Source organism: Clostridium sp. BNL1100, assembly GCF_000244875.1.
Lineage (GTDB): Bacteria > Bacillota > Clostridia > Acetivibrionales > DSM-1351 > Ruminiclostridium.
On the sequence record NC_016791.1, the window covers coordinates 3,997,440 to 4,055,110 of the forward strand.

A 57,671-nucleotide genomic window follows, 5' to 3' on the forward strand; every position below is an offset into this window, starting at 1 on the left:
AATTCATCAATGCTGGCGGCAGTATTGCCGGTGGTGAGTAGCTCATTGCTCATATACGACAGCACGTTGAACAGAAGGGCATTGCGCAGATTTTTACTGGTCTGCAGAAGCCCCTTGACGCCGAAGGTCACGAACTCACTGTTTTTTATATTGGTGTGCCCGTTAAAGAATTTAGACTCCGCGCCCTTGCACAGGGAATGGAGCCCAAGGCAGATTTCCCGCAGGGTATCTGCGGTATAGAGCTGGCGGCGGCTTTCATCAAATTCTTTGTACTCCGACTCAATCAGCTCATACAGGTCGGACAGGATGGGATAATCTTCTGGTTTTAAACGGTCAAAATTACTATGATCGGTAATTCCCCATTTTTCGTAGAGCTTACCCAGCATGATCTCGATGGTGTCAATCTCACGGTCGGTAAAATCCTTGTAGGTTCTAAAAAAATCCTTGAGAAAGGAAATGTGCTGGCTAAGCTTGCTGCAGATACGGAAGGTCTGAGGTGCATCCTTGTCCTCCGGGCTGCCGTTTTCATCCCATGTCTTGGGTTCCAGCACATTGATGATGTATTCGCCCGTCATCAGATCGATGAAGCATCCACCCAGATTATTGGTGAGATCCTCAAACTCCATTTCCGGATCAAGGCAGATGATATTCATGCCGGATTCCCGCAGATTGGTAAGGATGAGTTTCAATAAGTAGCTCTTGCCCTGGCCGGAGTTGCCTAAAATCAAAATATTGGCATTGGTCTTGTCATCGGCACGTCGATTAAAATCTACTAAGATGTTGCTGCCGAATTTATCCCTGCCCAGATAAAAACCGTTGGGATCGGTTTTGCCGCTGTAGTTAAAAGGATACAGATTGGCAACGGAGCTGGCGGGCAGCACCCGTTCAAACTGGTCGGAAAACACATTCCAGCCACTTGGCATGACCGATAAAAAGCCCTGCTGCTGGCGGAGCAGAAGCCGGTCAACATTTAGCTTGCTTCGCACCAGCTCAGTCAGCACTTCCGTCTGCAAGAGCCCCAGCTGGTTAAGGTCATGAGCGGACAGTTCAATATATACCGCCGCGTGGAGGAGAGGCTCTTTGCTCCGGTGCATCTGTGCAACGATAGCGGTCACATCCTGGAGATTCGATTCTGCCGTGACGGTTTGCTGCAGATCCTGAGTACTGCTTCTTTGCATACGGTTTTTGTTGGCAGCATTTGATATGATTTTGCGTTCTTCAACAGGGGACACATGCCGGGTGTAGATGTGGAGGGTGACACTGTCTTTTTCACCAAGGTGCCGGAGGATGGCCTGTTCCTCCGTAGCGGTAGGGTACTCACGGAGCGCCCAAACGGACCGGAATGTATTTCCGCAAATGAAATAGTCCGTAAAAAATTTGATCGCGGACGGGGCAATCATGTCCAAAAATTCCTGAATACGGACATCCTCTGTTTGAGATGCCCGCTGTGCTTTATTCTTATATGCCATAGGGGTCACTTCCTTTTTTTATATGATGAAGGCAGCCCGGCCTGTTTCGTTCTGCTGAAAGGCTGGGGCTTTTTAGAACACTTTAGGTGTCTGGATGAGCTGTACTCACTCATTCAGGATCATCCAGCGCTCTCCGTCAAAGTCCTCAAATTTCTCCGTGGTGACGTTCTGCTCGAAATAAATCGCCAGCAGACGCCTGATATCCTCCTTGTCGGCGCGCTTTGTGGAAAAACCTTGATCCCGAAGTGTCTTTTCAATGCGGCTTAAATAGGAAAGCGCTTCGTTCTCTTTCTCGTTTCGGAGCCGTATGACTACAAGGAATTCTCGTGCCGTCGCCATCTGTACCTGTATCCGGTCAAGGTGGGTCTGGTCATGCTCCAACAGCCTGTGAACAGCCGGATTGTTCTCCTGTTCCATGCGGCTTTTAAGAAACTCTTTGTTATCCTCGAAGTTTTCCCGGCTGTTCGAACACAGGAATTCCAGCTCCGCCACACCTTTAAGGACGGTCATCAAGGCGTAGATCCGAGCCGATATGCTGGCCTCGGATAAAACGGAAATGTTCGTAGGCTTGATGATGAAATACACCAGTTCATCGCCGCGGAAGGTTTCCAGACTATGGTCGGTGACCGCCTTGGTATTAATAAGCTGGCGGGTATACTGCTTTTGTTTCACATTTTTCTTTTCTGCTTTGCTCATTGTTCGCTGTACCCCCATTCATAGGTCTGCTGCTTTGTAAGGAAAAAGGCGCAGGCGTATCGGATAAAATCAAGGATGCTGGTATCGTCAAAACGGATGGTCAAAAAAGCATAGAGGGCTGTGATGACGATGGGCGGCAGAAACTTAAGCTGCGCTATCGCAAACACAGAAAGCAAAAGGCCAACGCCGATGATACCGATGTCGCGCAGCTGCCACAGCCATAGCACTGCCTTGGATTTCAGGTTGTCGGGGTAGATGTAGGTATACATTCGGATTCCTCCCATTCTTGTTTAAATTTTCGTAAAAAATAAGCGATCCCCCGAAGTACATGCTCAACACAGGGGATCGCAACGCTGTTGCCGAGGGCTTTGTATCTTGCGCTGTCTGAAGCGCCGGGGATGTCCGTCCAGTAATCGGGGAAGCCCTGGAGACGCTCGCATTCCAGCGGCGTCAATCGCCTGATCAGCTTGCCGATGCGGACAGGATGCACATTATTGAGGGAATATCCTCCATCCGTCTTGGATTGGAGTGTTCCGCTTAAGTTTCCGTTTTCCGTCCCATTGCGGCAATCCAGACCAGCAACATCCGTTTCACACACAAGGTCGGTGGCGTCTTTATACTGTCTTGCACTCTGGGTGCTGACCACGTTATTGGAAGCATACTCATCGCTCCGCTGCTGGGAAAATACGCAATGCCGATCCGCGGTGTTCAAGGTGTAGCTGATGTCCGGCTGAAACCCCATACCGTTGCCGCCGTTGTGATCCTGCCTGTCAATGATATTGCCGGCAATGCAGTACGTTTCGGCAGGTGACGATTCTTCCCCGGAATCCGCAAGAAACACAGACGGCTGGGAAATGAGCGGCACGTTATTGCCGCCGGTACCGTATCTGGCAGACATGGTTGGGGCTACTTCATGTGGGCCGGTATAGCGCGAGTCAATACCATGATTTTCAAACAATTCTGGATCGTTGCCCAAAACTAGTGGAGGGTGGCCATCCATTCGTGCCCGAAGTGTTCCAGTAACATTGTGACTTACGTCCATTACACTTCCGCCCTGATCGTTCAGGCAAAGAACAGACTCAGATACAAATGTTTGCATCTGCATATTGCAAGTTGCTAACAGCGCACCCGAAATTCCATGTAAATCAATTATTTCATCCCGCTGATTGATATGAAATGTAGTAATATCTGCGGAATCCACTATAAAGGTCTGTTGCTTCATACCGGGCTGGGCTTGTATCGCTCCAGCAACATTATTAAGATCGCGCACCTCATCCCGCTGATTGCACGCAAAGGCAACGGATGTGTTGCTTTCTACCTGCGTACTGAACACAGCATGGGAATGCGCCGCCTGTAAAGTAAAGGCCGGGTCGCCGTTCTCTCCGATGCCCAGCCCGGTGCCTTCGCCCATCCGCTTGTGCCGCATGGCAATCTGTGTGTTGATGGGGATGGTGATTTGCTTGTTTTTTTCTGCCGATACATACCCATGACCGCCGCCTTCCCCTCCATACAGGGAGGGCCAAACGCCATCCTCCTCATAAATCCTGCGGCTCTGCACATCCCACGGGGTCAGGGATTCTCCGCTTGTTCCTCCGGAATTGGCTGGATTTCCGCCTGGATCTCCAGCGCCTGTTTCAGAACAGAAGGCAGCTCCTTGCCGCGTTTCTTCGCCCGGCGCAGAATCCCCAAACAGGCGGTCTTGCTCAAATAGTATTTGGGGTGCGGTGCGGCCTCCAAAATCTGCGACAAGGAAGATACGCTTGCGCCTTTGTGGGACGGACCAGTATTGAGCATCGTATATTCTCCAAGCAACGGAGAATTGAGGTCCCAATATGGCCCCAGCAGATTGCCATACCCCTCCCGTAGGTCGAGGTACAGATACGGTACTGTCAGCAATTCGGCAGGTTTCTTCCAGTACCGCCCGGAAGTCCTCTCCGTCTGCGCTGGAGAAAGCTCCGGGTACATTTTCCCAGACCATATATCGAGGTCGAACAGCGTCAGCTGTCCTTCCGTTTGCTTTGTCATAGGCTCTCATCTCCTTCACAATGCGGATTTGCTCCATGAACAGCCCAGATCGTTCACCCTGAAGTCCGGCACGTTTGCCGGCTACGCTAAGATCCTGGCATGGCGAGCCCCCGCAGACTGCGTCCACAGGGGACAACTCCGAGCCTTTTAGTTTTGTAATGTCACCCACATGGAGCATATCCGGAAGCCTTATCTTCGTGACTTCAATGGGAAACGGTTCAATTTCGCTGGCCCATACAGGAGTAAACCCCTGCCGGACGCCTGCCAGCGGAAAACCGCCGATCCCGTCAAACAGACTTCCGAGGGTCAGCGATAAAGTCACAGCTGCAGTTTCATGCCGGGGGAAGGCGCTTCCTCCAGCTCGATTTCTCTTTCCTTGGGAAAATAGGACACATTAGGTGTACGAATGTCCTGCATCAGTCTTTTTGCTTCCGTGGCCGCTTCCCCATAGGTGTCAAAGGTTACGGGTTCGCCATCCTGCTTGAGCCATGCTTCTGCGGAGCCGCAGACTGAGGCGGCACTCCGGCGGGCCAAGATACCGTATTGCTTCATATAAGTTCCTCCTTGTATTTGTTGGGTTGATATGTTTCGAATGGGGATGCCGAGCCGTTTTGCTTCCGCGATTTCACAGCGCATGCCGGAGCTGATATGCCCGCCGCAGATCCACAGTTCTTCGCACGAAGCCAGTACCCGCAGCCCCATCCGGATTCCGGTTTCTCTTTCTGAGGGTATTGCATCATTCAGGAGCAGAGGGTACAGAAGATGGACGGCCACAGGTGCACAGTCCTGCTCCATGGCATAGCGGCAGGCGTCTTTGGCAAACCGGATATTGCTTTCGATATCTCCGGCGTAAGGGGAACAGATATAAACCAGCTTCACTTTGCAGCCACCGCCTTTACGACCGTCCGGGTCATGTTGACTGCGGTTTGTGCCGTATATACCGCACTCATGAGGTTGGCTTTGGTGCTGGTATCCAGACCGAAGGCTCCCGCGATGCGGGGGATCTCTCCAGCGGACAGCATCAGCCCAAGCCCCAGCAAGGCATGGTCTTTGACCACCATGAGTCCCGCAGTGAGAATGGTCGCCTGCAGAAACGCCGTCAGGCACAGACCAATGATCTGCTTACACCAGCTGACAAAACCGTCAAGATAACCGCGTGGTACAGAAAACATATATAGGCTGCCCACGGAAATTTGAATGAGCAGAATACCGCCGCGCTTTAAATTAGCGAAAAACACCTTGATGATTGCATAGCCCATGAGGATCAGGATAAAGAGCATCATGATGGGGCTGGTAACGGTCCCTATGCCACCGAAAACACCAGCGCTTCCGGCACTTTCAAGACTTCCCGCCGCGCTCAGATCGCTGATGATATTACTTGCGAGGGTGTCGATACCGGAGCCAAAGCCGGTGATTCCCGCTGTCAGGCTGCTCTGCAGGGAAATGGACAGCTTGTACAGCTCCACAGGCACGGTGGAAAACAGGCCCACTGCCAGAAAGCCCTTGAGGGCATTGAGGGCGGCATCTTTGACGCTGCCCCGGCCGGACTGGTATTCGATTGCACATTCGAAAACGGATACCACCAGACCGGTGACATAGAGCGCCCACGCCAGATAAACAAAAAACAGGACGATGGATTGTACCCAGCTCATCTCGAACAGATCGGCGCCCATATTGCCCATTTCGCCAAAGAAATTAGCGAGGAAACCGATGATCTGGCCGTAGATCCAGTCGATGATCTGGCCCAGCACCGTATCGGCTACAAAGTCCCATATAAACATTTTGGGTTCACCTCTTTCTAAAAAAATAAGGCGCACCTTTGGAAGGTACGCCTTGAACTTGAAAAAAAGGCTCTCGTAAATAAACGAGAACCTTGAGTCATGGTTTTAGCTATTTAATTTTAGAGTTACCAGCTTAGTTTCAGAGCATCCTCTGTTCTGTACCTTCGCTGGCAGTCTGCGTCATTTCTAGATCTTCATCCAGCTTAAGCAGAGCTTGGTTAAGTACAGTCATGCTCTTAGACAGTTGTGCAGGTGAAAGGATATCACTTTGTGAAAATACATAAATCTCCTGCATTCTAATAAATGCCGCAGTCAGTTCAGTATCTATGCCAACTGCTTGAAACAGCTTAAAGTCAGAAAACGGTTTTTCCGCAAGATCACTGCCGATCCTTTCCCTTTCTTCTTTGCGCTTGTAGGCAAGCATTTTTACCAGTTCATCTGGTGCAGAGAGCAGCGACTGTATTCTGTCCTGCTCCATCATCGTGGTAAGATCGTAAAGATGCTTTGCGGTATCAAACAACATATGTCGTTGGTAGTAAAACTCCGCAGCCAATACTTTGTCTGCAAAAATTCTCTCCAGTTTAATGGTGTTAATGGTAAATGGCTTGACCTCATAATTTTCGTCAAGGACCAGGCGCTGCTCTGAGGTTGCTTCCGAATAGAGAAGAGGCGAAATTTCAAGGGATTCAACAGGTTCGCTGATCGTGAAGGATGTCGCCTCAACTTTCACATAACCGAACCGTTGAAGTGCATCATCAGCGTCGACAGCGGTGACGGGATTATATTCATATACGCTGGTAATGCTGCCCCTTTGGTTGCTTTCTCTCGCTTTGTCCGATGTCCTCGAAAGAGTATGATAGCCGTTCGCCGCAACTTCCAAGCGCTTTTTTCCTTGACTTTTAGAGCAGTCCTGGATTTCAACTGTGAGATCAATATCTTCGGAAAAGCGCTTCATACGGCCTATTGCTTTATACAGGGCGGTGCCTCCCTTAAAGTATGCGGGAAGCGTGCCCTGCCTTTCTGCCAGTTCCCATAGAAGCAGTGTCAGATAATAGTCTTTTTCTACGATGTCACTTCGAATTCCTGTTCTCCTGCTAACATCGGAGAGCAGGGCTTCAAACGCATCTCTATCTTGATGTAACTTCATTTTTCACCTCCATGAGTAAGTCTATAATCGGCAATAAAATTTTCGATGTGTAATGCCTGCGAGCTGTGAAGATCAGTGTAAGTCCGTCTAGTTGCTGCTTCTGTGCATATTGCACCAGCAACTGCTCCGGCTTTTCCGCATCAATGTGAGCATTTGGCAGTTCACTTAACATATCGATAAACTGCAAATATTTCCAGTTCTCATCTGTCACAACCGCAGACGGCTTTCTTACCTTGATATGGCAGCCTTCGGGCAGCTTTGCTCCATAACGGTCTGTAGTGATTTCGATATCACGGGGAATCAAGGTTGTCAGTCCCAGCTTATTAAACAGGAACGCCCCGGATTCATATCCTATTTTCGCGCCATTCTGTACCGTTAATGTTTTTATCACCACTTCATCAATGCTGGGCGTAACTTTCCCAAAGACGGTTTGCTTCACATGGCAGTATACTCCTTTTTGCAGTCTTTCAATTTCACCTTTGTCTGCCATCCGTTTCAGCTTGACATTGGTTAAGGTTTTGGCCTTATCGTATGGAAGTGCATACTTCACCGCCAACTGCTCAGCTATGTCCTCGGTTTGGATTGCTGACTCATAAGGCATATTTCTGACAGTGTCGGAAATGTGTTCTCCATATCCGATTTGTTCCATATTCTCACCTCCACAAGTGATATTATAATCATGATTTTCGTTTAATATTCTTGCCATTATAATATCACTTTATGCATTGAAAGTCAATTGGTTACGCTAATTACGTGCTAAGTATCTGACAGTTGATCCTTACTTCATATTAAACTCCATATCATCGTGCATTTCCTCAACATTGTATTTCTCACACAGACAAGGTAACATTTGGGGCAAATTATTAATACTCCAGTCAGGGTCAATGTCTGGCCTGATTCTAATTTCCGCCATGATCTCCGCAGTAGTTTCTTCACTCAGCGATTGTTGCTCGGTTGCGTTGTAGATGTCGTACACTTGAGATAATGCTCTGAGGTAGGCGGCAGCAATGCGTTGCTCATTACTCACTCCCTTTTTAGGGTGGCATTCATAAAAGTCATTCAGCGTGGCCGAATTTCCCGTAAGCCAAGAACTATAATCCAGTAGGAAAGAATTTAAGCCTTTGCTTTCCATCGCCATTTGGACCGCATAACAGTCATGCGCAACATATCCATATGACTCAAAGTCTGCTGTACCTATTGGAAAGTCATGTTCGGCCAGCGTATCAGGGTCGTTTAGAGCGTCCATGTGGACTTCTCTTCCTCTCGATATCAACCAAGAGCGAAAGTCAATAAAACCATCATCTGTGCTGTGAGACTGCGTTGCGGCGCAGGCCGCCCATAAATCGTTTCGGTAGGCTAAATCCATATACACCTTTTTTATATTGTGCCAATCTATAATATCCTTTGACGAAAACGCCAAGAGTTTTTTCTCGGTCACTTTCAAGATAGTAGATTGATTGTTTTGATCTGTCTCTGAATTAACCTCGTCTATAATTCTCCAAAAAGTATCTTTGTTCATTTGTCCTTACCTCCTTCATCTCACATAAGGGGATATGCTAATTTGAGCAGGCCAAATCCATTAACAAGAAGCCGGCCTGCTCTCTTTTTTACATTCCAAGTATCTGCCAGTCCATCCTTGGATAAGGACGGTGAACGGATTTTTACCTTCATACGAAGTCCTCCTTGTTATCGTTCAATAAGTATTAGAATATCGCATTGTGGTTGACAAAGGATAAGGTAGTGCATATAATGGTCTAGTAATCTCTTTGCACTGCATTACATCCGATTGTGGATGCGAGATCAACAGTACAAACTGAGCAGGCGATGAACCTTTTAACGGAGGTCATGGGGCCGGGCCACCCAACGAGTGGCAACAGATTGCAATTTATGCACATCTGCGGGACAGTAGTATGTTCCATAGGTGTGCTATTTTTATACCCAAATGGAACAACGACCCCGAAAAATGGAGTGCCATAGAGCTATCGAACGAATGCCGAAAGGCTAAACGGAGGTAACTTTTATGACAAGCAACAAACCAAACATGGCAGGCCTTACCGCTGCCGAAGCACACAAGCTACAGGAGAAGTACGGTAAGAATGAACTGACGCAGGGTAAAAAGCAGAACTTTTTCTCTAAGGCTCTGCACATCATCTGTGAGCCGATGTTTCTGCTGCTCATCGTAGCGGCAATCATCTATTTCATTCTCGGTGAGCCGAGAGACGGAGCAATCATGCTGGTGTTTGTCATCTGCATCATCAGTATTGACATCATTCAAGAGTGGAAAACCGACAAAACACTCAATGCCCTCAAAGACCTGTCTGCGCCACATATCACCGTCATCCGTGACTGCAAGGAGCAGACCATTGCCAGTGCTGATCTTGTTCCCGGTGACCTGATGATGATCTACGAGGGCATCAAAATCCCCGCCGACGGCATTGTGGTAAAGTGCAGCGACCTCTGTGTGGATGAATCCTCCCTAACTGGCGAAGCAGAGGGCGTTTGGAAACTCCCCACCGAGAACGCCGAGCCGACCACCGATTATTGGCGTCGAGACTATTGTTACGCAGGCACCTTGGTCACACAAGGCACGGCAACCGTTTGTGTGGATAAAATTGGTGCCGTCACTGAATACGGTAAAATCGGTGCAAATGTGACCGCCGCACCTGATGAGGATACACCTCTGCAAAAGCAAACTGGTAGCCTTGTTAAGCTATGTGCGGGGATTGCCGCAGTCCTGTTCGCCCTGGTGGGTTTATTCACATGGTTCAATATTCCGGACCATGCCATAGGCGACCGACTGATTGAAAGCATTCTTTCCGGCATTACCCTTGCGATGGCGATGATACCCGAGGAATTTCCGGTTATTCTTACCGTGTTCCTTTCTATGGGCGCATGGCGGCTTGCCAAAAAGCAATCTTTGGTGCGTAAGCTTCCTTCCGTGGAAACATTGGGTGCGGTATCAGTACTTTGCGTAGACAAAACCGGCACCATTACCATGAATCAAATGACAGTGCAAGATGTATGGGCACTGGATGGAGATAACCATACATTGTGTGAAACCATGGGACTCGGCTGCGAAACAGATGCCTACGACCCCATGGAAAAAGCGATGCTTTCCCACTGCGACAATCTTGGCATCTCCAAGGAACATCTTTTCAGCGGAGAGCTGGTCAGCGAATACGCGTTCACCAACGAGCTGAAAATGATGGGTCATGTCTGGCGCAGAAACGGAGAGCTTGTCATTGCAGCAAAAGGCTCTCCCGAACGGATTTTGACTATCTGCAACATGAGCAATGAAAAAAGAAAAATCGCTGAACGTAAAATCATGGAAATGTCCAAGGAAGGCCTTCGCGTCATTGCAGTAGCCACCGCGAAACCCCAAAGTGAAGCAGAAATACCTGCTCAAATCACCGACTGCACATTGACACTCTGCGGCCTGATCGGTCTTGCAGACCCTCCTCGTGAAAGCGTAAAAGCCGATATTGCCGTTTGCAACAAGGCCGGTATTCGTGTGGTGATGATTACGGGCGACAATGGTATCACCGCTTCCTCGATTGCCAAGAAAATTGGTATGCCAAACAGCGATCATATCATCACTGGCGATATGTTAAGCGAAATGAGTGATGAGGAGCTTCGTGAAGAGGTGAAAGATGTTTCAATCTTCTCGCGTGTTGTACCGGAACACAAAATGCGGATTGTTAAGGCATTTAAGGAAAACGGCGAGATTGTTGCCATGACAGGTGATGGTGTGAATGATGCCTCTGCACTGAAATACGCCGATATTGGCATTGCCATGGGAAAGCGCGGCAGCGAGGTTTCTCGTGAAGCCGCCGACCTGATTTTGATGGACGATAACTTTACAACCATTGTAGAGACGGTGAAGGACGGAAGACGTATTTATGACAACATCCGCAAAGCGGTTGGCTACGTGTTCACTATCCACATCCCGATTGCATTTGCATCCTTGCTTGCCCCTATGCTTGGCATCGCGCCCACTGCGCTCTTGCTACTGCCGTTGCACGTTGTGCTGCTGGAACTATTAATTGACCCGACCTGCTCCATTGTGCTGGAGCGACAGCCTGCTGAAATGGATATTATGGAGCGCAAGCCGCGCGATCCGAAAGAGAAGCTGCTCACTGCAACCATTCTTTTCAAAAGCGTTCTGCAAGGACTGGTTATTTTCGCCGCATCCTTTGGTGCTTATTATACGATACTTGATGGCAATGCAGCAGGCGCACCCACAGCTCGTGCAATGGGGCTTACCATTATCATGCTTTCCAATCTGTTCTTAGTACAGGTGAACAGCTCCGACCACGATTTAGCAGCGCAGTCGATAAAACGCCTTGTGAAAGATAAGGTGATGTGGGCGGTGAACTTTGGAACACTTGCAATGCTGGGGGTCATTCTATATTCTCCATTGAATGCGTTTCTGAAGCTGGCTCCGCTGTCTGCTCCTATGTTTTTTACTGCTGTGGGCATTGCGGCTGTGGCGGTATTCTGGTATGAAATCGTGAAGCTGATAAAAAAGCTGCGCAAAAAATAACTGTAGCTCTCCTAAATGCACTTCACGGTACAGTCTAATTTCATCCTGTGCCGTGAAGTGCACGTGAGAAAGGAACTTTTTGTGATCTGCAAACAACTGCATTCTTTTTCGCTCTTTCGCTCCAAAAGGTACTTAACTGAACAATACGGTGAGGCATTTTTCCCTCCAGCTATGAGTTTGGCCCGCCGTACATCGCTTGGTTGTAAGCCTTAAGGCAAATCAGCACCAAGTAGCTTTCTTTAAGGCTACTCGGTGCTTTTCTACTACATCCCCAAAATGCCCCAGATGTATAGTGGACAAGTCAGGGCAAACACAAGACAGGCGAACAAAATAGCAGGCGCGGCCCATTCAAACTGGCCATGCTTCCTGTAATCGAAATACGCCATCGCCAATTTTGCAAAGAAAAACACCGCCAGGATCAGATCGATTGCCGGGAAGACAACCTTATTAACGACGGTCTTGATCTGATCAGAAGCATCGTTCCAGGTGCCTTCGATCGCTCCGGCCACGTCACCGCTCGGCGCGGCATAAGCGGTTGTGCTGAACACACAGACCAGCATGAGCACTACGCAAAGGATAGGCAGGATTCGTTTGAATTTCATAAAGATTAACCACCTTTCATATTTCATATTTGATTTTTGCAAAGAAAAAGACCGCAAAGCTATGCCCTGCGATCCTGTTTCTTTTTCTGTTGTTTACGGCTTTACCGGCGCGATATGCCAGTCATCCCAAAGGCTTCCACGAATGGTCACCGAGTCGGTAAGGTTCATACTGAGCATACCAGTTGGCGTCCAACAATCGATCAGCCATGTGTATGGCGTATAGCTTCCATCAGGGAACCAGATCGGGGTGAACTGCGTTCTGCGCTTATAAGTTGAGTATTTATTGGACGCAAATTCGAATTTGGAGTTATAACCGGTCTGTGTGCGTTTCAGCAGTCGCCAGTATGTTTTGTACTGAAATTCAGGAAAATAGGTAACCGCAGTTTGTGCATCGGTCACTGCTGATGACTGATTGGTGCTGACATTGGCGGTTGTATATTGATTTACGCCATACCCTGATTTCATGGTTTTTCCGTATGCGGTTGGGTTTTTGTCATCCGGCACGATACTCATGGATGCGGAAAGACTGGCATGGTAAGCGTCCCAATCGAACTCCCACCAGCCCTTGTCCACCCATTCGCCGTCATCCTCCCAGCTGCCTCCGCCTTCTCCGTCGCCGTGCCAGTTCCAGTCGCTTTCCCAAACCCAATATTCATGCCACCATGGACGCCAGATTCCCCAGGAGGACGATGTTGTCTGTGCCTTATTGGGAACGGCCGGCGCGGTATAGCTGTCGTTACGGTCATCCGCAACGGGGTTGGGCGGATCGTTGCCGGAGAGATCTACGATTTTAGCGGTGATGGTACCACTGCCGGCAGAGCCGCCTCCTGATACCGCCACCTGAATGGTCATAGTCTGCGGTGTGGAAGGTGTCCGCCACCGTACCCACACAAGCTGGCGGTCACCCTCCGGATAATACACTCCGCTTACGGTATAGGTTTGACCGCCGATAGTGAAGCGCACCGTCACCGGGTGATCGGGATCGGCCTGACCGCCGCGAACTGTGACTGAGGTGATAACCTCAGTATTAACCCGGTACTCATAATTATAAGTTGTAACTTCAGGCGGATCGGCCAGTGTTTCATTGAACCGGACAATTCCAATGCCGAGAGCTGCGATGATATCTGCGTTGGAAGCCGGGGATGTCCGGGAACCCGACCATGCAGGATAGCCGAGGTCGGGTGTTTCGAGGAACATTGCAAGAGGTAAGTTTTTATGGCTGAGAGACACCATCTTGCTGCGCAGCCCTCCACCCAACTGCTGGTCGTAAAGTGCCGCTTCGGTAGCGGTCATTGCCATCTTGATGCCCTGGAATGTCATGTATGCGATGGGCTCCAGCAGAAGCTTATACTCGCCGTTGATTAGTATATCGTAGTTCATGCCGGTAACATCGGCAATACGCATTAAAACATATTCCGAGCAGAAATATCGCTTAATTTCCTCAATGCTGGCTTGCCCGCTGTCGGAGCTTATAATTCGTGGAAGAGGTATTTCAACTTTTATACACGAATATGTTGACGTAGATGGTGTAATAGAGCTTCCATTTGTATATGCTATCTTTGATACTTTTCCGAAATGTACGGCTACCGCGGGCGTTTTATTGGTGAAGTCAATGGGAGTGGTGACTGCTGTTCTGTCACTTCCCCGAATAACAGTTATCCTGACACCCTCATTCCCGGAATTCCAATAGTTTTCGCTTGTACCACTGCCCATTCCGCCGCCACCGTGGTCTATGTTGCCATCCCCCTCAGCGTAGGCTTTAATAGGCAAAACTAAAGAAATCAGCAGTACTAATGCGAAAAAAATGCTGAGTTGTCGTTTCATTTAAACCCTCCTTGAACAACAAAAAGCACCGAAAACTCGGTGCTTTTAGCTTATTAAAGAACTATCTTCAGTCCATATCTCCAACCTGTTTATTGATATCACCTTCACCACCTACTGTTTTTTGATCAACAGCCCCACCTTCATCGTCTATCCAGCCAAATCCGGGGACATAAATCTTGCCATCTTTTTTCTCACCACCTGAAGGTTCCTTGGGTTCAGTTTTTACCGTATCCTCCGGCTTATATTCGGGTGCTTTGCTTGTATCTTTTGTAGAAGTTTCCGGCTTGGGTGTAGGTTTTTCTGTAGGAGCTGCAGGCTTGGTAGGCTCTGCCTGCAGGCTTTGATCCTTACCGCTGGAATCAGCTGTATCCGTGCCTGCGGTCACGACCGGTGTTGCAGTTGGATCAATAGGTGAAACGCTTACCTCCGGTTTCGTTGTCGGCGCTGCGGCGGATGTCGGGGGTTCCGCACTGGGGTTGACTACCCCCGACATGGTCGGAGAGGGCTGGATTGGCACATCTACCGGCTTTTCTGTCTTGAATTGCGAGGATATGGCTATGACAAGGACTACGCATACCACACCGAGTCCGGTTAGGGTGAGCCTCTTTTTTGTTTTGTCTGTCAGTTTCATTCAAACTACCTCCTTTTGTGTAAAAGGTTAATGTGTTTTTTCAATGACACACCATACTACAAGTTTTTTCAGAAGTCCAGGAAAATCCGAAAATTGTTAAAACAAGGGCATATATTTGGCCTGTACTTTGAGGTTGATCTGCATTGGGGGGAGCAATTTACCCCCGAACCGAACCGGAACCTCCAGCCGAATTACCGCATCGGCTAGAAAGCCATCATTATTGTCGGGGCTGCCGGGTGCCAGCGGCATATTCTGCAAGTCCACCGACAGCCTGGAGAGCTTGAATTCTACCACATCTCCGGCGTATTTCACATGATAGCCGCCTGCATAACGCAGCCCCAGCAGTTCGTCCAGAAGTCCGTAAATGTCACTATAGTCCAGACTTTCTTCAAAATCATCCGCCGATGGCTGATAAGCACCGCTGTATCCTTCTCGCACTCCGTGATAAACATCATCATAACTGTCGTTCACTGTCGAAATGACAGCGGATTGTACTGCGTCCCGAACACCCTGTGCAATAATAACCAGCCGAATGTATTCGGATATGCCGCAGAAAATGATGACCAGCGCAAGGGCAACCGCAATTATGAGCGGAAAAGATGTTCCTTTTTTATCTTTCAGTATAACACATAATTTTCCATTTGTCATTTCCAGTATACCTCACTTTTTCCGCTGGCACGAGCCTGGAGAGTGACAGGAAAACTCCCGAATCCTCCGAACAGACCGATATCCGCCTGTGTAGTCACCGTCACTGTAAATTCCTCGTTGAGTTGGATTTTGCCGGATTTCGACCATGAGATGTCAGGATTCAGGCCGGTCTTTTCCGTGAGTACCTGTGCCCGCAGTGTCGTTTCGCTGCCCACACGCCCAGCAATTTCGGCTTCCCGGCAGAGCTCCGTGGCATAGGTATCCAGCTTATTTTTGGTGACGAACACCGGCAAAACACTAACCGCCACGGCGATGACCAGCATCACGCACAGCACCAGTACCGCCACATCGATATAACCCTCGCCCCGTTTGGAGTGCAGCCGTTTCAACATAGGCGTACCCCCTCGTTAAGAGTTGGCGGCTGATATGCTTCATCTATCGCATAATCACCCTCTCCCAACCCCTTGTCCACGATGTTCCAGAGGACGTGCCCCATTTCTTCGCTGTGCGCCACATTCTGTTCATCCAACCAGTAATTACTTACCAACTCCAGCGGATTTTCAAAGCGGATCAGGTATTCTGCGTAATCCGGACTGCATGCTTCCATCAGTTCCTCGTACACCAGCTTCACCGCGGCGATTTCCGCAGCCTGCCCGATCAGATCGGATACAGGTTTGTTCTGGAGCTGCTGGATGTAGGAGCGGTAGTTCGCTTCCATCTTTTCCTGCAGCTTTTTTTCTAATTTTTTTCGATCCATATCCATGAGATTTCCTCCTTTCTAAAACATGTTGCCGAGGGAACTGACTATCTCCATAGCAATGATGGCAAGGTAAGTAAAGAGAAAGCACATCAGCATGACAAAGGAAAACACCCGGATCTTCGGCGGGATCTTCTGCGCCTGTCCTTTCAGCCGCTGCAGTTCCAGTGCCTTGAAATCATGTGTCAGCATCTGAAAGTATACGGCGCTGTCATCGCCTCTAAGGACACCGATGAGTCCTCTCACCACATCGGAAAGCATGGGAGAATTCAGTCTTGCCTCGCACCGGGTCAGCGCCGCCTCATAACTGGAGGAGCGCATGTCGGCCGTCAGCACGTCCAGCTCATGGGCAAAGGCGGAGCCAGCGTTCTTCTTATAGGCTTCGATCATTGCCAGCACATCCCGGCTGGCCTTGAGAGTTTGCTCAATCGTTGCCACAAACCGGGGCAGCTCGCTTTCTACCTGCTCCCGTTTTTCCCGGAGCTGCTCGTCGGCTCTTTTGCTTTCCTTGAAATAGGTCAGCAAAGCCAGAATGACTAACACTGGTGAGAGCAAAGGAAGCAGCACCAGGCTTGGGATCACGCCCAGCAGGATGGCGCCGGCCTTGACAATGGCATAGGCCGAGTACACCTCCGGCGTCATGGGAATTCCCGCTGCCTTGAGGATATTTGTCATCCGGCTTTTCTTGTACTCGTCCATTCGGATATATTTTGAAAGCTTCACGGCGCCTGACATCAACCAGGCTTCCACGGTTTTTGCGGCTTTCTTATCCTCTTTTCCAGCAGACAGCATGGCTTTGGCAGCGCCTATGGCCGGCAGCTTCAGTACCTCCGCCAGAATAAAAAACAGCCCTGCCGCAAACAAAGCCGTAAACAAAAATAGTAGAGATTGCAAATAGTTTCACCTCCTGAAAAGTTTAATAATAAAACGACCACATCCATGCAGCGGTTATGATATCTCCGATTTTGTCGATAGCCGCGGCTATCGTTTGTACTCAATGGGTCGGGTCAGCTTAATGACGAATGCCATACTGATGAAAATGGCCGCCCCGCACACCGCAAGAATGATCTGTCCCACTGCTGTATACATCAGGGTATGATACCAGTCCCGGTTGAGCATGTACATGACAGGGATATTGCCGATGACCAGGATTGCCATGATGATGAATTCCTTGCGTGGTTCGGATACCAGAAATTCCAGTTCCGCGTTGACAATACGCATATCACTCAGCTTACTGACAATCGGCGTCAGCGTGGTTTTCAGGCTGCGGTCGTACAGGCAGGCACAAATCGCGTCGATCCACTCATGAAAGACCTCGTTTTGGATCTTCGGTTTCATGGCATGGAGCGCGGTTTCCACATCTGGATCAATCAGTTTTGTCTGCGCCAGAAATTCCGTGAACACATTCCGCACGGGCGGATTCAGGTACTGTGCGCTTTCTTCCACTGCCGTCAGGATATCCTCATTTCGCAGGTACGCCGTGGTGATGATGGAGAGCGCCGTTTCCAGTTCCGCCGCTACGCTCTTTTTGTAATGCGTCGCCGTCAGCCGGATGATCCAGAAGGGCAGAAACATAAGCCCCACCGCAAGCACCGGCACGAGGAACACATTGCCCAGAAGGATGGCGAGGCTTGCGCCCACCGCAAACAGTAAAAGTGAGGCGGCGCAGACCATGGAGAATCGCTTGCTTCGGCCGGTGATTTTTAGAATTTCCTGCACCTCTGTAACTTCACGGCGCAGGTAGCCGGTCTTTTTCCGGTGGGTCGTTTCATTGATCTCCGCCTTGATGCTCTTGTTTTTCCGGGTCAGAAAACCGAACAACCCATCGGTAAACTCCAACGGTGTGATCCCAAACAGTAAAAAGGCGCCGATAATCATACCGACACAGGCGAAAAGTAAAACAGTGGTCATACCGCGGCACCTCCCATCGAAATAATTCGTTTCAGGGTGTCCTGCGGCATGCCGTTTTCGAGAAAACGCCTCTGCAGTCCGGGTGAGATTCCCTGTACCACACCATGCTCGCCGTTGATGATGAATTTGCCGTCCTCCATACGGTTCTCGGCAATCTGATACCTAAACAGCGGGCGAAAGTTTCTTGTGCCGTCCGGCAGGATCTCGCACTCCATGATTTCCATAACCCGGCGCGCTTTGTTTTCGAGCTGCTTGCAGAACACCACAATGGGATACGCTTCCGTTACATAGGCCATGAGGGTTTCGTCGGACATGTCGACGGCGCGCTTGCAAAGAGATACCATTCTGCGGTAGGTGGCTTCACAGCTGTTGGAGTGGATGGTGGTCAGAACTGCCACGCCAGTGCGGGCAGCTTCCTGCGCCGCGTTTGCTTCCGCGCCGCGCATCTCTCCAACAACCAGTATGTCGGGGTTAAAACGCAGGGACATATCCAGCAGGGTGGTCTGGTCGATCCGCTGCCGCTCGTTTTCACTGTCGCGGGTCAGGGTATGGATGACGCTGTTGCAGACTCTGCCGTCCTTCCGGCGCACCAATGCCAGCTCACGAGAGCCGTTCTCAATCGTGAAGATTCGTTTTCCATCGGGGATAGTGGTTAAAAGCCAGCCTGCCAGCGTGGTTTTCCCAGAGCTGGTGGCTCCAGCTACACAGGTGGAAACGCCATAACGCAGGCATTCCGCCAGAAAGCCCAGCATCGGCTCGGTTGCGGTTCCTCCCAGGATAAAATCCTCCTTTTGCATCGACTGCGGATTGACAATACGGATACTTGCCGCTACTCCCACATCCTCGTCCACCACCGGCGCTTTTAATACCGCGATACGGATGTTCTTGGAGAGATGCCCCAACACGGTGGGGCTGGCGTTGTCAAGCACCATGCCGGAAACATGCAGCATACGCCGCACCACATTAACGGCATGCTCGGGCGAGTCAAAGTGTTCGTCCAGCTTTTTGGTGACGCCGCTGCTGTACTGCACCTCCACGTCATCCCACCCGTTCACATCGATTTCCTCGATGCCGCTTCCGAAGATGTACTTGGTGAGGAATGAAAACTCCGCCATTTCGGTGTAGAGAGCGTCCACCAGCTGCGGCTGTGTCATGCCGGAGACTGCAATGCGGTTATCCTGAATGTATTTGGTGATATACCGTTTGATCTGTGCCTTCATCTCTCCTGCGCCGCTGTCTGTAATCAGTCCTGCGTAATGCGAGGATATATACTCCTGCACCTCCCGCAGCACGGAGCCGAACTCGCGCGCTCCCGAAGATGAAAAAAACAGGCTCTGATTGCCTGCCATGCTCACTGTACGGGATTTTTCAGTTGTCTCTGAGGGCACCGGCACCGGCTGCTGTCCCATATCTCCGTGTTTTTTTCGACTCATACATTAAACACCTCCTTTGCAATTTTGGCGATCTCCGCACGAAAGCCGCGGCTGTCCTTGAGTGCCAGATCCTTAAACAAATCCCCGCAGAGCGCAAGGTTCTCCAGCTCGTCCGAATGCGGGATTTTGAACGCCACATTGCCCAGCACCTGCTCGATGTGCTCGCCCGCCTGGTTTGATTTTACGTTAGAGGCCACCTTGTACTGCTTCTCCGAATCCCATTTTTGATCCTTGAGGAGTGGCAGTTGGCTGGACAGGTAGCTTATGGACTTGAGATCGCAGTTTACCAGTCTCAGCACCGTATCAGCCTCCAGCAGGGAAACCGCCGACAAGATATCGTGGGCGATGGCGCTGCCACAGTCAATGATGATGTATGGGGCGATGTCCCGCAGATGGTCGATCAGCTCTGTCGCAAGTTCCTGGGTATAAGGCGGGTAAGTAAACACATTTTCGCCCTTGAGCATGCCGATGACCGTCAGATAGCTTATCTTCTTGTGGGTGATGCAGTTCTGCCTGATGAGCATATCCGTCACATGGGTGGCGGCAAGGATGCTGCCCAGGGATCGTTCGCACTCAAGATCACCGGGTGGGCAGATGCAGGGCAGCATAGGCGCAGTCATGTCGCAAAGCAGCAGTGCCACATTCTTTTTCTGATCCGCCAGATGCTTGGCAAGGCGCACACTGACCGTGGTCTTGCCGCTGCCGGGGCTGCCCCATACCGCCAGTACCTGTACATCCTGCTCTGGTTCCTCGTTTGGAGGTTCTGTTTTACCGCGGGTAAAAATACTTCCTTTTATAAAGTTCATCACATTACTCACCTCCGGCTTCCGGTGCAATGTTTTCGGGTTCTGCTGAAGCTTCCGGGGCGGCTTGCTGCTCTGTTTGCCCGGTTCTCTGCTCCGCGGGAGTCGGGTACAGCGTTTCGATTACCTTGTCCTGCAGTTCGGTAAATTGGGCGGCATTCTCTTTGCTTCCGCGAAAGATAAGGGAAAGATGGAGTTTGCCGTCCGTTTCCAGTTCCGCGAGGATTTTTGCTTGCTCCGGGGAAACCAGCAGGGTGACCGTGGCGGGAAGCTGCTTTTCGGTTTCATCCTGCGTATTCTCGGAAGGCTCTTTAGAATTGGTGTCATAACCAGTGCTGGCGGTCACGCCGATGACCTCCACATAAGTAAGTTCCGGGGGGATTACGGTGGAGCCCTGCTTCTTGTAGTCCGGGGCGATGACCGACACGATATCCCCTGAAACCAGCTTACCGGACAGTCCCTGCGCGAAGCTTTTGATGCTGACGGAAATGGCCTGCTTGTCACCGTTTAAGCTGTAGAGATAGGCATTTTCAGCGGCTGGGACATCGGATATCTTTTCTGGAAGGATGTAATCGCCGGAAAACAGATCCGCTGACGCATACTTGCCGACCACAGTTTCACTCTGCCGGATCACGTCCTCCGGCAGGTTATAGCCGCCGACCTCCACGGTCTGCACCATATCCTTTGTGATCTGAGCGCCGGACTTGACGTCCTTGACCACCCGGACAATGTTTGTTTTCTGCGATACACTTTGGTTGAACAGGGGAGTGATCGCAAAGCAGATGAGTAAAGAAAGCACGATGCAGAGTACGCCCAGCATTGTGCGGTTTTTCAGAAAACCCATAGAGTGTTCCTCCTTATATAATAATAAAATAGGCTGCAAGGCAGCCAAGCGTTAAAAAAGGCGCGAGGGGGTATGCTTTTTGCACAGCCCTCCCGCGCAGCTTTTGGATAATGGCATAAACTGCATGGCAGATCAACAGGGCCGTAAGCCCTATGATCATGGCAGCCATGCTTTTGTGAAAGCCCAGCACCAGCCCGGCCGCCGCCATGAGCTTGATATCCCCGCCGCCCATGCCGCCCCAAATCAGGGCGGCGATTAGAAACGGCGTGGCGGCAAAGACACCGAACAGTTTTTCCGGCTCAAAAGCCAGAAACCCGACCAGGGCAATGCATAGGCAGAGGGTGTCTGGAATGATCCGTTTTCGGATATCCCAGAGACAGGCTGCCGCCAGAAGGACAGTGAAAAAACCGCCCTGCAAGAGGAGCAGCACATCAGCCCCCATAGTTGAACATTTCAATAATGCGCTGTTTCAGGGTCGGCAGGATCGTTTCACCGAACAGAGCATACAGCCCGGCAAGGACAAGGGCGCCGATGACAACAGCCATCAGGATTTTGATTGCGGTGTCCACGAAGCCTTCACCGTGCTGGGAACGAAGCAGGGACTGTGCCATAAGGATCTTGCCTGTGATTTGGTTTTTTACCTTGGATACGAATTTTTTCATTGAGATTACCTCCATTTTAATTTATTGTTTGGTTGTTAAAGAGAAAAATGGTGGGGCTTAAAGTCCCGCCATCTGCATGCCGGAATGCTGCTCCGGCGCTTGATCAAAAGGGGGCGCGTCAGCCGCCTTTGGCTGGTCTTGACTCTGGCTTTGGGTGAGCGCCTGATGGTAGGCATCGATCACTGCGTTATTCAGCTGTTCCCTGAATTCCTTGGTAACCGGGAAGCAGATGTCCTTGTACTCGTTGCCCGCGCGGTAGCTGGGCATAGCAACGAATAATCCTTTGGAGCTGTCCACCACCCTCACATTGCGGATGGCGAAGCAGTCGTTCAGGTTAATGGATGCATAGGCCCGGATGTTACCCTCTGGGCGGATGGAACCGATTTTGACGTCTACCTTCATGGGCATGGGCTGCCCGGCTGCGGTCTGTGCAGATTCCTGCGGGGTCTTGGCTGCGGCTTGCGGTTTACTCATGGTGTTTCCTCCTTTATTTTTGGGGTTAAAAAAACAGCCCTCCGGCTGTTGGGGTACCTGTTCACAGGTTCATCTGCGGGCCTTGCAGCTGCTCCTGTTCGGACGCCTGAAATGAAATCTCCCGGAATCCAAAGCGGTCGACATAGTGGAAGGAGCTGCCGGATTCATCGTACAATTCCACCACATCCGACATGGAGAGGCTGTGCCCCTCATAGCCGGACGGGTGGTCAAGGTTGAATTTGGCGTACAGTTCTTCCAGATCATTGGTTTCCACTTCGCCGTCATAAATCACCAGGTAATTGTCCGGGTCGGGTTCCCCGAACTCTTTTTGCAGCTCGTCATACCCGATGAATTTCATCATGACGTCTGTGTCGGGTTTCAGCTGCCAGACACGGCAGTTTTTAAGTACCTGCGCATTGCCCTCCTGGTCGATGCTGCCTTCCGCCAGCCGTGCAAAGGTACCGTTTTTCCATTCCACGTCCAATCCTTTCTTTTCTGAAAGATAGGACTTCATCTCATCGGTCTGGAACATGGGGTCGACAATGGCCCTGCCTTTTTCGATATAGCCAGCGGTATTGCCATAGTAAAGAATACGGTTATTTTTGATCTGAATACTGTTCACGAAGCTTCCTCCTTTCCCGGTAAAACTGCCGTTACCCGTTACTGAAAATAGAATGCGACGGAGTACGTGATGTTGCTTTTGTTGTACATGCAATCATGGTTTGTGTAGTAATAAAACTCCAATTGGCTGTAGAGTCCGGGCGACAGGCTGCGGCTGAAGGTGATGCCGTTGGTCGTTGTGCCGTAATCCAGCTGATCCCATTGGCCCGTCAATATGTTATAGCCGCGGACACGACCAAAGTCCTGTCCTGAGTGCCCGGAAACAGGCGGAACCGTAAAGGTGTAATTGGTTATGGTCGCACCCGCAATGCCCTGTTCCAGGATTACTGACTCTGGCCCGGTGAGCGTCATGCCGCCGCCTCGATTGGGGTCGGCAACGAAGAACACAATAGCTGTCCATGGAGATTCAGCGCCGGTAGAGTCCACTGCCTTCACGCGAACCACATTTTTGCCCAATGGATAGGCAGTGCTGGTTTGTGCCGGACGGCCTTCCCAAATATAAGTGATGGCATCTCCATCGGGGTCGGTGCTTGCGGCTGTGATGGTAATAGCTACGCCTGGTGCAATGCTGTTGCCGTCAGGAGTACGGGTGATGACAGGGGTCGATGGAGCGGAATTGGAAACGGTAAAGGTGATATCCGTCCAGTCGGAGTACAGCCCCCAGGCGTCTTTTGCCCTGACCTTCACTGTATGGGCACCCACAGCATAGTAGCTGTCGGAGGTGTTGCCGGAGTATTCCAAGGTCACAGTGTCACCGTCCGGATCGGTGGCATAGGCTGAGAAGTTCACCAACAGTTTGCCAGCCTTCGCGGTTCGGGTTACCGATGCGCTTCCGGTTGGTTTATTCGGTGCGTTGTTGGTGATGGTGATGTTCTGCGAATAGGTGAAAGTTCTTCCGGTGCTGTCGGTAGTGCTGGCAGTTAGGACATAGCTTCCGGTACTTTGGATAGCAATGGTCCCACCGCTGCCCGTGAGGCTTCCAGTGTAGCCAGCCGCACTTCCGCCCTTGGTCAGCGACCAATTAAGAGTCCTGCCCTCCAGTCCGGAGGTTCCCGGCAGAGAAACGTAAAAGCCGGAGCCGATATGTGCGGAGGAAGGAACGGTAAACGGGAAGCTGGCAATGGGCTTGACCAGTCCTGCATTAGAGGTGAAAGTGAATCTGCGCCCATTGGTATCAGTGACCACTGCCTGCAGCTTCACGGAAACGGTTTTATCCGTATGGAACCACAGAGTGCCACCGCTGATTCCGAGGGAGCCGGTTGCATATTCCGTGTAGGGCTTTGCCTCGCCACCATCCACTGAAAGGAGCCAGTCAGCGGCTGCTCCGCTCAGCTCAGTACCGGAGGCAGTGACCGCCATGGACTCACCGCTGTAGGTCAGCGATGGTACGCCAATGCTCATGGTTGGAATGGGGTACACCGTGAAGCTCTGACTTCTGGCAAAGGTTCGGCCGGTCGGGTCTGTCAGAGTGAGGATCAGTTCATACTGTCCTTTCGAGGGGAAGGTCAGACTGCCCCCTGCTTTGGTCAGGGTCCCGGAGGCATAAGCAGTATAAGGCTTCGCGCTACCGTTTCCCTGAATGACCGACCAGTCCGCGGTAAGGCTCTCCAAGTCCGTGCCGCTGACACCGACCGTTGCGGCTTCTCCGGCATACCATGTCTGCTGGACGCTGAGTGAAACAGACGGGATGGGATAAACCATGAAGCTCTGGCTTCTGGTAAAGGTTCGGCCCGTAGGGTCCGTCATAGTGAGGATAAGCTCGTACTGTCCCTTCGACGGGAAGGTCAGGCTGCCGCCCTCTTTGGTCAGGGTACCGGAGGCATAGGCAGAATAAGGCTTTGCGCTACTGCTTCCCTGAATGACCGTCCAGTCCGCAGTGAGGTTCTCCAGATCCGTGCCACTGACACTAACGGTTCCGACTTCTCCGGCGTGCCAGGTCTGCTGGACGTTGAGTGAAATTGAAGGAATGGGATAGACCGTAATACTCCGGCTCCTGATAAAGGTTCGGCCGGTGGGGTCTGTCATGGTGAGAATTAGCTCGTATTGTCCCTTCGCTGGGAAAGTCAGGCTGCCGCCTGTTTTCGTCAGAGTGCCGGAAGTGTAGATGTCATACGGTTGTGCGCCGCCGTCACCCTGGATGATTGTCCAGTCCGCGGTGAGATTCTCCAAGTCCGTGCCGCTGACACTGACGGTTCCGGCTTCTCCGGCATGCCAGGTCTGCTGGACGCTGAGTGAAATTGACGGGATCGGATAGACCGTAGTGGATGCACTATAGGAGAACACTCTGCCCAACGCATCCGTCATGGAGGCCGTTAGGATATAGCTCCCGACATCTTTAAACTGTATTTTACCGCCGTAGGCATTCAGGCTTCCTTCCAAAGCATCGGAAGTTTCCACAGACTCTCCGTCTTTGGTAAGCGACCATTCCACCGGCAGCACGTTGTTTTTACCGCGGGTCCGAAGGTCAACGGTACGGTCGGTATGGGTCGATTCGGGAAGCTCGAAAGAAATGTTCAGCACCGGCAGGACTTCGATCTTGCCGCCGTTTTCGAACAGGAATACTCTCCCTATTTCATCGGTGATTCTCGCAATCAACTCATAGGCACCAGCATGCTTGAATCGGATAGAACCGCCGCTGTTATCCAGAGTTCCATCGACATAAGTCGCAAAATCCTGGAATCCAAAGCCGTTCTCTAACAGCCATTCCACTTTTAAACCGTCTAATTCCAAGGTTTCTGGAATCACGGAGACGAGGGTGTCGGTATGGGCGGTTTCCGGTAGCTTGTAGGTGATGCCGGGAACGGGATATACCTTGATCGGCGTAGTATAGCTGTAGTTTCTTCCCGCGGGGTCAGTAAAGGCGGCTTTCAGCACATATTCGCCCTTTTCTTTGAAACGGACGGTGCTGTCCGTGTCGGTGAGTTTCCCCTCCATGTAATCGGCAACGGGAACGGATTCTCCATTTCTGGTCAGCGACCATTGGATTTCCGCTGTTCCAAGATTCTGGAATGATGCCTCTACCTGAACACTCGTATCGGTATGGGTGATCTCAGGCAGATAAAATCCAACGGAGCCTACCAGATAGACGGTGATAGTCCCGGAGGTTTCAAAGGTTCTGCCGGTTTCATCGGTGAGCGTTCCCGTGAGCATATACACGCCCTTATCCCTGAAACGGATCTTGCCGCCGTCATTGGTCAAAGCACCTTCCAGCTCATCGGCAAGTTCTTTTGCAGCTTCACCGTTTTTGGTCAGGCTCCAGTCAACCGTCAGTCCGTCTGCTTCCGTCAGATTTGTTGAAACATCCAGTGTTGTATCTGTATGGGAAGCGGCTGGAAGTTCAAAGGCAATTCCGGCTACCGGATAGACTTTGGTGCTTTCCGTATGAGTAAAGACACGGCCGGTTTCGTCGGTGATAGATGCTGTCAGCATATATTCGCCCTTGCTCCTGAACACAAAGGTGCCACCTTCATTCCCAAGTTTACCTTCCAGGATGTCGGCTGGCTGCACGGCTTCTCCATCCTTCTCAGTAATCCACACGATGTCGTGCCCATAGAGCTTTTCCAGCTGAAAGGCAAGTATGGTCGATTTGTCCGTGTGCGTCGTTTCCGGCAGATCAAAGCTCAGATCAATTATCGGATAGACCGTGATCTGTTTGGACAGTACGGTTTCTTTTCCTCTGGAGTTCTTTGCTGTGGCGGTCAGGGTATACTGTCCGTCCTCCTTGAACCCAATGGTACCGCCCTCCAATCCGAGGGTACCGCTGATAGCATCTTCCAGTGCCACAGGCTGCTGGGAGCCGTCCACGGCGGCTTTGGTTAACGACCAGGTGAAGTTGCTCATGTATTTCCACACAGGCATTACTTGAATTTCCGTGTCGGTATGGGCGGTCGCAGGAAGTTCAAATCGCACCTGTGCGTCCGGGTAATAATGTGAGCCTCCTCCCGAACTACCCCCGGAACCATTGCCCGGATTATCCGGCGTAGGTGTCGGAGTATGCAGAGCCGGATTTGTCGGAGCAGGTGTCGGCTGAGCTGGATTTACCGGCGTGGGTGTTGGCTGAGCCGGATTTACGGGAGTTGTCGTCGGCTGGTCCGAAGTACCGGGGGCTGGTGAAGGAGATACCTGAGTTGGCGTGGACTTTTGCGGCTTGACCTTATCGATCAGATCGTCAGCTTCACCCTTTGTCACAGGATCATTCGGATGGATCTTATTATCATCTGTGTCCCCGATGATACCGTCCTCACGGCCAATGATGAGATATCCTTTGTCCCCATCTTTGATCGCGTCCTGATCCTCATAGCCGCTGTGTCCCTGGGTGTTTTTCGCTTCCTCATCCTTTCCGCTGATCCGCACGAGCATCTTGATGATCTCGGCGCGGGTGATGGGGTCATCCGGAAAGAAGCCGTCCGGATAGTCGAGGGGGTCAATAATGCCGGCATCGATTAGGGCTTCAATGCTTGCCTCCGACCAGTGACCGTTAATGTCAGGAAAGCTGGGCGGGTCTTTCTCTGCGTTTGCAGTATTCAGCGGGATATCCCGCACCATAATGGCGGCGAACTCGCCGCGGGTGATGATCTCATCCTTCTGGATGAAATTTTCCGGATGCAGGCGGTATGCCGTATAGATCCCGCCGCAGACCAGAAGTAGGAGAACAAGGGCGAGAATGCCAATGCGTTTTCCTTTTTGTTTCATGGGTTTTCAGTCCTTTCTTTTTTGATTTTGACTATGACAAAGCCGGAATCAGCAATCTGATCCCGGCCTTAAGTCCTGATTGGTTTCATAGCTTCAGTTCCATGCCTCCGCTTTGCTCCTGCTCCCTGCGGTACGATTCCATGGCCTCCTGTGTCGGGTAGATAAGCTTTCCGTCCACCATCTCAAAAATGCAGAAGTCCTCCCGGTCGCAGACCATGATCTTGTGCTGGTAGTCCTTCTGCATGTCAATGTAGTCCTTGACCTCCTGCGCACTGCACAGCCAGACACCGGTGGTGTAGCGTCCGTCCGGCAGATAACAATAGCCGCTGTATTGCGGCTCATGGTTTTTCAAATCCAGCGCTCCCACGGGACGAATCTGTGACAGCTGGAGTCTGGCCTGATCGGACAGGATCTCCGGCTTTGCAATACCGAACACGTCACTCCGGTTCCAGCGGATTTTTTCTCCTTCCGCCAGGGAAACGGTAAAGATTGAGCGGCTGATGGGATTAGGATTGCTGCCGTTTCCTCCGGTGCAAAAGTACAGCTGGTGTTTTGCCTCCCGGCAGTCCTCCGGCAGTGCGGAAGGATGCAGGACAATGACCTTTCCGCTGATGGGCATGTCATATCCGGTCTGTAAGCAGTCCTCCTGAGAAAATAATGTTTTTTCACTCATGACGCTGCCCCTTTCTCTGCTCGATGAGTTCCAGCAGCCGTGCAGCGATGGCGATCTGTGTGCCCTCCGGCATCTCACGGATAGCGGCATGGACAAAGGCTTCCACCGCCTCCGGCGATTGATCACCCACCTCGATGAGATCCACTTTTTTGATGCTGATAGTTCCCTGGCTGATGCCCAGCCTGACAATATCACCATAGTCCATGCCAGAGGAGGATCGGAGTTCTTTGGGGATCAGGACACGCCCCTTGCCGTCTACGATTTTGTAAATAGGCTTTGCTTTCATACGAAGTAACCCTCCTTTTTCATAACCTCCCGAACGGTGTCGGAGTGGATGCCCAGGTTGTCAAACAGCCCGTGCAGTTCATCCGGCAGACGATCCAGCGGGTCGGCGGGTCGGATCTTGATTTCTCTGTCCCCGCAGATGATGTCCAGATCGCTATCCAAAGGGATATTCGCATCTTCCAGCAGGGAATAAGGCAGGGTCAGATCATCTTCCTCTTCCGGTTCTTCCTCCTCATCCATCTCCTGTGCGTTGTGAATGGTGATATCCAAGGGTTCTGTCATAATAAGAATCATTGGGTACGGATAGTTTTCTTCCTCCGAAACCGTGAGGGTGACGTACACCTCGTCACCGGGCTTTAACCCGGCTGCGCTTACGGTTTCCTCCGAAAAAATAAGGTAGCCTTTGTTGTCTACAGCAGATTTCATTTCAATCATTTTCATAGGGATTTCCTCCTTTAAGTTAGCCCCTCAGTGGGGTCATCGTTGTTTGCCGAAAACAGGTCGGCGTCAAAGAGATTCATTTGGGACGGCATGTCCCGCAGACGCTCGCCGGTATCGTAATTTGAAATCAGGACTTCGGCGTATTCACAGCCGTTGTCGTAACGCTGCGCCAAGTTATTGAGGCGGCTGACTGACTCGATGCAAAAGCCCTGATACAGCTCCCGGATAAATTCGCAGTCGTTGTAGCTGACCAGCCATTTTCCCTGACAAGCTGCAAGGGTATCCCGCAGCCTTGTATGATCTTCCTTTTTAAATTCCACGGCGTAGTGTCCTTCCGTCTGGTAATAGGGAGGGTCGCAGTAGATGAAGGCGTTCTCCCGGCTGTATTGCTTGATCAAATCCTCAAAATCCTTGTTTTCAATGATGGTATCCTTGAGCCTCCGGCTGCCCTGCCAGAGCAGGTGGAAGGTTCTGCGGATATCGAAGGGCTGGCAGCCGTAGCTGGTGCAGCCGCTTCCGTAGCTTAAGCGGATGAGCCGGTAAAAGGCGGCGGCGCGCTTCACATCATTCATCTGCGCGTATTCCAAGAGGATGGGCTCGATTTCCTCAAACTGCGGCTCTGTGAGATACTGCTCGGCAATCTCCAGTTCCTCCCGCAGATACTCGTTTGTGAACTCCTCCTTCGTCAGATACTTTTTCAGGACATTGAATTCATCGCGGCCGTTGAGAGGAAAGAAGTTCAGCTCCTTTAAGAGAGCCAGGGGACGGTCACGGACACAGCGGAACAGGTTTGCCAGGTCGGAATTAAAATCGTTGTAGACCTCCATGGCAGTATCGGGTGGCTTACCAAACAGCACCCAGCCTCCGCCGCCGAAGACTTCAATGTACCGTCCGAACTCCTTTGGCATCCGCTGATAGATCATCTCCCGCAGTGCTTTCTTGCCGCCCACCCAGCTGATGATGCTGTTCATTTTGATCACCTGCCTTTGCTTCGGAGGTTAATTTTCTCCATATCGGTTTTCATACAGGAGCCGTCTGCGCTCCAGCAGATAAATCCAACGCCGGGATAGGGACAGCCCTCGCAGCGGGAGGGATCTTTTGGCGGCGGCACGACGTACTTTTTTGGCGGGCCGGTCACTCCCGCGCCTGTCTTTTGTTCTGGGGTTATATCATAGTTCATGATTCAGCTCCTTTCTCGGAAAACAAAAAAGGCGCTGCCTTTTTTTATAAGACAGCGCCTTTTCGTTCTATTATCTTTGTTGTGGGTTACAGCATCTGCTGACCAAGTGCGGGACTTGAATATTCCAGAGTCATCTCCCGGTTGCCCAGCCGGATTATGCCATAGGGCGTAGCGCAAATATTTGCTTCCTTCATCAGATCAGAATCGCATCGGGAGAAATGAATGTGCTTGAGCATTGGATCATCTTCCGGGATGTGATATCGTTTCAGGAATTCCTGCCTGGCGTAATCTTCAGGGGAGGACAGCTCCGGATAAAAATCAAAGCAATCCATGTTCTGTGTAATATCAAGGGCCAGGTCGATATCGGTACAGTCCATCAGCTCAAGAGCTGCTTTGAACTTCGCTTCCTGACCTTGGCAGCGGAGTTCATAAATCTTTTCTGCCAGCAGCTTTATTTTTTCGATGTCCTCATAGTCACCAAACACACCATTTAATTTGGGGACAGAGCTTTTATTGGTATACACCACGCATCCATCAAAATTTTTAATGCCCTGTTCCTTTAATACTTCCGATATCTCATCCGGTGTAGCGGGCAGTTTAAGTATTGTACATTCGTCAATATCCGACGGATAAAATGTACCATCACATACCAGGAGTTCAAAGACATAGTTCTCCAGGAAAGATTGCTCCGGCAAGTGGATACCATCATAAACTGTTTCCCAACTCCCAGAGCCATTTACTACATAAAAATCGTTGTGAAAGATACCACCTTCCGCTTCCTGACGCGCACGACCGATTTTTTCATAGTCCAGCAAGTCCAGAAGCTCCTGCTGATATTCTGGAGGTACATGATTGACCGCATCTATAAAATCATTGTCGACATAGAATTTGCCGAGTTCCCGATCATTTTTAGCAGGTACTGCATGAGCATCACCAAGATTGTATGTTTGGTTGATCAGGTCATGCATTGCCAGATTGCCCTCGCCCACTAACGCACAGCCGGTGAAGGCGATGCGGTCATGCTCGCTCAACTCACTTATACGGTATGCAAGGAAGTTCAGCTCAGCAAGAGGAGGATTTTCTGGAATAAAACTCAGTTCCTCTCCCTGCATATTGAAGCACTCCACAACCTGATATGGCTGATCATCTGTGACTCTTGCACGATGTAGTGCGTCCTGTATTTCGTCCCGGCTTGCGGGGAGTTTCAGATATGCGCCGGAGTATGCGGGCGCGTCGTACAGGTCCGACCGCATCAGTGTCACAGTCATCACCTTTTCCTTTTCTGACATTGATTATCTCCTTTCTGAAATAAAAAAAGCGCCCTTCAGTTTTATAAAACCAAAAGACGCTACATGTTCATCTGCATCCCCTGATCAGGATAGAGGATGGCGAATCTTGCGTTTTGCAGATTTGTAACCGCATTACTTTTCAAGAATTCGGGATGAGATTTAAGCCACTGGAGATCTTCGACGGTTGCATCTTGAGGTTCCCCCTCGCCATAACGGAAGGATTTAACCGCCACTGTGATGTATTCTGAACCGCCGCAGTCCTCAACCAGTTCTTTATATAGCTGGGAGTTTTGTATGTCCTCCACTTCGGGAACCCCACTCATGAGTCCAACGTCGCGGATGCCAGTGTTGGTTTCCAGGCCGATGATGGAAAATATCTTGCTCACTTACATTCCTCCCATCATCGGACCGCTGTAACCGAGAGCGGGAGCGCTGTTTTTCATTTCCTTCTCCGGCTTGATGGAGTAATTCTCATCATTCCAGAGGCTGACATAAATCTCGCCGTCTGGCGTTTTGATAGGGCGCTGTTCTAGGCTTTCCCCGAAGCCATCTGCATTTTGTCCAACCACAAAATTCAAAAGCTCGGCTGTTTCCTCACCAGAAAGAGCTTCTGTTAGCCCGGCGGTCATGACTCCCCACAGCTCACCATCGCAGACTTCCACGGATGGATACAGGCTGTGTACCTTTTCCTTCAGCGCATCCTCATGGATGTATTCCGCAAGGCCGCGGTCATTTTTAAATTGCCGGTTCTCTTTGACGATGGCAGCGAGGATAGCATCTTCATAAGAGACAGCATCTGCAGGGGTGATTTCCACCGGATTGTCCTCCACTCCATACTCGCCCTGGGGGTAAGTCACGATCTTCAGAGGGAAAAAGATACGCATTGTTTCGTTTGCCATTTCGGTTTCCTCCATTCTTTTTCGCCACATCAGGCAATAAAAAAAGAGGCTATGCTTCTCATAAAAAAGAAAAACATAGCCTCATGTGCTTCTGCCTGACGGCAGATTTAGAAAATTGTTTTGGGTATATGAAAACAAAGGCATCAAGATTTATCATCTCAATACCTTTGGATTTTCAATTCAATTCTATTAATTTTTCCATTTAGCATAATTGATCCTATATACCAATAGATAATACCAAACTCATACGATACCAGTTTATAAAGTGTCACATGAATAATTTGTCACTATTTGATTGATAGTCCCTTATCTATTGCATCCTGAACTATTTGATGGCAACACTTACCTAATGGGTTGTTATTCTGGCATTGCGCATTTTTCATTGCTCCAGTAAGCTTCAAGACATCTTTCATATTTTTAGCACCATCTTTTACGACAGCAGTTATAACTTGTTCCTCCGTAACTTTACTACAGTAACAGGCATATTTAGGATTAGCGCCGTTCTTAAACCATATTGGTACTTTTACTTGCTGTTTATTAAATTTGATATTAGATTCTGTATTGTAATAAGTAATATCACATTCCTCACTCATGCATAAAAAATAATCCTTATCACCGATTTGCTCCGTTAACTCATCAAGTACCATATGCTTTACTGTAATGTTTTTAACAAGAGTACCTTGTTTTTCACATACAGGACACAAATTGTTATTTCCTACCTCACACGAAGATTTTTCTGAATTTCCACAACAACATTTATTCAAAGTTTCTTTTTCCATTATCTATATTTTCCTCCCTTAACTCTTATTTTCATTTTCTATAACCTCACAGGTACATATCTTATTTATACTCCCTTCGGCTATTGATTGGCCAAGCTGAATAAGTTCCTTTATTCTTTCGTCAGAAATATAATAATAGATATTCTTTCCTTCTTTAATTGACTTTACAAAATTACACCATTTCAAACATTTTAACTGCATTGATATAAGACTTTGGGAGCAACATAAATCTTCGGCCAGTTCACCTACGTTTTTTTTATCATTTAATAAAGAAATAATAATTTGGTATCTTGTAGGATTAGATAGTCCGTGAAAAAACTTTGTATACGCTTCAATTTGTTCATTTTTAATTTGCATAACTACCTCTCTAAAAAGTACGAATATGAAATAAATCCAACAGATATTACCGTTGAAATCCATAGAATAATTCTTGTGGTTTTTGGTGTACTCTTATTTTTTGCTATTATATAGTGAGCTACACCAAGCATTAATGCTGTTATTACTATGAAAACGTTTTTATAAGGTGTAATAACTGGAGCAAAAGAAAGACCTATACCGCTCAAACCAAGAACTGATAATAGAGGGATTCCAATACAACATATTGATGCAAAAAAAGATGATATAATTGATCCTACACTTAATATTTTCTCTTTCATAATATATCCTCCACATTATATAAACATTTCAACATTTATTGATATGTTTATATTAACATAATTTAATTATATATACAATAAGAAAAAATATAGTGTCTCTGTTACATTTTTAAAAGTTATGAATAACATATTGCAAACAATTTGTGAATTTACAAAAAACACCCGATGTCATCTATAAAATGCCTCAAAAAAACGGGCCGAAAAATGCACTATTTCTGCCCGTTTTTTTCTCATTTTTTGCTCCAAAACCACTACATATTGTGGTTGTACCCCTTTATTTTTTGTCTCGACCACAATACGTCATCATTATTATCACCTCAACGTGTTTTGAGAGGTCTTGATAGCTGTCAAAACGGCGTTTTAGTTCTATTTTTACCTACTCTCGAACTTAGGAACATATCCACGCTCGTAAATGGAAACATATCCAAGATTGACTCTCGTTTATGGAAAAATATCAAAGTCAAATTTAAATAAAAAAATTCTCAAAAATATATTGACAAGTGGAACATTCTGTGTTATATAATAATTAGCACTCAACAATCGAGAGTGCTAACAAAAAATAAATTGAAAAGGAGTTGTTATTTATGGCTGGATTAGTACCTTTTAACAAAAAGAACAAAGAAATCTCTACAAACACTGGCTTTGAGGACTTCTACAACGTACTTGATGACTTTTTTTCCAATGACTGGCCTTTTAGAAGAACCCTCACACATGACACTTTCAAAGTTGATGTCGAAGATAATGGCAATGAATACCTAATTGAGGCTGAAGTGCCAGGTATAGATAAAAAAGACATCAATGTTGAACTTAACGATGGAAAACTTATGATTTCTATTACTAGGGATGAAAACAGTGAATCAAAGAAAAAGAATTTCATCCACAGAGAGAGACGTTATAGTTCTATGAGTCGTTCAATTTATTTGGAAGATGCCAAGCCAGATGGTATTAAAGCAAAACTGGAAAATGGTTTACTTAAAGTTGTAGTTCCTAAAGAAGAAAAGCCAAACAACAGCATTACAATTGATGTTGAATAAGGCAAAATAAAGCACATCGGGTTATTCACCCATGTGCTTTATTTTTTATACTATCAATTGCTTTTTTTATTTTTCTTGTTTGTGTTCATTTTATTTACTGCTTTTAAATTAATTAGTGTTTCTTTATGTAATTTTGACGTTATATTGGGGAAAGCAGCAAATACTCTTTTCACAAACTCTTTATTTTGTTTTGATATATCATTAAATTTTTGGTTAAGCTCATCGATTTTATTTGTTAATACCCTAATCTGAGACAGTTCTTCGTCAGATTGTATTGATTTTAATTTTATAAAAAATTCCTCTGACATCGTCTCTTTGATTTCATCCGCAATCATATGAAGCTTCGATAGGTTGGTATTCAATTTTAAAGCATTTAGAGTAGATATTATATTATCAGTCAAGAATATGGATAGTAATATTAAACTTGATGTGTAACGCATGCTTAATGGCAACTTGTTAATCATATTAAGTAAAATAGGATTTAGAAAATATATTGCGATTAATGATAATCCTCCAAAAATCAACGAATTATGTAATACGACTCTTCCATGAATATTCAACTTATAATTTGAATAATCCCACCATTTTAAATGGTATATTCGTTCTAATAAATATCCCGTAACATATTCCAAAAGACTAGTTACAATCACTGCAAGAAAATAAACTATTATAGGATTATCTGAAAAAGGTGTCAAAATATTTATGACTGCAAGTGCTCCAAAGCCATAAATAGGACAATACGGGCCTATTAAAAACCCTCTGTTCACAAACTTTTTATCCGGAAACGAACAATATATTACCTCACATACCCAGCCAATAAAGCTGTATGTTAAAAAAAGCAAAAATTCTTTTATTATATACTCCATAACGATCCCTTTCTATAATTCAATATTATTCGAGAAACTTTTTCCTAATCCGCATTTTGTCTCAACAACTCTTTTAAAGCTTTCCTGTTCGATATTAGCCATACAGATGAAAAAATCTCTGATTTAAAAGCATCCGAAAAGCTCTCGGACTTAATAAAGCAAAGGAACTTATCCGATGAGCATGAACAAATCCAAGGCAATACCAATATTTTATTTGCTGTAATATCATTTTCCATCTGATGACATCTTTGAAAATAATATATCTCCACAGACGACGGTCTCTTTACTCCTTTTTTGCTTTGTAAATAGTATTTAGAAATCTTCTTTGCATTTCTTCTTCTAAATCATTATCGTAGTCCTTTGTGTGCTTATGCATTGCATTAATGAAATCTTCAAAATAAGTCACATCATCAAACAGGCTCCTGTTTTCAATAAAGAAATTATAAATTTCTCTGTAATAAATGACAGTATACTTTTCACCGCACGAAAACTTGCTTAATTCAATGCGATTGTAATTAGGTGAAAAAATAAAGCAACTCACAGATTTCTTGCGATACTCATCATCAGTTGTGACTTGTTGATAGTATTTTTTAAGCTGTGATTGTACCTTATCACTGTAAATATCGTGTCGGTCATCAATACCATTGATGCTTGATTTGATTTTATTTTCTATTACAATGGCATTGTTTTTGTCAGAGATTAGCAGGTCAATATTTCTCTTTTCTCTCTCTATGTTGAAATCTGTTTGTATCTTGATAGATAAAACTTCATGCGCAAACTTAGAAAAAGCTTCTCTATTTATATTGAAAAAGTAAGCAAGCATATTGGAAAAAGCGAGTTCATTGTCTTCCTGCTTAATTATTTTAAGGAAATTGAAATGTGGATCTTTTTGTAGCTTTGGCAATTCAGAAATTGCTTGGGTCGTATTAGTATCTTCCCATAGCTCTTTGGCCTCAATTATCTGATTCAAATCAGCAAAGGAATCCGGCTTTTCATTTTCGTTGTAGAACTCTCTTAATGTTTGTTTGCCAAATCCTTTATTTGTACGAATGAAAAAAGTGTTATCTCCACTTACAGATTCATCGTCTGTAATATAAATCTGATTTTTTGGCTTAATAACCCTATCCGCAACAAACGTAGTATAAGCATTTTTTTCTTCTTCAAGGCTACCTTGATATGAATTTTCATTAAATAAATCAACAAGGCTTACTCCACCATAGGTCAGCCCTAATTCAACTTGCCCTTGATATCTCTCTTTTCGCGTAAGTTTACTGTCGGCAAAATCAAGAATTTTAACACCCTCTGCCTTCGCTAGTATTTTATATGTTTTCGAGGCAAATTTCCGTACCAACAAAACGGTTATACAACTTTCTCCATGAGATAATTCTATTGTTCCTTGTGAATTCAGATAAATATAGTTCTTTCCATCATCAGCCTTATATAAGTTAATTATTTCATGACCTATATTATCGCCCTCAGACAAATAGCCTCCAACATACATTTTGTTGATTATTATTTCTCTACTCTTATGTTTTGGCTTTTCTGTGATTTGTTTTCTATTCTCAACTGGAACTAATTTCCCATCTGATGACAAAAATAAACGAAACCTTCTTAAATGAGATAAGTAGCTATTAACAAGTGAAACAACGTTACCGGTCGAGTTATTAGAAAGAGCTTTTAATAACTCTTCCTTTGCATCACTCTCAAAATCAGTAGATGTCACTACATTCCAGAACAGCTCTTTACTCCCTTTTTTCCAAAGATAGAAGGAATCAGAGTAAGAAGTGCTGACTGTTGATTTGGAAAGGTTCAGGCTATGTAAGAATTTTTTATATAATGATCGTAACTCTTCATAAGATAAAGCTTTCATATTGTTTATCTCCAAGGTTGCTCCTCCCTTACCCAATCAAATCTACTCATCCTCATCCTCGTCCTCCTCAGTAACATCGATACCAAATAACATCTGAAATTTATCGAAGTTATAGGGGTATGAGTTATCACCATCAAAGCTTACCGATTTATGGCCATTGCTATATTCAAATTCCAGCTCCCACTGTGTACCATCAAGTACCATGTATCCGAAACGCTTTGTTGAGTATCGTCTACGCCACTCACCGATATGAAGATCTTTAAGTGCAACTATAAAAGTATCCTTTGTACACGGCTCCTGGTTATCTTCATCCCATAATGAGAGAGGTTCTTCATCTTCCCATAACTTTGTATAGGCTTTCAATTCATCAGTTAGTTCTACAACATAATTACTATAGCCACCAAAGTAACCTCCAATGCTAAAGGTTATCTTACTGATGGCATCTATATTTGCATCAAAGTCAGCTGCCTTTTCTTCTGCCTTTGATAAGGTATACGTTCCACCAGCTTCAGCATAGGCTTCTTTGGCTTTCTCTAAATATTCACGATTCCAGTGTAGGCGAGTATCTTCACTTGGATGCATAACAGTTTTAATGCCACCATGCGGGTTTTCCATTGAGTTTTTTAGACGACCTATTTCTTGCTTAAGTCCCCGGATAGCGGTCATTATCTGTTCTTTAGTTTTTCCTTTAAGATACTCTTCGTAATAACTTTCTGGACTGATCATCATATTAGACCGCCTCCTTTACTCATTGCCTGTCTTTATTTCATTGCCATCAGGCAAAATAAACGCCTGCTCAAACTTAATATCCAATACATCGGCTATAGCCTTCAACTCATCCAAGGTTATAGTTTCACGTTTTAATTTCTTATTGAAATTCTGTGGAGTCTGACCAATACGTCTAGCAAGTTCCGCGACGCTAATATTCATTTGTTCACATAGTTGCTTAATCATATCTGCCGTAGTCATACAGCACCTCCAATTTACACTAAAATATATTATAAACCATTTGGTTGATAATAACAATAGTTTTTTCAATATTGCTACAATTATAAACCAAAAGAAAAACCCACAACTCTACGTTAGAGTCATGGGCCATCTAAGTTCCTTTTTTCATACTTCAACTTCAATGCCAGATTTAAAGCATATTACAAAGTGGTCATTGTAAACAGTAACATTCTGTATTAACTTTCTTACAAGTGCATCATCATATCTTTGGGTACGGTATTTATTGTTGCGGATAAATTCTATCAGCTCGTTGATCCTCTCATTCTCTCCACTTAAGGATGCATCCTCCACAAGAAGGTTCTGCCGTTTTTCACGCAAGTTATCAATCTCATCTGCAAGAGGTTCATAGTCTTTCCCTTTATTCGCAAGGCTAATTAACTCTTTCTGCTTTTCTTCAAGCAAGGTGTTAATCTCTGAAATTTGATACTCTGTAGCGTCACCGATTACTGCATGAATGTTTTCTTCCAGTGTTTTTATCATGTTGTCACCGCCAGCAAGTAATCTATTAATGGCGGTCATAACAGCATCATATAAATCGCCTTCCTTTACTGTTCGGCTCTTACAAACTTCGGGGCCTTGCTCGATTCTTGTTACGCATCGCCAAACAATTTCTTTTCTACCGTGAATGTTCCAGTAAACTCGTCTGTAAATATCACCACAATCGCCACAAAAGGTTATGGAGCTCAAAGCGTATTTACTGCTGTAAATCCTTTTGTTCTTGTCTTCACCTGTGTAAATGTTATTCCGGCGATGAAGCTCTTCCTGTGCTTGTAAAAAAAGTTCTTTTGGAATAATAGCATCATGGTTATTTTCAACATAATACTGCGGGAGATGACCTTCATTCTTGACCCTTTTCTTTGTAAGAAAATCAACTGTAGTGGTCTTTTGCAAAAGTGCATCACCGATGTATTTCTCATTCGTAAGGATTTTCTTTAAGGTTTCTGGTCTCCACTTTGGTTTTCCGGCAGCTGTTAAAATACCATCCTTTTCAAGATCCCTACCAATACCCGCCAGGCTTTTGCCCTCAAGGTATTCTCTATAAATTCGTTTAATGATTTTTGCCTCTCCAGGAACTATTATTAAATTGCCGTCTTCGTCTTTTGTGTACCCCATGAAACGCTTGTGGTTGACCTGTACCTTTCCTTGTTGATATCTGTATTGAAGTCCCAGTTTAACGTTCTGCGAAAGGCTCTGACTTTCTTGCTGTGCTAGAGATGCCATAATGGTAAGCAATACTTCACCCTTGGCATCCATTGTATTGATGTTCTCCTTCTCGAAAAATACCGATATGTTCTTCTCCTTGAGTTGTCTAATGTACTTTAGGCAATCCAGAGTATTACGAGCAAATCGACTAATGGACTTGGAAATAACTAAATCTATTTTACCCTCCATGCACTCATCTATCATACGGTTGAACTCTTCACGTTTTTTTGTGTTAGTGCCAGATATGCCGTCATCTGCAAATATGCCTGCAAACTCCCATTCAGTATTTTTCTTAATAAACTCTGTATAATGTGCAACCTGCACCTCATAGCTTGAATTCTGTTCTTCAGTTTCTGTAGAAACACGGCAATAGGCAGCAACACGCAGTTTCTTTATTATCTCTTTTGCGGCTGTACTTCCAACTCTTTTTCGTGCTGGAATTACAGTTATATTTTTCTCTGCCATATTAAACCTCGCTTTCTATCAGACTATATAAATACTCTGCCCGTGCTATAGGCTCATTTGGAAGTTTTTCTTCTGCCTTTCTCATCTTAAATCGTTCTATAGGGGAGGGGGAGGTAAAAGCCGCAAGCTCTACAATCCTTCCTAAGTCCTTAGCACGTTTATTTCTAACTTCTTCGGCCTTATCAAATGTTTCCTTATCTATGATTGCTGGATATATATCATTCCCGAGATAAAGGACATTTTTTAATATACGTCCCATCACTGAATGGGTCTTTTCAATACCTGCCTGTTCGCCAGCCACTGTAAGGGATAGTCCTGATATGTATTTTTCAAAGAACTCCTTTACTTGACCTGCTGCCTTTTCATCGACAGTAACAACCCCATCCGTAATTGTATATCCGTATGGTACATAGGCCATTTATCTCACCACCTTTTCTTTAAGGGAAAGACCACATTTCATTATAAATGTTAGCTCATCCCTTGAATTTACAATAATGTTGTCTACAAATTTTTCAAATGCTTCTTCTGTATAATCGCCATCAAACTTATCTTTCGCCACATAATCAAGAAGTAACTTTATCTCGTCTGCCTGTGAAGTACCATTAGTAAATGACATTACTAGATTCGTCTTCTCAGCAGTAAGATTTTTAATTTCAATATCCAAGGAGCTTCGTTCTTTGTTAAAAAGCGCTGGTTCAAGAAAGCCTTTCGTCATAAGTCCAATAAGAGTATTGCGTTCTTCGGTTAATTGCTCCATGCGCTTATCTATGGCATCAATTCTTTCAAGGTCACATTCTTCGTCAATTTTGTTTATTGAATTGTAAAGTGGCTCTAGGATTATCTTTCTGCTGAACGCCAGTTTATTCATCATCGTTGTAAATGTGGCTTTTATCTCTCCATCACGTAAAAATAGCATGGAACAACTGTCCTTGTCTTCAATGTGCCCTATGCAACTCCAGGCTATATAACTTCTACCAACAGAATAATTTGTTTTTCTCCTAAACTTGGAACCGCACTCTCCACAGATTATTCTTCCACTCAGTACATATCTGTTTTGATAGGCATTCTTAGCAAAGGAATTATTACGACTCTTTGCTCTTTCTGCTATCAGCTTTTGAGCCTTAGAAAATACTTCTCTACTGATAATAGGCTCATGGTGATTCTTACAGTAAAACTGATCCTTCTCGCCATTATTAATATGACGGTTGAAGTTGCTGTCTGTATATGTCTTTTGAAAAAGGACATCGCCTTTGTATTTTTCATTTCTGAGCATTTCAATTATCGTACCTGAACTCCAATGATTACCTCTTCTTGCAGGAATCTTATCCCTGTTCAGACCTTTTGCAATAACACTTCCACCTTTACCTGAAAGGCACTCTGTAAAAATGCGTTTTATTACTTCAGCTTCCTCTGGAATAATAACCATCTCACCATTAACATTTGCATAACCATAAGGAGGGCTGCCAATAATGTAACTGCCGTTTTGAAATTTCTTAGTAATTGACCATGTAGTATTTTGCGATATTGACGCAGACTCTTCAGCAGCAAACCCAGATAAAATAGAAAGCATCAATTCACTTTCCATATCACCCGTATTCAGATTTTCTTTTTCAAAATAAATATAAACACCGATATCCATTAGGTGCCTTACCAGCTCTAGGCAATCCGTGGTATTTCGTGCAAAACGGCTGATGGATTTGGTTATGATAAAATTGATCCTATCATTCTCACAATCACGAATCATCCGGAGAAGTTCAGGTCGTTTTTCCTTCTTGGTACCTGATATCCCTTCGTCATAATAAAGTCCGGCAAACTCCCATTCTGGATTGGATTTAATATAGTTTTCATAGTGTTCCCGCTGAGCTTTAAGGCTTACCAGTTGTTCATCACTATCCGTTGAAACCCTAGCATAAGCGGCAACTCGAAGTTTGTTTTTAGATAGCTGTGATCTGGGAAGTTCATCTATTTTCGTTATCTTTTTCATCATCTCACCTCACTTTCTGCTATTACATATATCACTCTAAAAGGCAATAATAGCAAGTGTTTCAGGGCATTATCTCGGCTAACTTTGGAGAGAATTTCTTCCTATTTAATACGGAAATTTTCTCTAATTCATCATCCGTAATCTTGCCTTCCTTATGCAGCATATTAACAATGCTATCTGCTATATAAAAGTCGTATTCATTTTGTAATTGTTCTTCTGTCATCGGTTCAATCTCGCCCTTGATAGGACAGCCATCTTTCACTTCAATAATTTTCATAAAAAAACACCTCCTACCTGGTAGCCACGGCGGGAGGTGAAATCTGATGATTTAATTAATCTTTTTTATAAAAATCGCATTCATAACCATCGGCATTAAGGAGCAACCCCTTTGCCCAGGGAGGAACTCTACTCATCTGCTCACATACGCTATCTATTGCCATTCGAGGGTCTGCCTCAATGATAACTTCATCATGCACATGAGCCACTATACTACACGTTCTAAGTGTCTTCATGGCATACATCAAAATATCACGGGAGATTGCTTGAACAATATTCTCTACAAATTTGGGTCCATAACTTTCGATTCTTTCCCATTTCTTCGTTCCGCCTACACCCTCATAAGTCACAGACTCACCACCAAAGATATTTTCACCGATACGAGGTTTTACATAAGCAAGCTGTCTACCGGAAGGAAGAACAATGAATAACATTCCGCTCATGCAATGAAACTTAATGTTATGAGTTTCCTGTGACTTATTTTCCTTAATACATTTCTTAACTATTCTATCAACATCCCACCAGAACTTTACGATGTTTGGATTGGATGCTCTCCAGGCATTAACAAGGGGTTTCAACTCTTCCTCTTCAAGTCCCATCTCCAGCGCACCCATAGCCTTTAATGCACCAACAGATCCACCGTATCCAAGTGCCAGTTCGGCGATTTTTCCTTTCTGCCTTAGATGACCGTTAACACCATGCTTTTCAACAGGAACTTTAAACATTTGCGATGCGGATGCGCAATAAATATCACCGCCGCTTGCAAATACTTCGGTTCTCCATTCCTCACCTGCAAGCCAGGAAAGCACACGAGCCTCAATAGCAGAAAAGTCTGCAACGATAAACTTATTGCCAACCTTTGGTACAAAGGCTGTACGGATAAGTTGTGAGAGCGTGTCCGGTATATCTTCATAGAGCATTTCAAGTGTTTTAAAATCACCGCTTTTTACTATACTGCGTGCCTCTTTTAAATCCGGCATATGATTTTGTGGCAGGTTCTGTAATTGCACAAGCCTTCCTGCAAAGCGGCCAGTTCTGTTTGCACCGTAAAACTGGAACATACCTCTGGCACGAGAATCTGCACAAATAGCATTTTCCATTGCCGTATATTTTTTTACAGATGATTTTGCAAGTTGCTGACGGAGCTTAAGAACTTCAGCCAAAGGCTCCGGTGCATCCTTCAATAACTCTGCCACAGCTTTTTTACCAAGTGTATCTGTTTCTAGCCCGTTATCGGAAAGCCAGCCTTTCATCTGTTGTACCGAGTTGGGATTATCAAGTTCTGTTAATTGCTGCATTGCTGACATCAGTTTTTCATGAGAAATCTCATCCATAGCAATAGCCTGTTTTACAAAATCCATATCCACCCTTATGCCACGATCATTGATTTCCTGGTCAAGATGGTATTCATCCCATATATCTTCTGGCACAGGAAACTTTATAAGCCTTTGTTGTATCTGGATTTCTGTTTCAACGTCACGCTTGTTATAATCCTTAAACCTCTGCCATTTCTCCTCATCATTACTTGGCAGATTACGAGTTCTGCCACTGTTTGATTTAGTAGGAGTACACGGAACACAAAAGTATCTTATAAGGTCTTTGCCTTCGGTCAACTTTTGCTTTTCAAGGCCAAGAACAGCACCCACACCTTCCAAAGAAAGGGGGAGTCCCATATAAGCAGACCACACCATAGAACATTTCCAGGATGCAGGGTTTAGATATCTTGCTAGTTCTTTTGATAGTGGATGGTTGTCGTGAAATGGGTCAAGGTTTATCCCTAAATCGGATAAATACCTTGATAGGCAGATACGCTCAAATTGAGCATTGAATGCCCACTTGGTTACTTCTTCATCGGTTAAGGCATCGAGTATTTCTTTCGGTATTTTTTCTCCACTCACAAGGTCAACCACCATAACCTCTCCACCGTCAATTGAATATCCGAACAGTAATATTTCAAAATCATCTGCCTCCACATAACGATAAACTCCGCTCTTTTGTAGATTAACAGATGAGTAGGATTCAATATCGATTTCCAAGTTCTTCATAGCACTCCTCCATTCCTAAAAGAAAAAAAGGTGGCAGAGGGAAAACCTCCACCACCGCAATGTCATCGTTCCTTTTAGGCAAGGAAGTCATCATCTACAAGAGTAGTAAAATCATCTGCTGCAGAGGTCTTGCCACCGAGAGGTTCGCCATCCTTAATCTTTTGAATGTTCCCAAGACCACAAGCTACACCCTTATTGCCGTTGGAGTTGAATGCATAGAAGTTAAGAGAAACTCTTCCATAACAACCGCTGTACACTTCACTGCGATCCATAATAGGTTTAACTCTTTTATCTACAATCTGCGGAGCTGTAATGCTGTTGGCATTGATAAAGTAATGCCCCTTATATGCTTCATCATCACGCTCTACATCACCATCACGGAGCGGAAGTTTAATGGTAGCTTTATTCGGTTTCTTACCACCGAACTTTGCAATACCTTCTTCAATAGCTGCATCGATGGCAGCATTTACTGCATTAATAGTTTCTTTATCATCCTTTGGAATGAGAACGGATACGCTGTATTTCTCAGCACCGCCGTTAATAGATACTGGCTCCCATCCGTGGAAGTAAGAGAGTCTTGTGTTTACACCTGTGATAACCTTTGTTTTATTAGTGTTATTTGCCATAATATTTAATCCTCCATTATTTCGTTAAATTCGTTTTTTGCATCTGCTACGTTCATAGCCGGTCTTTTATCCGAGTTGGGAACAAGAGTCGGCTTGCCCGGTGGTTTATAAATGAGGCTTCCTAGAATTTCCTCAAACTTGGTTTTACCCATCAGTTTTTGCATCTCTGTCATAGGGATAAGGCTCTTACGGTAAATGTCTTTAAATCCGCTTGCCACAGCTTTTTCTGCGATGACATTTTCATCTTTGTATTTGCGAACCGAGCGACCTTCCACAACTTTAAAACCATTCCACTCTTTGCCGTGGTTTACTGCAGCGTCTGTTGCGTATGCTGTTATTTCATTTGCCCATTTAGTAAGGTCGGGGAGAATGAATAAAATCTCTTCTATCTCATTGTCAGTAAGTAACGGTGGCATCTTAAACTCGGTCTGTGCGAGTCTTAATTTTTCTTCGGCTCTTGCACGGCATCTGGTGGATGCTCTGCAGAAAGTACACCAATCGCCGGGAATATATTCGCCCTCGCCGTTATAGGCTTTTACTGCCTTTGGCTTAAGTTCCTCTTCTGCCCAATCTTTAAGTTCATCTACCGGCACAGTCCATGTGCTGACATTTTCTCTTCTTGGCTGGAAAATCGTCATTGACACTTCGTTGATATCATAAAGGCTGTCATAGATTTCAAGAGCACCTAAGGCATACAGTTTCATCTGAGGATTGTCCACAGCATCTACAAGCACACCCATGCCATATTTGAAATCCACTATGTGAAGTCTGTCATCTGAAATGATTAAACAATCTCCAGTACCAAAGCCGTCTGGCACATAACAGGAAAAATCAAGGCGCTGTTCGATAAGGACGATAGGATCATTGCAGATTTGCTTTGCAAGCTCCACCTGTTCCATAACGAAATCAACATAGGCATCCGTACATTCTTCCATCTCATCCGAGTCATATTCTGATATAGGACGCTTACTCCTTATATGAAGTGCCTTTTTCAGTTTGTGTTCTGAGAGAGCATGTGCCGCTGATCCTTCCTCTGCTGCAGTACCGCTTGCATCGTCAAATTCAAGTTCAAGCCTTGCCGACGGTAAACAATGAAGCCATCTGTGTGAAGATGATGCAGATAATATTGCGTGATTACCCATTGCCAAGAACCTCCGCATCTTTCAAGATGTCAGCATAATAAGCCTTGTCAACGGCACTTAACTTGTCAGCACCATACTTCCCGATGATGCCTCGCACTTGGGCAGTAAATCCAAGCTGACTTTTTTCGGCAAGCACCATACGCACTTTTTCAAGTGGGATATCCGGCTCTTTTGCGGTTTCTGTCTTTGTGGCAGGCACTTCTTTGGGTGCAGAATCACTTTCCACCATTGCATCACAAACTGCCTGTATGCTGTCTGCAAGACTTCGCATATCGTTTACCACATCAAGCATTAACTTTACTTTGCTCAAGGTCATTTCCTCCTTTCGTAGTCTCACAGATAGCAAGTTCCTCGACACTATCTCCTGGAATTAGAATGGTTACACGCTGTTTATCTCCAAGGAGGAAACGTAGGATGCGCTCCCTTATGGTGACATTACGGCAAGTAACGATTCCGCCTATCTGTGGCTCTTTTGAAACACTGATTTTAAGATTGTGTTTCATGTCCTTCACCTCTTTCAAAGGGCGATTTATTTGTTGCCCTCTACCTGGTAGCCACGGGAGGAAAGGAAATCTGACGGTTTAGAAAAAAATAATGCCCTCGGAAGTTTTAAGACCTCCAAGGGCACCTGCTTAAGTAGGGATTTTCAATTTCTGACCAGTATAAATGATATTTGAAGTTAGGCCATTAAGTTCTTTAATCTCACTATACCTTTCACCATTACCAAGCTTTTCTTTAGCAATCTTCCAAAGGGAATCCCCTTTAACTACGGTATATACTTCATATGGCGGAGCAGATTTTCCCAAGTATACAACTTTTCCATTTTCATCAAACACCGAATAACCAGGGTTCGCATCTGCACTGCGTTTTGCATTTTCAAGTATCTTAAATGCACCTTTTTGCGATTTGGCATCACCCCAGCTTTTTCTCACCCTATATATAATATCTTCCGGCAATGGCTTACTTGCTGTTAGTGCATTCTTTACTTCGGCGCGGAAATCATCCATCGACTTGCCGTGTTTAGGAAACCAGTGCATCACATCTGCGTGATTGCTGGCAATGCCTAGCTTGTAACCCTCACTGTGACAGATTATATTCTTTTCGGTCAAATCATAGAGTTTGCAGAGATATACACAAAGTTCAACGGCCTCCCGGTACACCTTCTTAAAGTAGGTGGTGTCCGAAAGACCGTCCTCACAAATCTCAAAGCTTATATGCGTATCATTTGCGTTACCACCAGCATGCCATCCTCGATGATTCCATGGCAAGGTCTGGTATGTGGCGATTGTTCCATCTGCCAGTTTACCAATGAAAGCATGAACACAAACTTGACGGCCGTCTGGCTTATCTTGATTCCAATGGTTGTTATATTGGTTTTTTCCAAGCAAACCATCATCCGGTCCAACATAGCGTTTCAGCCATGGGTTATTTGCCCCGGTGGAATGCACCATAATACCTTTCGGTACAATCGTTCTACCTGCCTTAAAGCAGGCATTGTTCGTTAATATTAACTTACGTAAATTCATTACAATCACCTCAAATTCAAATGTTGGCTGTCGCAAGATTGACAGGATATAAGTGATAGGTAAACTTCAAATCACAGTAAGCATTTGCCGATGAGCCATCACTTCCCATACGGATATACAATCCATAGCCGGAAGGTACCCTGCCTTGACGCATTTGGATATGCGTATGCAAACCAGCATTTGAAGTATCATCACCGATAGGTGTGCTACGTGAGATTCTGGTAAAGTTCACTTCATCGTTAGAGATATATAAGTCTAGCTCTTTTTCGCTTGTATCCGATTGGCGGCAAAGGGTAATTAAATGACAATCATAAGTTGTTGGATAAAGCAATCCGCCCTGTCCGCCTATAACCACGCTACCGATTGGCAATAACGTGTGCAAATGTCCCCGAACACCGGTAGGATTACCGCTCAACGCATACCTTAAATAGCTTGCTCTGGCAAATGCATTGATCGTAGCTGTTGCAGTAGAGGTAAGAGTTAATGGTGTTGTCGCATTTTCCGCTCTTTCCAATAAGAACAGACTCTCACCGGAAGGGATGGTAACCTCACCAATGGAGAAAATCTGACTCGTCCAATAGCCTGTGCTTATCGGGTTCGGCACTGTTCCAGGACCATAGGAAATATTCGCTACATCTTGAACACCCCTTATAGCTCCAGCAAGTTTCTTGACAGTATTGCGGAGTGTATCTTGGATCAGTACCTGCACATTGTTTGCGGTTGGACTACCCAAGGATGTAACAAAAGTATATGTTACCGAGCCAAGTACCACATTGTTACCGCTATTTATGCTCGTGAAAGTGATAGCCCCTCTTCGGCTTACCATATCCGGCGCAGTAGCAGTTTCTATTGGGTGTAAATGGTTGAGAATAATACCAGTCCTTAAATATAACGTGTCACGCATATCCTCGATCAGACTGTGCGTGGTATTTAGCAAATTGTAGTTATCATTTAATAAACTATTTGTGGTGTTTAGTAGGGAAAAGTTATCCTCTAATAGGTCATGAGTAGTGTTCAAAAGAGTATGGTTATCGTCGACTAGACCATTTGTAGTGGATAACAAGCCATAAGTATCATTTACTCGGTTGTGTGTGGTATTTAACAGGTTATAGTTGTTATTGAGCAGGTTATAAATGAGATTTAACAGATTATCTATCTGGTTAATATCCAGTTCTGCCAAGGCAGATAAAACCTGATTGAGCCATTCCTGTGCTGGTGGATCAGGAGGTTCAGCTATACCATCTACTAGTGCCTCCTCAACGATGGTCAGTATCCGGACGCTTTTGCCAACCACATCGCCATAAGTAACCCTTATCTCTAGCTGACCAACACCAACGATTTCTGTGTCGGTTGCACTAGGTGACCAGGTAAGAATACCGTCAGCATAGTTTGTGACAACCGGGTAGGCAGTACTATCAGGCCTTTTGTATATAGCACTTAATGCAGCACCTGGATATGTTCCATCTAGTAAACTTGAGACATCAAATTCAAGATTGCGAAAGTGGTGCTCACCACGTCTGCCAATAAAAACAGTTGCAGCTTTTGTTATATCAATCATATTTCATCACCTGACTTTGGAGTTTTCCTATCGCGCCCATGTAACTGTTCTAGAACCTCTTTAAGTTTTTCCGGGATAGGTAGTCCGATATGTCCGGCATTCTCCAAAATAGAAACACCCTCATTGCTCAAATAAAAAAAGATTACTGCAGTTCGAAGTATACCACCACTGTCACCAGCGCTACCCAGTATCTGCGTATCAAGAATATGGGCCACACCCACCAATGTAAAAATAAGCACCTTTTTAAAGATGCCTTTTGCACCAATTTCACTAGACAGCTCTTTATCAATAATGGCACAGAGCACTCCGGTCACATAATCTATTGCGACAAATGCTATCAGCGCATAAAGAAAACCGTCATAGCCACCAAGAAACCATCCAAGAAATCCTCCAATAGCTGCAAAGGCTAATTGTATCCAGTTCCATATCTCTTTCATTAAAAACACCTCCATTAGTTGAAATTTGTGTATAGAAAAGCGCCCCTGCATATAACAAGAGCGCCTAATTGTATTTGCTTAACCCTTATAGTTTCACAATAAGATTGTGTATTTGCTCCATAACATCTGCCTTCGGTCGCCCTGTTCCAATGGGTAGCCACGGGAATGGTGGGATGTCAAACTTTGTAGAAGTATCAAAATCGTTTATTGCCGTAATAACCGAATCCATTGCCTTATGTATTTCAGTAATGTGAAACAGCCAATTTTTTACAGTTGTTCTACCAGTAATGATCTCCTCTTTCCAAGTCACAGAGGAAAGGTTGTAATAGCTACGCACTCTGGTTACAGCAGTACGAAGGGTCAGAATATGCATTGCCTTTACATGTGTCACATTAGCTGTGATGACTTCAAAGGGTAACTCCAATACTGTGAAGGTACGAACTATTTCTGCGCTTGCTGACTCGATATCACTGTCAAGACAACGGAAAGTAACCGTGTGATTTCCAACAGAAAGAGGTAAAGCTTGATAAATCGTCTTAACACCGTTACCGAGAAAACCACTTGTAGAAAACCTTTCAGGATTGTCTACGCTGTTTTGCCATGGGCCAGAATCGACTTTGACCTCCACTATTTGCGTCTGACCATCTGGTTCTATGCCCGTTATAATCATAAAACGTGGAGTAGTGTTATAAGTAGAACTACCAGAAATAGGGCAGATAATTGTTGGTGCAGCAGGGGGACTATTTTTCTTTACTGTTCCGCTGACTACATAAGCGGAGACTGCATCCAATGTATCGGTTACACTGATACGGTAACGAGTATAGGTACCAGCTATCTGTGAACCATTCACTTCGAGGATGCCAGAAGTAGCACTTGAAACTACAGTAGTCAGAGCTTCATATGCCGACCAATTTACTCCGTCTGTAGATGTTGCCTGTTGAATAACATACTGCTTAATAGCACTGGTTCCCGGTATTGTTCCACTCCACGAAAGGGTTATTTTTCTAACCTCATATATATGAGGAGCAGCGGTAAAGGTAGTCGGTGGTATCGGCAGTGTATTTCTACGGACGGTGTTGCTAGATATAGTCCAATCGGAATAGAAACTTTCTCCGGCTGTTCCTCGCGTTCTTACTCGGAATCGGCGATAATTCCCGCGAGTGGTCGTCGGACTGACAATTACGCTACCGCTTGTTGCAGAAGTGAACACCGTTGTCAGCGCTGTCCATGCTCCCCATGTGCTGTTATCTGATGAATCGCTATATTGTATCTCATAGGATGTAATGGCATTTCCTGCACCACCGGAAGCACCACTCCAAGAGAGGGTGACGTTTCCTTCGGCCAACGTTGAGCTTAATGAGCAAACGCTTGGTGCTACGCAGGCAGTGATATTGCAATAGATACTATTGCTAATTACCTCTGAAGAATAAACATCAAGAGTGTCTATCGTCCAAATGCCAAATTGAGTATATGTGCCTGGAACTCTCGATACATTTGGGTTATAACTGCCACCGCTAGCCGACAGGGTCAGGGTGGTCAGAACATTCCATGGACTCCAGGTGCTGTTGTCCGTAGAAGTCCTGCTTGCAATCTGATAGCCCTTAATAGCACTAGTTCCACCGGAAGCCCCGCTCCATGTCAGCGTGATGATTTCATCGCTATAGTTTGAGGGAAAAGCTATCGCAGTGGTAGCCGGGCTTGGTACCGTGTTTCTACGGACAGAGTTTGTCGATACCTTCCAGCCGGAATAATAGCTTGCTCCAGCTGTGCCGCGTGTCCGTACTTGAAATCTACGGTAATGACCACGTGTTGAAGGCGGGGCAACTGATACACTGCCGCTCGTTGCAGTAGTAGTTACCGTTGTCAGTGCTGTCCATGATCCCCATGTGATGTTATCAACTGAATCACTATATTGTATTTCATAAGATGATATCGCATTATTTATGCCACCGGATGCGCCACTCCATGACAATGTAACGTTGCCTTCCGAGAGGGTTGCGTTTACCGAGCAGGAAGCTGGTGGACTGCAAGCGGTTGTCCGGCTTGCCCAGTTTATAGTCAGCACAATTTGGCTTAAGTTATCCCTTGCACCAAAGCCCATGTAGTTCAGAGAACTTGAGCCTGCATCCATGAATAGGCAATTACTGGCACCGCTACCGATAGAATCAATTAGAGCAGTGGAAATGGCAATATCTTTTGCACCCTGTCCAGCGGAAACGGTATAGTTGTATCCTCCAGTAACTTTCGTAGGTCTACTCCCAGATACGCTTGTACTTGAGGTGGGTGCAGGCATGCCAGATGCATTTCCTGCATATAGCGTCATAGTTCTGGCGGAGCCCCAATCGCCTGCAGCTATCCTGACAAGGTGGATGCTGGCCGATGTTGGATAATAGCTTGCGTAGGTATTTCGGATGCTGGCGAGGTCAAACAGCATAGCGCCCACGTTCTCATAATTGTTAGCATCAGGATAAACACCTTGTCTAACGTAATCTGTTACTCCAGCAATCCAGCTTCCGTTACGCCATGTACAAGCATTTGTTGCCTGATAAGTTGCCATAGAATTTCACCTCACTCATATACCGCTGAAACCAACGAGTTTACCAAACCGCAAAGTTCGGTGTTCAGACGGGTGTCATTAACGTTATTCGCGACTATTGATGTGGCTGCCGTTGGTACAAGCACGTCTGCGATTCCGAGTTCATATATATCGCTGGTTCTTGTTAGTTCTGGGGCCACAGGTGTTGCAGCAGGAATCCCGTCAACAACTGCAATTTTAATGCTTCGGTTGATTTGATTTAAACGAACCACGATCCTGTCAATACGAGGATTGCTTCCATTTGCCGTAGTAAGTGGCATGTTCAGAGCATCCGTATTCTCATATCTATACCCATTAATCCATGCACTCCCTGCTGCAACGCTCACTGCTAATCCAACACCAGGAGAAACCTGTAGGTTTGTTGGTGTTGCATAAAAGACACCATTAGATACAAGACTTCCGAAGTATTCTGCGAAGTCAGTTGCATCATAAACTCTATCTCCATCAGATGAATTAAAAAATCCGCTTTTCTCCATAGTTCTCCTCCTTTAAGCTCTCGCATAAGAGCAAGATATTAAATAAAAACCCGCAGGCAGTGTAGATGAGGCGGCATTTGCCAACACACCGCTTGAGTTGATCGTAATCGGCATACTTGTACCGCTACCACCCACTGAAGTTGCAACAGCACGAACTGTTGAGTAAGGGTAAAAATTCGCATTTGTTATAGTTAGAATTGTGCCACCGGAAACAACTCCTGAAGCGCCCACGTTGATCTGCATTCCTATTGAAACGACACCCTTATTCACAAAAGACATATTTGAACCCATTGTCACGCCACTTCCAAGTGAGTAGGTCAGAGAGGTGTTGGCTTCCTGAGCAATCTTCGCAGTTGTCACCGCACCGTTCGCAATTCTGGCCGTGGTAATTGGTTCATTGTTTATGTTGAGCCAGTTTGCTTGCCCTGAGGGGTTATTGAATACGAATACTGAAATTACATAAAAAGTCATAGTGTTTCGGGAGATAAAGAAACCCATTGCCCGTTGGTAGCCACTTCCAGTGTTGTCCCCGTTATGTTTTATCAAAAAGACATGCCCATCATCACTTGGTTGGTCACTGAACTTATTTCCACTGTACGAAGTAAAATAAAATGCATCTCCGGGTACCATGTTGTGTAAAGCATATTGGCCGATTGATATTGTACCCGCACCTACAAAATTTTCAAGAGCAGGAAGTTTCCCGAACAGGTTGTTAATGGTATCCGCAAAATTGTCTCCCTTAATTTTAGGGTTTATTACCATCAAGTCGCCCAAGGTTTCTTCTACATTACTAAGCGCTCCTTCTACTTCACCTAAGTTTCCCTCTACAGTCCCTAATGTTTCCTCCACAGTTCCTAAAGCTTGTGCAATTTCAGATATGCCTGTTGGAGCCGATATTGCTGTTTTAACCTCACTCAGGTCGGAACGTAATTTTTGTGCTATTGTCAACTCAGCTTTTCCAAACACCACACTGATACTTTGACCATCTGCATCATAGGTTTCTTCAACTTCGGTGATGCGTGTTATCATGGATACTCCCCATGTTTTGGAAATGACTTTGACGGTCTGCCCAAGGTCGAAATCTACCTTGTATGTCAAGTTACCATGAGGGTTAACAGAAGTATCAAATGTATAACGAATTGCCTGCTCACTCAGTTTGCTTTGACCACGGAAAATCAGTGTATCAATGTAATCTACTCCGAAATCATCCTTCCGCAGGTCTTTTGCATCTATAAAGATTTCATGTCTTGCCTCTCCAGAACCACTTGCAATGGCTACAAATGTCCGGTCTGAACCTTCACCTTCGCCGCCGACAAGTGCGGTATTGGCATAATCAGCAGCACTTATAGTATAAATTTGTTCAGTTAGGTTCTCGTACTCCTTGGAGAACACTGCCTGTGACTCCAATCCCATATATAACATTACGGTTAAAATTCCATTTGAAGGTGTAAATACAGTCTTGATTCCAACCTCTGAAACCTCACATAATTCTGTTATCACATCCATCAAGTTCCGATAAGATACCTGTGTGCTAATGGGCACATTTAAGTTCGGAGATGAGAAGGTTATTCCACTAATTTTCCTTGCTGCATCAGAAGGATTGATAAGATTATTATTAATCAGTTGCTCCACACAGGCAGAAATGTCATCAGATAGTTTTTCCGTTTGCCATACAATACGCCTAGCAAGAAATGATGTAGCAAAGCGTCCCCTTGCAGTGATAATTTCCTGCTCGGTTTGTGACAATTCCAAGTGCTCAATAATCCCGGCTTCCTCATCATCATTTTTCCAAATGATATTTCCTTCTTTTAATAGTGCTGTATTCTCTTGTGTTGCTACGGCTTTTAACTCAAATGAGCCACACCGTGAGTACCGCCTGGTCCATCGTAGGTATTCGAAGGATTCCACAATACCTGCAAGTTCTCGATTTGAATTGTAGATATATAACTCCATCTTTACACCCCCAGAAACTGTGGACGAAAATAAATACTAACCTCCAACAGATCCATATTGACTGAAGCATCATAGCGCAGTGTGTTAAGACCTGCAGAAAGTTGAAAGAACACCGAGCTAGTATCCAATAATGAAAAAGCATTTGTAATTAAGGAACCATCCACTCTTACTACACGCTTTCCGGCGAAATGGGTATAAACTCGAAGTTCATCTCCTGCATCCATTGTTGTAAGAAGCCGAATGTATTCACCAGTGTCTATCTTTAAGAGTTCTGGGTTCGTAACAGTTCCCAGAGCCCTAAATACAATTTCACATCCACAGGACACATCACCGATATTTTCCACCGTGATGATTTGACTAGGTTGTCGCATTCCAAATTCCATTCCACTCATAGGTATTTCCAGTTCAAATTCAAACAAAGGTATCCATGATGCCAGTTCCTCTCTTATCTCATCGAGTGTCTCAAAAAAAGGAGAGGGACACAGTAGACTTACAAAGAAATTTGGTATACGCTGCCTTGTAGAAACACTAAACCCCGCGTCTTCAATTACACAGGAAATCTGTCGTCCACGATACTGGAGCGTCCCTAGTAGCTTTGGACTGAATATTTTAAGGAAACGCTGTCTAAGCATATAAGCATCATTAGGGTTATCAGCAATAACCGTGCCTTCAATTGTAATATTTCGCATATCTAAAGTTGATGAAATATAAAAAGCACCATCCTGGTCTGGTGCCTTAAATGTATTGACAGTTTGACGAATGTTGCCAGTTCCGTCTACTTTAGAAAGAAAGTACGGTCGGCTTTGTTTAAGCGTAATACTCTCGCCATCTTCGTTTATATAGTTTAATTCCATTATCCGTACCTCCTTTACAATTCAAGAGCCAATTTACGGGACAGATTCTTAAACTCCCGTGCTAGTTCTTTTTCAGATAGAGCCTTTGGTGTTACCACTGATAGATTTTGTGTAATGCTTGTGCCTGTAGCACTGCCTTGCCCTGACAAACCTCTGTAATTCAAATCAAAGTTTGTAGGTATCGCATTTTGCATATCTCTTGAAACTGCATCCATTGCATCCTCAAAACCTACACCGATACCTTCACCCATGTCGTGGCCAATTCCGGCAAATAGAGTTGAGGGGGAGTTGATACCAAAGAAGTTCTTAATCTTTGATACTACATTTCCAAAGAATCCAGATATCTTATTCCATAGCCATGCACCTGCGTCTGAAATACCATTCCACAAACCTTTAATCAAATTACCGCCCACTTGAGCCATTTGACCGATATAACCAGTGAAGGCTTTAACCAAACCAGAGATGATCTGCGGAACTGCCTTAACAACCTCTACGATTATCCTTGGCAGGTTTGCAATCAAGGCAACAAACAACTGAACACCGGCCAGAATAATCTTATCTATGTTTCCAATGATGGCATTGACCAGTGAAGAAACAATCTTCGGAATAGCACCTACTACAGTAGTAATAATCTGAGGAAGTGCCTGAATCAGCGATATCAAAAGCCGGATACCCGCATCAATAATCAAAGGAATCGATCCAATGACTGCACTTATTATACTGTCAATTACTTGCGGAATTGCTTCCACAACTGCCGTAATGATGGTAGGCAATGCTGTCACAAGTGAGGTCAGCAACTGAATACCTGCATCGATAATCTCCGGGATGGATTCAATCAAAAAATCCACAACGGCTTCAATAATAGCAGGTAAGGCAGAAACAAGCTGAGGTATTGCATCTACCAATCCCTGTGCTAACCCTATAATCAACTGCAAAGCTGCATCCAGTAGCATTGGCAGGTTCTCAATTAAACCCTGGACAATCTTCGTAACCGCCGAAACCGCTGCCGGGATGAGTTGCGGTAAAGCGATGCCAATACCCTCCACAAGAGCGGTGACCAGTTCTATTGCCGCATTTATGAGTAAAGGAAGATTATCAATCAAAGCACCGACAATTGTCATTAAAGCACTAACCGCCGCCGGAATAAGTTCGGGTAAGAGATTCAAAATCGTTTCTAATACTTGCGTGAAGATGCTTGTGACTAACTCAAGTAACATGGGAAGCAGGTCAGCCACTGCGGCTAAAATTGCACCAGTTGCTGTTGGTAAAGCTGCTACTATATTCTCTAAAACCGGTACAATGTTTTCCACCACTGCCTTGAAAGCATCAACAAGATTCTCTGTCAAATTTGTCATGTCAGCATTGGCATTGCCCAGTCCTGCTGTAAACGAGCCAAGCGCAGCTTGAAGCAGACCAATTGAACCTGTGATTGTTTGCGTGGATTCACGTGCAAAGTTCCCTGCATACTGCTCGGTGTTCTCGAAAAACATCTGCATTGCGATCTCGGCTTTTTCCGCTTGTGTGGCGGTATTCCAAGTAAAGTCCAGACCCTTTGCGAGAGCGTAAGCTTGGATGTTGGTAGCGTTCATAGCAACACCGAGGTTATCCATCATGGTGAAGTTGCCCTTTGCAGCACCTGTGACAGCCTCCATGGCAGAGGACATATCGATACCCATAACAGATGCCATGTCTGCTGCACGTTGCATGGCTTTTTCGGTTAGCTCAAGGCTTTTCTGTTGTTGTATACCTGAACCTTGGAACAACGCACCCATTTTGTTGGCAGTAGCGAGATACTCGCTTTGGGAGACACCGAGGTTTTTATAGGCCTCTTCACCGGTTTTCTGAATCGATGCAGCGTATGCACCGAAAACCGCCTCTGAGCCACCAAGGTTCTGTTCCAACTCTCCGAACTGTTGAACAACCTCTTTGCCTAACTTTATAGCAGCGGCTCCAGCAGCAACGGCAACAGCACCCATCGCCACACCAA

Annotated in this window: 60 protein-coding genes and 1 riboswitch (2 of these 61 cut by a window edge); of the genes, 2 read left to right on the forward strand and 58 right to left on the reverse strand. The window is 45.9% G+C overall.

Annotation, left to right across the window (positions count from 1 at the left end; all coding sequences use genetic code 11):
- The 10 genes from CLO1100_RS16975 to CLO1100_RS21315 all read right to left on the reverse strand — a co-directional run.
- On the reverse strand, window positions 1-1,469 hold the 5' portion of the coding sequence (locus tag CLO1100_RS16975) for a DUF87 domain-containing protein (RefSeq protein WP_014314999.1). 364 nt of this gene lie to the left of the window's left edge; only the first 1,469 of its 1,833 coding nucleotides appear in the window; its start codon is at window positions 1,467-1,469; its stop codon lies beyond the left edge, outside the window.
- 105 nt (window positions 1,470-1,574) lie between these two features.
- Window positions 1,575-2,165 (reverse strand): hypothetical protein, encoded by a 591-nt coding sequence (locus CLO1100_RS16980; protein ID WP_014315000.1) that lies wholly within the window; start codon window positions 2,163-2,165, stop codon window positions 1,575-1,577.
- Window positions 2,162-2,434 (reverse strand): hypothetical protein, encoded by a 273-nt coding sequence (locus tag CLO1100_RS16985; RefSeq protein ID WP_014315001.1) that lies wholly within the window; start codon window positions 2,432-2,434, stop codon window positions 2,162-2,164. The genes CLO1100_RS16980 and CLO1100_RS16985 overlap by 4 nt, the downstream gene beginning before the upstream one ends.
- The gene (locus CLO1100_RS16990) at window positions 2,404-4,512 is read right to left on the reverse strand and encodes a DNA cytosine methyltransferase (protein ID WP_014315002.1); all 2,109 of its coding nucleotides are present in this window, start codon (window positions 4,510-4,512) and stop codon (window positions 2,404-2,406) included. The genes CLO1100_RS16985 and CLO1100_RS16990 overlap by 31 nt, the downstream gene beginning before the upstream one ends.
- Window positions 4,509-5,069: a DUF4406 domain-containing protein gene (locus CLO1100_RS16995; protein ID WP_014315003.1), complete on the reverse strand. Its 561-nt coding sequence runs from the start codon at window positions 5,067-5,069 to the stop codon at window positions 4,509-4,511. The genes CLO1100_RS16990 and CLO1100_RS16995 overlap by 4 nt, the downstream gene beginning before the upstream one ends.
- A complete protein-coding gene (locus CLO1100_RS17000) occupies window positions 5,066-5,971 on the reverse strand; it encodes a conjugal transfer protein TrbL family protein (RefSeq protein ID WP_014315004.1) in 906 nt (301 codons plus the stop codon). Before CLO1100_RS17000 ends, CLO1100_RS16995 begins: the two co-directional genes overlap by 4 nt.
- Before the next feature lie 139 nt (window positions 5,972-6,110).
- The gene (locus tag CLO1100_RS17005) at window positions 6,111-7,118 is read right to left on the reverse strand and encodes a nucleotidyl transferase AbiEii/AbiGii toxin family protein (RefSeq protein WP_014315005.1); all 1,008 of its coding nucleotides are present in this window, start codon (window positions 7,116-7,118) and stop codon (window positions 6,111-6,113) included.
- Window positions 7,099-7,767, reverse strand: a complete 669-nt coding sequence (locus CLO1100_RS17010; protein ID WP_014315006.1) for a DUF6088 family protein — start codon at window positions 7,765-7,767, stop codon at window positions 7,099-7,101. Before CLO1100_RS17010 ends, CLO1100_RS17005 begins: the two co-directional genes overlap by 20 nt.
- 129 nt (window positions 7,768-7,896) lie before the next feature.
- Window positions 7,897-8,637: a DUF4240 domain-containing protein gene (locus tag CLO1100_RS20080; RefSeq protein WP_014315007.1), complete on the reverse strand. Its 741-nt coding sequence runs from the start codon at window positions 8,635-8,637 to the stop codon at window positions 7,897-7,899.
- Window positions 8,638-8,657: 20 nt separating this feature from the next.
- Window positions 8,658-8,789 (reverse strand): hypothetical protein, encoded by a 132-nt coding sequence (locus CLO1100_RS21315; RefSeq protein WP_014315008.1) that lies wholly within the window; start codon window positions 8,787-8,789, stop codon window positions 8,658-8,660.
- Between the two features lie 132 nt (window positions 8,790-8,921).
- Window positions 8,922-9,026: riboswitch (NiCo riboswitch) on the forward strand.
- A 112-nt stretch (window positions 9,027-9,138) separates the two neighbouring features.
- Here CLO1100_RS21315 and CLO1100_RS17020 point away from each other — a divergent pair.
- A complete protein-coding gene (locus CLO1100_RS17020) occupies window positions 9,139-11,661 on the forward strand; it encodes a cation-translocating P-type ATPase (protein WP_014315009.1) in 2,523 nt (840 codons plus the stop codon).
- A gap of 263 nt (window positions 11,662-11,924) precedes the next feature.
- Here CLO1100_RS17020 and CLO1100_RS17025 read toward each other — a convergent pair whose 3' ends face one another.
- The 27 genes from CLO1100_RS17025 to CLO1100_RS17155 all read right to left on the reverse strand — a co-directional run bounded on the left by CLO1100_RS17025 (window position 11,925) and on the right by CLO1100_RS17155 (window position 33,765).
- Complete coding sequence (locus CLO1100_RS17025) at window positions 11,925-12,263, reverse strand: DUF3852 domain-containing protein (protein WP_014315010.1); 339 nt, start codon at window positions 12,261-12,263, stop codon at window positions 11,925-11,927.
- Between the two features lie 93 nt (window positions 12,264-12,356).
- On the reverse strand, window positions 12,357-14,087 hold the full coding sequence (locus CLO1100_RS17030; protein WP_014315011.1) for a hypothetical protein: 1,731 nt from the start codon (window positions 14,085-14,087) through the stop codon (window positions 12,357-12,359).
- 67 nt (window positions 14,088-14,154) lie between these two features.
- On the reverse strand, window positions 14,155-14,718 hold the full coding sequence (locus CLO1100_RS17035; protein WP_014315012.1) for a DUF6550 family protein: 564 nt from the start codon (window positions 14,716-14,718) through the stop codon (window positions 14,155-14,157).
- A gap of 96 nt (window positions 14,719-14,814) precedes the next feature.
- Complete coding sequence (locus CLO1100_RS17040) at window positions 14,815-15,366, reverse strand: hypothetical protein (protein ID WP_014315013.1); 552 nt, start codon at window positions 15,364-15,366, stop codon at window positions 14,815-14,817.
- Entirely contained in the window at window positions 15,363-15,758 is a 396-nt protein-coding gene (locus CLO1100_RS17045; RefSeq protein ID WP_014315014.1) for a DUF4320 family protein, read from the reverse strand. The genes CLO1100_RS17040 and CLO1100_RS17045 overlap by 4 nt, the downstream gene beginning before the upstream one ends.
- Complete coding sequence (locus CLO1100_RS17050; RefSeq protein WP_014315015.1) at window positions 15,752-16,129, reverse strand: DUF3848 domain-containing protein; 378 nt, start codon at window positions 16,127-16,129, stop codon at window positions 15,752-15,754. Before CLO1100_RS17050 ends, CLO1100_RS17045 begins: the two co-directional genes overlap by 7 nt.
- Before the next feature lie 15 nt (window positions 16,130-16,144).
- The gene (locus CLO1100_RS17055; RefSeq protein ID WP_014315016.1) at window positions 16,145-17,017 is read right to left on the reverse strand and encodes a hypothetical protein; all 873 of its coding nucleotides are present in this window, start codon (window positions 17,015-17,017) and stop codon (window positions 16,145-16,147) included.
- Window positions 17,018-17,104: 87 nt separating this feature from the next.
- Window positions 17,105-18,034: a membrane protein gene (locus tag CLO1100_RS17060; protein ID WP_014315017.1), complete on the reverse strand. Its 930-nt coding sequence runs from the start codon at window positions 18,032-18,034 to the stop codon at window positions 17,105-17,107.
- Window positions 18,031-19,467 carry a CpaF/VirB11 family protein gene (locus CLO1100_RS17065; RefSeq protein ID WP_014315018.1) on the reverse strand — a complete coding sequence of 479 codons (1,437 nt, stop codon included), beginning with the start codon at window positions 19,465-19,467 and terminating at the stop codon, window positions 18,031-18,033. The genes CLO1100_RS17060 and CLO1100_RS17065 overlap by 4 nt, the downstream gene beginning before the upstream one ends.
- Entirely contained in the window at window positions 19,464-20,276 is an 813-nt protein-coding gene (locus tag CLO1100_RS17070; protein ID WP_041700327.1) for an AAA family ATPase, read from the reverse strand. The genes CLO1100_RS17065 and CLO1100_RS17070 overlap by 4 nt, the downstream gene beginning before the upstream one ends.
- A gap of 1 nt (window position 20,277) precedes the next feature.
- Entirely contained in the window at window positions 20,278-21,114 is an 837-nt protein-coding gene (gene cpaB, locus CLO1100_RS17075; RefSeq protein ID WP_014315020.1) for a Flp pilus assembly protein CpaB, read from the reverse strand.
- Window positions 21,115-21,127: 13 nt separating this feature from the next.
- A complete protein-coding gene (locus CLO1100_RS17080; protein ID WP_041700328.1) occupies window positions 21,128-21,556 on the reverse strand; it encodes an A24 family peptidase in 429 nt (142 codons plus the stop codon).
- On the reverse strand, window positions 21,546-21,776 hold the full coding sequence (locus tag CLO1100_RS17085; protein WP_014315022.1) for a DUF6133 family protein: 231 nt from the start codon (window positions 21,774-21,776) through the stop codon (window positions 21,546-21,548). The genes CLO1100_RS17080 and CLO1100_RS17085 overlap by 11 nt, the downstream gene beginning before the upstream one ends.
- A gap of 57 nt (window positions 21,777-21,833) precedes the next feature.
- Window positions 21,834-22,250, reverse strand: a complete 417-nt coding sequence (locus CLO1100_RS17090; protein ID WP_014315023.1) for a SpoVG family protein — start codon at window positions 22,248-22,250, stop codon at window positions 21,834-21,836.
- A gap of 61 nt (window positions 22,251-22,311) precedes the next feature.
- A complete protein-coding gene (locus CLO1100_RS17095) occupies window positions 22,312-22,872 on the reverse strand; it encodes a YodL domain-containing protein (protein ID WP_014315024.1) in 561 nt (186 codons plus the stop codon).
- Window positions 22,873-22,910: 38 nt separating this feature from the next.
- A complete protein-coding gene (locus tag CLO1100_RS17100) occupies window positions 22,911-27,563 on the reverse strand; it encodes an S-layer homology domain-containing protein (protein ID WP_014315025.1) in 4,653 nt (1,550 codons plus the stop codon).
- 85 nt (window positions 27,564-27,648) lie between these two features.
- A complete protein-coding gene (locus tag CLO1100_RS17105; RefSeq protein ID WP_014315026.1) occupies window positions 27,649-28,236 on the reverse strand; it encodes a hypothetical protein in 588 nt (195 codons plus the stop codon).
- Entirely contained in the window at window positions 28,229-28,522 is a 294-nt protein-coding gene (locus CLO1100_RS17110) for an AbrB family transcriptional regulator (protein ID WP_014315027.1), read from the reverse strand. Before CLO1100_RS17110 ends, CLO1100_RS17105 begins: the two co-directional genes overlap by 8 nt.
- Window positions 28,519-28,962: a hypothetical protein gene (locus tag CLO1100_RS17115; RefSeq protein ID WP_014315028.1), complete on the reverse strand. Its 444-nt coding sequence runs from the start codon at window positions 28,960-28,962 to the stop codon at window positions 28,519-28,521. Before CLO1100_RS17115 ends, CLO1100_RS17110 begins: the two co-directional genes overlap by 4 nt.
- A gap of 14 nt (window positions 28,963-28,976) precedes the next feature.
- The gene (locus tag CLO1100_RS17120) at window positions 28,977-29,933 is read right to left on the reverse strand and encodes a DNA adenine methylase (protein ID WP_014315029.1); all 957 of its coding nucleotides are present in this window, start codon (window positions 29,931-29,933) and stop codon (window positions 28,977-28,979) included.
- A gap of 5 nt (window positions 29,934-29,938) precedes the next feature.
- Window positions 29,939-30,142, reverse strand: coding sequence for a hypothetical protein (locus tag CLO1100_RS17125; protein ID WP_014315030.1), 204 nt, complete (start codon window positions 30,140-30,142; stop codon window positions 29,939-29,941).
- A gap of 86 nt (window positions 30,143-30,228) precedes the next feature.
- Window positions 30,229-31,431 carry an antirestriction protein ArdA gene (locus tag CLO1100_RS17130; protein ID WP_014315031.1) on the reverse strand — a complete coding sequence of 401 codons (1,203 nt, stop codon included), beginning with the start codon at window positions 31,429-31,431 and terminating at the stop codon, window positions 30,229-30,231.
- Window positions 31,432-31,490: 59 nt separating this feature from the next.
- On the reverse strand, window positions 31,491-31,817 hold the full coding sequence (locus tag CLO1100_RS17135; protein ID WP_014315032.1) for a hypothetical protein: 327 nt from the start codon (window positions 31,815-31,817) through the stop codon (window positions 31,491-31,493).
- Entirely contained in the window at window positions 31,818-32,330 is a 513-nt protein-coding gene (locus CLO1100_RS17140) for a hypothetical protein (protein ID WP_014315033.1), read from the reverse strand. It abuts the gene before it with no gap.
- Window positions 32,331-32,617: 287 nt separating this feature from the next.
- Window positions 32,618-33,109, reverse strand: coding sequence for a Csac_0668 family 2Fe-2S cluster-binding (seleno)protein (locus CLO1100_RS17145; protein WP_014315034.1), 492 nt, complete (start codon window positions 33,107-33,109; stop codon window positions 32,618-32,620).
- 18 nt (window positions 33,110-33,127) lie between these two features.
- Window positions 33,128-33,466, reverse strand: coding sequence for a metalloregulator ArsR/SmtB family transcription factor (locus tag CLO1100_RS17150; RefSeq protein WP_014315035.1), 339 nt, complete (start codon window positions 33,464-33,466; stop codon window positions 33,128-33,130).
- Window positions 33,467-33,468: 2 nt separating this feature from the next.
- Window positions 33,469-33,765 (reverse strand): hypothetical protein, encoded by a 297-nt coding sequence (locus CLO1100_RS17155; protein ID WP_014315036.1) that lies wholly within the window; start codon window positions 33,763-33,765, stop codon window positions 33,469-33,471.
- Window positions 33,766-34,349: 584 nt separating this feature from the next.
- Between CLO1100_RS17155 and CLO1100_RS17160 the strand changes: the two genes are divergently transcribed.
- Complete coding sequence (locus CLO1100_RS17160; RefSeq protein WP_014315037.1) at window positions 34,350-34,799, forward strand: Hsp20/alpha crystallin family protein; 450 nt, start codon at window positions 34,350-34,352, stop codon at window positions 34,797-34,799.
- A gap of 53 nt (window positions 34,800-34,852) precedes the next feature.
- On the opposite strand, the gene CLO1100_RS17165 is transcribed toward CLO1100_RS17160, so the two are convergent.
- The 21 genes from CLO1100_RS17165 to CLO1100_RS17270 form a co-directional block, all read right to left on the reverse strand.
- On the reverse strand, window positions 34,853-35,665 hold the full coding sequence (locus CLO1100_RS17165) for a hypothetical protein (protein WP_014315038.1): 813 nt from the start codon (window positions 35,663-35,665) through the stop codon (window positions 34,853-34,855).
- Between the two features lie 283 nt (window positions 35,666-35,948).
- Window positions 35,949-37,550 (reverse strand): PD-(D/E)XK nuclease family protein, encoded by a 1,602-nt coding sequence (locus CLO1100_RS17175; protein ID WP_164493066.1) that lies wholly within the window; start codon window positions 37,548-37,550, stop codon window positions 35,949-35,951.
- Window positions 37,551-37,577: 27 nt separating this feature from the next.
- Complete coding sequence (locus CLO1100_RS17180) at window positions 37,578-38,264, reverse strand: hypothetical protein (RefSeq protein WP_014315040.1); 687 nt, start codon at window positions 38,262-38,264, stop codon at window positions 37,578-37,580.
- Between the two features lie 15 nt (window positions 38,265-38,279).
- Window positions 38,280-38,504 (reverse strand): helix-turn-helix transcriptional regulator, encoded by a 225-nt coding sequence (locus tag CLO1100_RS17185; protein WP_014315041.1) that lies wholly within the window; start codon window positions 38,502-38,504, stop codon window positions 38,280-38,282.
- A 144-nt stretch (window positions 38,505-38,648) separates the two neighbouring features.
- The gene (locus CLO1100_RS17190; RefSeq protein ID WP_014315043.1) at window positions 38,649-40,211 is read right to left on the reverse strand and encodes a recombinase family protein; all 1,563 of its coding nucleotides are present in this window, start codon (window positions 40,209-40,211) and stop codon (window positions 38,649-38,651) included.
- Window position 40,212: 1 nt separating this feature from the next.
- Window positions 40,213-40,629: a recombinase gene (locus CLO1100_RS17195; protein WP_014315044.1), complete on the reverse strand. Its 417-nt coding sequence runs from the start codon at window positions 40,627-40,629 to the stop codon at window positions 40,213-40,215.
- Window positions 40,630-42,195, reverse strand: coding sequence for a recombinase family protein (locus CLO1100_RS17200; protein ID WP_014315045.1), 1,566 nt, complete (start codon window positions 42,193-42,195; stop codon window positions 40,630-40,632). It lies immediately after the preceding gene.
- 61 nt (window positions 42,196-42,256) lie between these two features.
- On the reverse strand, window positions 42,257-42,472 hold the full coding sequence (locus CLO1100_RS17205; RefSeq protein WP_014315046.1) for an SHOCT domain-containing protein: 216 nt from the start codon (window positions 42,470-42,472) through the stop codon (window positions 42,257-42,259).
- Between the two features lie 55 nt (window positions 42,473-42,527).
- Window positions 42,528-44,516 carry a DNA polymerase gene (locus CLO1100_RS17210; RefSeq protein ID WP_014315047.1) on the reverse strand — a complete coding sequence of 663 codons (1,989 nt, stop codon included), beginning with the start codon at window positions 44,514-44,516 and terminating at the stop codon, window positions 42,528-42,530.
- A 74-nt stretch (window positions 44,517-44,590) separates the two neighbouring features.
- Window positions 44,591-45,142, reverse strand: coding sequence for a DUF2815 family protein (locus CLO1100_RS17215; RefSeq protein ID WP_014315048.1), 552 nt, complete (start codon window positions 45,140-45,142; stop codon window positions 44,591-44,593).
- 5 nt (window positions 45,143-45,147) lie between these two features.
- Entirely contained in the window at window positions 45,148-46,284 is a 1,137-nt protein-coding gene (locus CLO1100_RS17220; RefSeq protein ID WP_014315049.1) for a DUF2800 domain-containing protein, read from the reverse strand.
- Window positions 46,277-46,594, reverse strand: a complete 318-nt coding sequence (locus tag CLO1100_RS17225; RefSeq protein WP_014315050.1) for a hypothetical protein — start codon at window positions 46,592-46,594, stop codon at window positions 46,277-46,279. Before CLO1100_RS17225 ends, CLO1100_RS17220 begins: the two co-directional genes overlap by 8 nt.
- Window positions 46,569-46,787, reverse strand: coding sequence for a hypothetical protein (locus CLO1100_RS17230; RefSeq protein ID WP_014315051.1), 219 nt, complete (start codon window positions 46,785-46,787; stop codon window positions 46,569-46,571). Before CLO1100_RS17230 ends, CLO1100_RS17225 begins: the two co-directional genes overlap by 26 nt.
- Window positions 46,788-46,916: 129 nt before the next feature.
- Entirely contained in the window at window positions 46,917-47,735 is an 819-nt protein-coding gene (locus CLO1100_RS21365) for an N-acetylmuramoyl-L-alanine amidase (protein ID WP_347455844.1), read from the reverse strand.
- Between the two features lie 91 nt (window positions 47,736-47,826).
- Window positions 47,827-49,368 carry a hypothetical protein gene (locus tag CLO1100_RS21170; protein WP_014315053.1) on the reverse strand — a complete coding sequence of 514 codons (1,542 nt, stop codon included), beginning with the start codon at window positions 49,366-49,368 and terminating at the stop codon, window positions 47,827-47,829.
- The gene (locus tag CLO1100_RS17245) at window positions 49,365-49,805 is read right to left on the reverse strand and encodes a phage holin family protein (RefSeq protein ID WP_014315054.1); all 441 of its coding nucleotides are present in this window, start codon (window positions 49,803-49,805) and stop codon (window positions 49,365-49,367) included. Before CLO1100_RS17245 ends, CLO1100_RS21170 begins: the two co-directional genes overlap by 4 nt.
- An 85-nt stretch (window positions 49,806-49,890) precedes the next feature.
- Window positions 49,891-52,362 carry a hypothetical protein gene (locus CLO1100_RS17250; RefSeq protein WP_014315055.1) on the reverse strand — a complete coding sequence of 824 codons (2,472 nt, stop codon included), beginning with the start codon at window positions 52,360-52,362 and terminating at the stop codon, window positions 49,891-49,893.
- Between the two features lie 11 nt (window positions 52,363-52,373).
- Complete coding sequence (locus CLO1100_RS17255; RefSeq protein ID WP_014315056.1) at window positions 52,374-52,877, reverse strand: hypothetical protein; 504 nt, start codon at window positions 52,875-52,877, stop codon at window positions 52,374-52,376.
- Window positions 52,878-52,889: 12 nt separating this feature from the next.
- Window positions 52,890-54,830: a siphovirus ReqiPepy6 Gp37-like family protein gene (locus CLO1100_RS17260; protein WP_014315057.1), complete on the reverse strand. Its 1,941-nt coding sequence runs from the start codon at window positions 54,828-54,830 to the stop codon at window positions 52,890-52,892.
- A gap of 2 nt (window positions 54,831-54,832) precedes the next feature.
- Window positions 54,833-55,684 (reverse strand): phage tail family protein, encoded by an 852-nt coding sequence (locus CLO1100_RS17265; protein WP_014315058.1) that lies wholly within the window; start codon window positions 55,682-55,684, stop codon window positions 54,833-54,835.
- Between the two features lie 14 nt (window positions 55,685-55,698).
- Window positions 55,699-57,671, reverse strand: the 3' portion of a protein-coding gene (locus tag CLO1100_RS17270; RefSeq protein ID WP_014315059.1) for a hypothetical protein. 448 nt of this gene lie beyond the right edge of the window; the window shows 1,973 of its 2,421 coding nt (coding positions 449-2,421); its start codon lies off the right edge, out of view; the stop codon is at window positions 55,699-55,701.

Bases quoted from the DNA above. Each gene is read 5' to 3' on its own strand.
- CLO1100_RS16980 (WP_014315000.1), bottom strand. From the start codon at position 2,165: ATGAGCAAAGCAGAAAAGAAAAATGTGAAACAAAAGCAGTATACCCGC.
- CLO1100_RS16985 (WP_014315001.1), bottom strand. From the start codon at position 2,434: ATGTATACCTACATCTACCCCGACAACCTGAAATCCAAGGCAGTGCTA.
- CLO1100_RS17000 (WP_014315004.1), bottom strand. From the start codon at position 5,971: ATGTTTATATGGGACTTTGTAGCCGATACGGTGCTGGGCCAGATCATC.
- CLO1100_RS17005 (WP_014315005.1), bottom strand. From the start codon at position 7,118: ATGAAGTTACATCAAGATAGAGATGCGTTTGAAGCCCTGCTCTCCGAT.
- CLO1100_RS17010 (WP_014315006.1), bottom strand. From the start codon at position 7,767: ATGGAACAAATCGGATATGGAGAACACATTTCCGACACTGTCAGAAAT.
- CLO1100_RS20080 (WP_014315007.1), bottom strand. From the start codon at position 8,637: ATGAACAAAGATACTTTTTGGAGAATTATAGACGAGGTTAATTCAGAG.
- CLO1100_RS21315 (WP_014315008.1), bottom strand. From the start codon at position 8,789: ATGAAGGTAAAAATCCGTTCACCGTCCTTATCCAAGGATGGACTGGCA.
- CLO1100_RS17020 (WP_014315009.1), top strand. From the start codon at position 9,139: ATGACAAGCAACAAACCAAACATGGCAGGCCTTACCGCTGCCGAAGCA.
- CLO1100_RS17025 (WP_014315010.1), bottom strand. From the start codon at position 12,263: ATGAAATTCAAACGAATCCTGCCTATCCTTTGCGTAGTGCTCATGCTG.
- CLO1100_RS17030 (WP_014315011.1), bottom strand. From the start codon at position 14,087: ATGAAACGACAACTCAGCATTTTTTTCGCATTAGTACTGCTGATTTCT.
- CLO1100_RS17035 (WP_014315012.1), bottom strand. From the start codon at position 14,718: ATGAAACTGACAGACAAAACAAAAAAGAGGCTCACCCTAACCGGACTC.
- CLO1100_RS17040 (WP_014315013.1), bottom strand. From the start codon at position 15,366: ATGACAAATGGAAAATTATGTGTTATACTGAAAGATAAAAAAGGAACA.
- CLO1100_RS17045 (WP_014315014.1), bottom strand. From the start codon at position 15,758: ATGTTGAAACGGCTGCACTCCAAACGGGGCGAGGGTTATATCGATGTG.
- CLO1100_RS17050 (WP_014315015.1), bottom strand. From the start codon at position 16,129: ATGGATATGGATCGAAAAAAATTAGAAAAAAAGCTGCAGGAAAAGATG.
- CLO1100_RS17060 (WP_014315017.1), bottom strand. From the start codon at position 18,034: ATGACCACTGTTTTACTTTTCGCCTGTGTCGGTATGATTATCGGCGCC.
- CLO1100_RS17065 (WP_014315018.1), bottom strand. From the start codon at position 19,467: ATGAGTCGAAAAAAACACGGAGATATGGGACAGCAGCCGGTGCCGGTG.
- cpaB (WP_014315020.1), bottom strand. From the start codon at position 21,114: ATGGGTTTTCTGAAAAACCGCACAATGCTGGGCGTACTCTGCATCGTG.
- CLO1100_RS17080 (WP_041700328.1), bottom strand. From the start codon at position 21,556: ATGGGGGCTGATGTGCTGCTCCTCTTGCAGGGCGGTTTTTTCACTGTC.
- CLO1100_RS17085 (WP_014315022.1), bottom strand. From the start codon at position 21,776: ATGAAAAAATTCGTATCCAAGGTAAAAAACCAAATCACAGGCAAGATC.
- CLO1100_RS17090 (WP_014315023.1), bottom strand. From the start codon at position 22,250: ATGAGTAAACCGCAAGCCGCAGCCAAGACCCCGCAGGAATCTGCACAG.
- CLO1100_RS17100 (WP_014315025.1), bottom strand. From the start codon at position 27,563: ATGAAACAAAAAGGAAAACGCATTGGCATTCTCGCCCTTGTTCTCCTA.
- CLO1100_RS17105 (WP_014315026.1), bottom strand. From the start codon at position 28,236: ATGAGTGAAAAAACATTATTTTCTCAGGAGGACTGCTTACAGACCGGA.
- CLO1100_RS17110 (WP_014315027.1), bottom strand. From the start codon at position 28,522: ATGAAAGCAAAGCCTATTTACAAAATCGTAGACGGCAAGGGGCGTGTC.
- CLO1100_RS17115 (WP_014315028.1), bottom strand. From the start codon at position 28,962: ATGAAAATGATTGAAATGAAATCTGCTGTAGACAACAAAGGCTACCTT.
- CLO1100_RS17120 (WP_014315029.1), bottom strand. From the start codon at position 29,933: ATGAACAGCATCATCAGCTGGGTGGGCGGCAAGAAAGCACTGCGGGAG.
- CLO1100_RS17125 (WP_014315030.1), bottom strand. From the start codon at position 30,142: ATGAACTATGATATAACCCCAGAACAAAAGACAGGCGCGGGAGTGACC.
- CLO1100_RS17130 (WP_014315031.1), bottom strand. From the start codon at position 31,431: ATGTCAGAAAAGGAAAAGGTGATGACTGTGACACTGATGCGGTCGGAC.
- CLO1100_RS17140 (WP_014315033.1), bottom strand. From the start codon at position 32,330: ATGGCAAACGAAACAATGCGTATCTTTTTCCCTCTGAAGATCGTGACT.
- CLO1100_RS17145 (WP_014315034.1), bottom strand. From the start codon at position 33,109: ATGGAAAAAGAAACTTTGAATAAATGTTGTTGTGGAAATTCAGAAAAA.
- CLO1100_RS17150 (WP_014315035.1), bottom strand. From the start codon at position 33,466: ATGCAAATTAAAAATGAACAAATTGAAGCGTATACAAAGTTTTTTCAC.
- CLO1100_RS17155 (WP_014315036.1), bottom strand. From the start codon at position 33,765: ATGAAAGAGAAAATATTAAGTGTAGGATCAATTATATCATCTTTTTTT.
- CLO1100_RS17160 (WP_014315037.1), top strand. From the start codon at position 34,350: ATGGCTGGATTAGTACCTTTTAACAAAAAGAACAAAGAAATCTCTACA.
- CLO1100_RS17165 (WP_014315038.1), bottom strand. From the start codon at position 35,665: ATGGAGTATATAATAAAAGAATTTTTGCTTTTTTTAACATACAGCTTT.
- CLO1100_RS17180 (WP_014315040.1), bottom strand. From the start codon at position 38,264: ATGATGATCAGTCCAGAAAGTTATTACGAAGAGTATCTTAAAGGAAAA.
- CLO1100_RS17185 (WP_014315041.1), bottom strand. From the start codon at position 38,504: ATGACTACGGCAGATATGATTAAGCAACTATGTGAACAAATGAATATT.
- CLO1100_RS17190 (WP_014315043.1), bottom strand. From the start codon at position 40,211: ATGGCAGAGAAAAATATAACTGTAATTCCAGCACGAAAAAGAGTTGGA.
- CLO1100_RS17195 (WP_014315044.1), bottom strand. From the start codon at position 40,629: ATGGCCTATGTACCATACGGATATACAATTACGGATGGGGTTGTTACT.
- CLO1100_RS17200 (WP_014315045.1), bottom strand. From the start codon at position 42,195: ATGAAAAAGATAACGAAAATAGATGAACTTCCCAGATCACAGCTATCT.
- CLO1100_RS17205 (WP_014315046.1), bottom strand. From the start codon at position 42,472: ATGAAAATTATTGAAGTGAAAGATGGCTGTCCTATCAAGGGCGAGATT.
- CLO1100_RS17210 (WP_014315047.1), bottom strand. From the start codon at position 44,516: ATGAAGAACTTGGAAATCGATATTGAATCCTACTCATCTGTTAATCTA.
- CLO1100_RS17215 (WP_014315048.1), bottom strand. From the start codon at position 45,142: ATGGCAAATAACACTAATAAAACAAAGGTTATCACAGGTGTAAACACA.
- CLO1100_RS17220 (WP_014315049.1), bottom strand. From the start codon at position 46,284: ATGGGTAATCACGCAATATTATCTGCATCATCTTCACACAGATGGCTT.
- CLO1100_RS17230 (WP_014315051.1), bottom strand. From the start codon at position 46,787: ATGAAACACAATCTTAAAATCAGTGTTTCAAAAGAGCCACAGATAGGC.
- CLO1100_RS21365 (WP_347455844.1), bottom strand. From the start codon at position 47,735: ATGGTGCATTCCACCGGGGCAAATAACCCATGGCTGAAACGCTATGTT.
- CLO1100_RS21170 (WP_014315053.1), bottom strand. From the start codon at position 49,368: ATGATTGATATAACAAAAGCTGCAACTGTTTTTATTGGCAGACGTGGT.
- CLO1100_RS17245 (WP_014315054.1), bottom strand. From the start codon at position 49,805: ATGAAAGAGATATGGAACTGGATACAATTAGCCTTTGCAGCTATTGGA.
- CLO1100_RS17250 (WP_014315055.1), bottom strand. From the start codon at position 52,362: ATGGCAACTTATCAGGCAACAAATGCTTGTACATGGCGTAACGGAAGC.
- CLO1100_RS17255 (WP_014315056.1), bottom strand. From the start codon at position 52,877: ATGGAGAAAAGCGGATTTTTTAATTCATCTGATGGAGATAGAGTTTAT.
- CLO1100_RS17260 (WP_014315057.1), bottom strand. From the start codon at position 54,830: ATGGAGTTATATATCTACAATTCAAATCGAGAACTTGCAGGTATTGTG.
- CLO1100_RS17265 (WP_014315058.1), bottom strand. From the start codon at position 55,684: ATGGAATTAAACTATATAAACGAAGATGGCGAGAGTATTACGCTTAAA.